The organism is Prosthecobacter sp., assembly GCF_044222565.1.
In the GTDB taxonomy this organism is placed as follows: domain Bacteria; phylum Verrucomicrobiota; class Verrucomicrobiia; order Verrucomicrobiales; family Verrucomicrobiaceae; genus Prosthecobacter.
Window position 1 is genome coordinate 1 of the sequence record NZ_JBGANA010000036.1, and the last position, 56,155, is coordinate 56,155.

The 56,155-nt window shown below is 60.7% G+C and carries 53 protein-coding genes; 18 read left to right on the top strand and 35 right to left on the bottom strand.

Annotated elements, in window-relative coordinates:
• Nucleotides 1–502: 502 nt before the first annotated feature.
• The 3 genes from ACILSR_RS30670 to ACILSR_RS30680 form a co-directional block, all read right to left on the bottom strand.
• Entirely contained in the window at nucleotides 503–826 is a 324-nt protein-coding gene (locus ACILSR_RS30670; RefSeq protein ID WP_395753635.1) for a septum formation initiator family protein, read from the bottom strand.
• A gap of 24 nt (nucleotides 827–850) precedes the next feature.
• Nucleotides 851–2,137, bottom strand: a complete 1,287-nt coding sequence (gene eno, locus ACILSR_RS30675; RefSeq protein ID WP_395753636.1) for a phosphopyruvate hydratase — start codon at nucleotides 2,135–2,137, stop codon at nucleotides 851–853.
• Nucleotides 2,138–2,391: 254 nt separating this feature from the next.
• Entirely contained in the window at nucleotides 2,392–2,877 is a 486-nt protein-coding gene (locus ACILSR_RS30680) for a hypothetical protein (protein WP_395753637.1), read from the bottom strand.
• Between the two features lie 261 nt (nucleotides 2,878–3,138).
• Here ACILSR_RS30680 and ACILSR_RS30685 point away from each other — a divergent pair, with 261 nt between their 5' ends.
• Entirely contained in the window at nucleotides 3,139–4,167 is a 1,029-nt protein-coding gene (locus ACILSR_RS30685) for a hypothetical protein (protein ID WP_395753638.1), read from the top strand.
• Nucleotides 4,168–4,557: 390 nt separating this feature from the next.
• On the opposite strand, the gene ACILSR_RS30690 is transcribed toward ACILSR_RS30685, so the two are convergent.
• From ACILSR_RS30690 to ACILSR_RS30725, 8 genes are all read right to left on the bottom strand, one after another.
• The gene (locus ACILSR_RS30690) at nucleotides 4,558–5,853 is read right to left on the bottom strand and encodes a DUF1501 domain-containing protein (RefSeq protein ID WP_395753639.1); all 1,296 of its coding nucleotides are present in this window, start codon (nucleotides 5,851–5,853) and stop codon (nucleotides 4,558–4,560) included.
• Nucleotides 5,854–6,026: 173 nt separating this feature from the next.
• Nucleotides 6,027–6,326, bottom strand: coding sequence for a hypothetical protein (locus ACILSR_RS30695; protein WP_395753640.1), 300 nt, complete (start codon nucleotides 6,324–6,326; stop codon nucleotides 6,027–6,029).
• 15 nt (nucleotides 6,327–6,341) lie between these two features.
• Nucleotides 6,342–6,818: a hypothetical protein gene (locus ACILSR_RS30700; RefSeq protein WP_395753641.1), complete on the bottom strand. Its 477-nt coding sequence runs from the start codon at nucleotides 6,816–6,818 to the stop codon at nucleotides 6,342–6,344.
• A 37-nt stretch (nucleotides 6,819–6,855) separates the two neighbouring features.
• The gene (locus ACILSR_RS30705) at nucleotides 6,856–7,653 is read right to left on the bottom strand and encodes a hypothetical protein (protein WP_395753642.1); all 798 of its coding nucleotides are present in this window, start codon (nucleotides 7,651–7,653) and stop codon (nucleotides 6,856–6,858) included.
• A 594-nt stretch (nucleotides 7,654–8,247) separates the two neighbouring features.
• Entirely contained in the window at nucleotides 8,248–9,114 is an 867-nt protein-coding gene (locus tag ACILSR_RS30710) for an FAD:protein FMN transferase (RefSeq protein ID WP_395753643.1), read from the bottom strand.
• Nucleotides 9,111–10,718, bottom strand: a complete 1,608-nt coding sequence (locus ACILSR_RS30715; RefSeq protein WP_395753644.1) for a flippase activity-associated protein Agl23 — start codon at nucleotides 10,716–10,718, stop codon at nucleotides 9,111–9,113. Before ACILSR_RS30715 ends, ACILSR_RS30710 begins: the two co-directional genes overlap by 4 nt.
• 148 nt (nucleotides 10,719–10,866) lie before the next feature.
• Nucleotides 10,867–11,364 carry a hypothetical protein gene (locus tag ACILSR_RS30720; RefSeq protein WP_395753645.1) on the bottom strand — a complete coding sequence of 166 codons (498 nt, stop codon included), beginning with the start codon at nucleotides 11,362–11,364 and terminating at the stop codon, nucleotides 10,867–10,869.
• A gap of 265 nt (nucleotides 11,365–11,629) precedes the next feature.
• Entirely contained in the window at nucleotides 11,630–14,674 is a 3,045-nt protein-coding gene (locus ACILSR_RS30725; protein WP_395753646.1) for a spermidine synthase, read from the bottom strand.
• A gap of 109 nt (nucleotides 14,675–14,783) precedes the next feature.
• Here ACILSR_RS30725 and ACILSR_RS30730 point away from each other — a divergent pair, with 109 nt between their 5' ends.
• Nucleotides 14,784–15,782: a class I SAM-dependent methyltransferase gene (locus tag ACILSR_RS30730; RefSeq protein ID WP_395753647.1), complete on the top strand. Its 999-nt coding sequence runs from the start codon at nucleotides 14,784–14,786 to the stop codon at nucleotides 15,780–15,782.
• A gap of 189 nt (nucleotides 15,783–15,971) precedes the next feature.
• Here the strand turns inward: ACILSR_RS30730 and ACILSR_RS30735 are convergent, their stop codons facing one another.
• On the bottom strand, nucleotides 15,972–16,970 hold the full coding sequence (locus tag ACILSR_RS30735; RefSeq protein ID WP_395753648.1) for a serine hydrolase domain-containing protein: 999 nt from the start codon (nucleotides 16,968–16,970) through the stop codon (nucleotides 15,972–15,974).
• A 147-nt stretch (nucleotides 16,971–17,117) separates the two neighbouring features.
• Nucleotides 17,118–17,543: a hypothetical protein gene (locus ACILSR_RS30740; RefSeq protein WP_395753649.1), complete on the bottom strand. Its 426-nt coding sequence runs from the start codon at nucleotides 17,541–17,543 to the stop codon at nucleotides 17,118–17,120.
• Nucleotides 17,544–17,681: 138 nt separating this feature from the next.
• Between ACILSR_RS30740 and ACILSR_RS30745 the strand changes: the two genes are divergently transcribed.
• Nucleotides 17,682–19,421, top strand: a complete 1,740-nt coding sequence (locus ACILSR_RS30745; RefSeq protein WP_395753650.1) for a tetratricopeptide repeat protein — start codon at nucleotides 17,682–17,684, stop codon at nucleotides 19,419–19,421.
• 95 nt (nucleotides 19,422–19,516) lie between these two features.
• Here ACILSR_RS30745 and ACILSR_RS30750 read toward each other — a convergent pair whose 3' ends face one another.
• From ACILSR_RS30750 to ACILSR_RS30785, 8 genes are all read right to left on the bottom strand, one after another.
• Nucleotides 19,517–19,975, bottom strand: a complete 459-nt coding sequence (locus tag ACILSR_RS30750) for a hypothetical protein (protein ID WP_395753651.1) — start codon at nucleotides 19,973–19,975, stop codon at nucleotides 19,517–19,519.
• Between the two features lie 47 nt (nucleotides 19,976–20,022).
• A complete protein-coding gene (locus tag ACILSR_RS30755; RefSeq protein ID WP_395753652.1) occupies nucleotides 20,023–20,937 on the bottom strand; it encodes a hypothetical protein in 915 nt (304 codons plus the stop codon).
• Nucleotides 20,938–21,003: 66 nt separating this feature from the next.
• Nucleotides 21,004–21,387: a hypothetical protein gene (locus ACILSR_RS30760; protein ID WP_395753653.1), complete on the bottom strand. Its 384-nt coding sequence runs from the start codon at nucleotides 21,385–21,387 to the stop codon at nucleotides 21,004–21,006.
• 354 nt (nucleotides 21,388–21,741) lie between these two features.
• Nucleotides 21,742–22,842 carry a DNA-processing protein DprA gene (dprA, locus tag ACILSR_RS30765; RefSeq protein ID WP_395753654.1) on the bottom strand — a complete coding sequence of 367 codons (1,101 nt, stop codon included), beginning with the start codon at nucleotides 22,840–22,842 and terminating at the stop codon, nucleotides 21,742–21,744.
• Between the two features lie 13 nt (nucleotides 22,843–22,855).
• Nucleotides 22,856–23,368, bottom strand: coding sequence for a hypothetical protein (locus ACILSR_RS30770; protein WP_395753655.1), 513 nt, complete (start codon nucleotides 23,366–23,368; stop codon nucleotides 22,856–22,858).
• Between the two features lie 120 nt (nucleotides 23,369–23,488).
• Entirely contained in the window at nucleotides 23,489–23,626 is a 138-nt protein-coding gene (locus ACILSR_RS30775; protein WP_395753656.1) for a hypothetical protein, read from the bottom strand.
• Complete coding sequence (locus tag ACILSR_RS30780) at nucleotides 23,604–23,933, bottom strand: hypothetical protein (protein ID WP_395753657.1); 330 nt, start codon at nucleotides 23,931–23,933, stop codon at nucleotides 23,604–23,606. The genes ACILSR_RS30775 and ACILSR_RS30780 overlap by 23 nt, the downstream gene beginning before the upstream one ends.
• Nucleotides 23,934–24,052: 119 nt before the next feature.
• A complete protein-coding gene (locus tag ACILSR_RS30785) occupies nucleotides 24,053–24,574 on the bottom strand; it encodes a CpXC domain-containing protein (RefSeq protein WP_395753658.1) in 522 nt (173 codons plus the stop codon).
• A 38-nt stretch (nucleotides 24,575–24,612) separates the two neighbouring features.
• Between ACILSR_RS30785 and purQ the strand changes: the two genes are divergently transcribed.
• Nucleotides 24,613–25,323, top strand: a complete 711-nt coding sequence (gene purQ, locus ACILSR_RS30790) for a phosphoribosylformylglycinamidine synthase I (protein ID WP_395753659.1) — start codon at nucleotides 24,613–24,615, stop codon at nucleotides 25,321–25,323.
• Between the two features lie 158 nt (nucleotides 25,324–25,481).
• On the opposite strand, the gene ACILSR_RS30795 is transcribed toward purQ, so the two are convergent.
• Nucleotides 25,482–26,042 (bottom strand): hypothetical protein, encoded by a 561-nt coding sequence (locus tag ACILSR_RS30795; protein WP_395753660.1) that lies wholly within the window; start codon nucleotides 26,040–26,042, stop codon nucleotides 25,482–25,484.
• Between the two features lie 266 nt (nucleotides 26,043–26,308).
• On the opposite strand from ACILSR_RS30795, the gene ACILSR_RS30800 reads away from it, so the two are divergent.
• The 3 genes from ACILSR_RS30800 to ACILSR_RS30810 all read left to right on the top strand — a co-directional run bounded on the left by ACILSR_RS30800 (nucleotide 26,309) and on the right by ACILSR_RS30810 (nucleotide 31,991).
• Nucleotides 26,309–29,611 (top strand): spermidine synthase, encoded by a 3,303-nt coding sequence (locus tag ACILSR_RS30800; RefSeq protein WP_395753661.1) that lies wholly within the window; start codon nucleotides 26,309–26,311, stop codon nucleotides 29,609–29,611.
• Between the two features lie 65 nt (nucleotides 29,612–29,676).
• A complete protein-coding gene (locus ACILSR_RS30805) occupies nucleotides 29,677–31,002 on the top strand; it encodes an ABC transporter permease (RefSeq protein WP_395753662.1) in 1,326 nt (441 codons plus the stop codon).
• Nucleotides 31,003–31,217: 215 nt separating this feature from the next.
• Complete coding sequence (locus tag ACILSR_RS30810) at nucleotides 31,218–31,991, top strand: DUF3050 domain-containing protein (protein WP_395753663.1); 774 nt, start codon at nucleotides 31,218–31,220, stop codon at nucleotides 31,989–31,991.
• Nucleotides 31,992–32,021: 30 nt separating this feature from the next.
• Here ACILSR_RS30810 and ACILSR_RS30815 read toward each other — a convergent pair whose 3' ends face one another.
• Entirely contained in the window at nucleotides 32,022–33,431 is a 1,410-nt protein-coding gene (locus ACILSR_RS30815) for a cryptochrome/photolyase family protein (protein ID WP_395753664.1), read from the bottom strand.
• A 164-nt stretch (nucleotides 33,432–33,595) separates the two neighbouring features.
• Between ACILSR_RS30815 and ACILSR_RS30820 the strand changes: the two genes are divergently transcribed.
• The 6 genes from ACILSR_RS30820 (at nucleotide 33,596) to ccsA (ending at nucleotide 41,327) form a co-directional block, all read left to right on the top strand.
• On the top strand, nucleotides 33,596–34,747 hold the full coding sequence (locus tag ACILSR_RS30820; protein ID WP_395753665.1) for a c-type cytochrome domain-containing protein: 1,152 nt from the start codon (nucleotides 33,596–33,598) through the stop codon (nucleotides 34,745–34,747).
• Between the two features lie 58 nt (nucleotides 34,748–34,805).
• Nucleotides 34,806–36,842, top strand: coding sequence for a leucine-rich repeat domain-containing protein (locus ACILSR_RS30825; protein WP_395753666.1), 2,037 nt, complete (start codon nucleotides 34,806–34,808; stop codon nucleotides 36,840–36,842).
• A gap of 108 nt (nucleotides 36,843–36,950) precedes the next feature.
• Complete coding sequence (locus ACILSR_RS30830; RefSeq protein ID WP_395753667.1) at nucleotides 36,951–37,610, top strand: hypothetical protein; 660 nt, start codon at nucleotides 36,951–36,953, stop codon at nucleotides 37,608–37,610.
• A gap of 17 nt (nucleotides 37,611–37,627) precedes the next feature.
• Nucleotides 37,628–37,867, top strand: a complete 240-nt coding sequence (locus tag ACILSR_RS30835; protein ID WP_395753668.1) for a hypothetical protein — start codon at nucleotides 37,628–37,630, stop codon at nucleotides 37,865–37,867.
• A gap of 22 nt (nucleotides 37,868–37,889) precedes the next feature.
• The gene (locus tag ACILSR_RS30840; protein WP_395753669.1) at nucleotides 37,890–39,200 is read left to right on the top strand and encodes a cytochrome c biogenesis protein ResB; all 1,311 of its coding nucleotides are present in this window, start codon (nucleotides 37,890–37,892) and stop codon (nucleotides 39,198–39,200) included.
• 27 nt (nucleotides 39,201–39,227) lie between these two features.
• A complete protein-coding gene (ccsA, locus tag ACILSR_RS30845) occupies nucleotides 39,228–41,327 on the top strand; it encodes a cytochrome c biogenesis protein CcsA (protein WP_395753670.1) in 2,100 nt (699 codons plus the stop codon).
• Nucleotides 41,328–41,648: 321 nt separating this feature from the next.
• Here ccsA and ACILSR_RS30850 read toward each other — a convergent pair whose 3' ends face one another.
• The 9 genes from ACILSR_RS30850 to ACILSR_RS30890 form a co-directional block, all read right to left on the bottom strand.
• A complete protein-coding gene (locus ACILSR_RS30850) occupies nucleotides 41,649–42,284 on the bottom strand; it encodes an N-acetylmuramoyl-L-alanine amidase (RefSeq protein ID WP_395753671.1) in 636 nt (211 codons plus the stop codon).
• Nucleotides 42,285–42,473: 189 nt separating this feature from the next.
• Complete coding sequence (locus tag ACILSR_RS30855; protein WP_395753672.1) at nucleotides 42,474–43,340, bottom strand: type II secretion system protein; 867 nt, start codon at nucleotides 43,338–43,340, stop codon at nucleotides 42,474–42,476.
• A 202-nt stretch (nucleotides 43,341–43,542) separates the two neighbouring features.
• Entirely contained in the window at nucleotides 43,543–44,244 is a 702-nt protein-coding gene (locus ACILSR_RS30860) for a type II secretion system protein (RefSeq protein WP_395753673.1), read from the bottom strand.
• 196 nt (nucleotides 44,245–44,440) lie between these two features.
• Nucleotides 44,441–45,202, bottom strand: coding sequence for a type II secretion system protein (locus ACILSR_RS30865; RefSeq protein WP_395753674.1), 762 nt, complete (start codon nucleotides 45,200–45,202; stop codon nucleotides 44,441–44,443).
• A 255-nt stretch (nucleotides 45,203–45,457) separates the two neighbouring features.
• Nucleotides 45,458–46,159, bottom strand: a complete 702-nt coding sequence (locus ACILSR_RS30870; RefSeq protein ID WP_395753675.1) for a type IV pilin protein — start codon at nucleotides 46,157–46,159, stop codon at nucleotides 45,458–45,460.
• 118 nt (nucleotides 46,160–46,277) lie between these two features.
• On the bottom strand, nucleotides 46,278–47,096 hold the full coding sequence (locus ACILSR_RS30875; RefSeq protein WP_395753676.1) for an LpxI family protein: 819 nt from the start codon (nucleotides 47,094–47,096) through the stop codon (nucleotides 46,278–46,280).
• A 47-nt stretch (nucleotides 47,097–47,143) separates the two neighbouring features.
• A complete protein-coding gene (locus ACILSR_RS30880) occupies nucleotides 47,144–47,929 on the bottom strand; it encodes a hypothetical protein (RefSeq protein ID WP_395753677.1) in 786 nt (261 codons plus the stop codon).
• Between the two features lie 45 nt (nucleotides 47,930–47,974).
• Complete coding sequence (locus ACILSR_RS30885) at nucleotides 47,975–48,775, bottom strand: TatD family hydrolase (RefSeq protein ID WP_395753678.1); 801 nt, start codon at nucleotides 48,773–48,775, stop codon at nucleotides 47,975–47,977.
• A 143-nt stretch (nucleotides 48,776–48,918) separates the two neighbouring features.
• Nucleotides 48,919–49,197 (bottom strand): hypothetical protein, encoded by a 279-nt coding sequence (locus ACILSR_RS30890; protein WP_395753679.1) that lies wholly within the window; start codon nucleotides 49,195–49,197, stop codon nucleotides 48,919–48,921.
• A gap of 81 nt (nucleotides 49,198–49,278) precedes the next feature.
• On the opposite strand from ACILSR_RS30890, the gene moeB reads away from it, so the two are divergent.
• The gene (gene moeB, locus ACILSR_RS30895; protein WP_395753680.1) at nucleotides 49,279–50,424 is read left to right on the top strand and encodes a molybdopterin-synthase adenylyltransferase MoeB; all 1,146 of its coding nucleotides are present in this window, start codon (nucleotides 49,279–49,281) and stop codon (nucleotides 50,422–50,424) included.
• A 6-nt stretch (nucleotides 50,425–50,430) separates the two neighbouring features.
• Complete coding sequence (locus ACILSR_RS30900; RefSeq protein ID WP_395753681.1) at nucleotides 50,431–50,625, top strand: hypothetical protein; 195 nt, start codon at nucleotides 50,431–50,433, stop codon at nucleotides 50,623–50,625.
• Nucleotides 50,626–50,773: 148 nt separating this feature from the next.
• Here the strand turns inward: ACILSR_RS30900 and ACILSR_RS30905 are convergent, their stop codons facing one another.
• The 3 genes from ACILSR_RS30905 to ACILSR_RS30915 all read right to left on the bottom strand — a co-directional run bounded on the left by ACILSR_RS30905 (nucleotide 50,774) and on the right by ACILSR_RS30915 (nucleotide 53,325).
• On the bottom strand, nucleotides 50,774–51,670 hold the full coding sequence (locus tag ACILSR_RS30905) for an alpha/beta fold hydrolase (protein ID WP_395753682.1): 897 nt from the start codon (nucleotides 51,668–51,670) through the stop codon (nucleotides 50,774–50,776).
• Nucleotides 51,671–51,690: 20 nt separating this feature from the next.
• Entirely contained in the window at nucleotides 51,691–52,539 is an 849-nt protein-coding gene (locus ACILSR_RS30910) for a TIGR00730 family Rossman fold protein (RefSeq protein WP_395753683.1), read from the bottom strand.
• 147 nt (nucleotides 52,540–52,686) lie between these two features.
• The gene (locus tag ACILSR_RS30915; protein WP_395753684.1) at nucleotides 52,687–53,325 is read right to left on the bottom strand and encodes an RNA recognition motif domain-containing protein; all 639 of its coding nucleotides are present in this window, start codon (nucleotides 53,323–53,325) and stop codon (nucleotides 52,687–52,689) included.
• Nucleotides 53,326–53,779: 454 nt separating this feature from the next.
• Here ACILSR_RS30915 and ACILSR_RS30920 point away from each other — a divergent pair, with 454 nt between their 5' ends.
• The 3 genes from ACILSR_RS30920 to ACILSR_RS30930 all read left to right on the top strand — a co-directional run bounded on the left by ACILSR_RS30920 (nucleotide 53,780) and on the right by ACILSR_RS30930 (nucleotide 55,896).
• Nucleotides 53,780–54,025, top strand: coding sequence for a glutaredoxin family protein (locus tag ACILSR_RS30920; RefSeq protein ID WP_395753685.1), 246 nt, complete (start codon nucleotides 53,780–53,782; stop codon nucleotides 54,023–54,025).
• A gap of 209 nt (nucleotides 54,026–54,234) precedes the next feature.
• Nucleotides 54,235–54,849, top strand: coding sequence for a DUF6580 family putative transport protein (locus tag ACILSR_RS30925; RefSeq protein WP_395753686.1), 615 nt, complete (start codon nucleotides 54,235–54,237; stop codon nucleotides 54,847–54,849).
• Between the two features lie 18 nt (nucleotides 54,850–54,867).
• Nucleotides 54,868–55,896 (top strand): spermidine/putrescine ABC transporter substrate-binding protein, encoded by a 1,029-nt coding sequence (locus tag ACILSR_RS30930; protein WP_395753687.1) that lies wholly within the window; start codon nucleotides 54,868–54,870, stop codon nucleotides 55,894–55,896.
• The last annotated feature ends 259 nt before the right edge of the window (nucleotides 55,897–56,155 follow it).

Here is a 56,155-nt window from a genome sequence, read left to right on the forward strand (position 1 = left end):
TGTTGTGGCCGAATCGTGTTCACTTTTGTTGCGGTCTGTCAGGTTCTTTCCGTTGCTCTCCACCCCGCCTCGCGGCGACGCAGTTACTTCAAGTTCTCACCCGGAACACGGTTCCAGATGGCCGGGGTCTTTCACCCCGGAGGGTCGTGACACTTCACAGCGCACGAGGGGGACCATCCTGGTCCCTTGGCTGGGGAGCTGTCTCAGTGCTGGCTGATGGCTTCGTGGAGCTCAGCAGGCGTTGAATAGAGCGTTACCTTGCAGGATGTACTCGTCACAAAGGCGCTGAGTGTATCTATTCGCGAGGCGTGAACGGCGATGGGTTCCAGCCTCCTGCTTTCGAAAATACGCGACCCGTGAGGCTGTAGAATCACTTAAAACTGCTCGATGCGACGTGCCATGGCCGGGCCATGAGTTCGAGTTCGATTAGGATGACGAGGATGATTCCACCCTCGGCGGCATGCCTTGACCCTCTTGACGATTCCTTGACCTTTTACCTTCTCTAAAACCTCAGCACATACTCGCCTTCCTTCTGCAGGTGCAGTCGGTCGCGGGCGGCCAATTCGAGGTAGTCGTTGTCGCTTTTGATCCACTCCATGCGGCGCAGGAGTTTGTCGCGGTCGGCCTGCAGCGCATCGCGCTGGCCTTTGAGCTGCTCCAGCTTGGTGCGCATCGCGTTCTGTGTGTCCATGGGATTGTCGCACAGGACATACACCACGGGCACCACCAGCAGCAGGAGTACGAAGCGGCCCACCTTGAGGAATGCGCGCATCCAGCTTTCCCAGCGTGACTGAGGCTCTGATGCGCGCACTTCTCGGTAGTTCATAATGAGTTTGAGCGGGTGGGGCTACTAGACCTTCATGCGGCCGCCGAAGATGGCGTTCTCGCCCAGTTCCTGCTCGATGCGCAGAAGCTGGTTGTATTTGGCGATACGATCGCTGCGGCTCATGGAGCCGGTCTTGATCTGGCCGCAGTTCGTGGCGACGGCGAGGTCGGCGATGGTGTAGTCTTCGGTTTCACCGGAGCGGTGGCTCATCACGGCGGTGTAACCATGACGGTGGGCCAGGTCAACGGCGTCGAGGGTTTCGGTGAGGGAGCCGATCTGGTTCACCTTCACGAGGATGGAGTTCGCCACCTTCTGGTCGATGCCCTTCTGGAGGAATTCGACGTTGGTCACGAAGAGGTCATCGCCCACGAGCTGGGTGTTGTGGCCCATTTCCTTGGTGATGGTGCTCCAGCCTGCCCAGTCGTTTTCGGCGCAGCCGTCTTCGATGGAGATGATGGGGAACTTCTTCTGCAGCTCGGCGTAATAGGCCACGAGTTCGGCGGCGCTGCGCTCGGACTTGTCGGACTTCTTGAAGACGTACTTCTCCTTGGACTTGTCGAAGAACTCGGAGGAGGCCACGTCGAGGGCGATGAAGATGTCTTCACCGAGCTTGTAACCGGCCTTTTCCACCGCCTGGGCGATGACTTCCAGCGCGTGGTCGGCGCTCTTCAGCGTGGGGGCGAAGCCGCCCTCGTCACCCACAGCGGTGCTGAGGCCCAGATCGTGCAGGATCTTCTTGAGGGAATGGAACACTTCAGCGCCGTAGCGGAGGGATTCGGAGAACGTGGGAGCGCCCTTCGGCATGATCATGAACTCCTGGAAATCGATCGGGGCATCGGAATGCGCGCCGCCGTTGATGATGTTCATCATCGGCACGGGAAGCACCTTGGCGTTCGGGCCGCCGATGTACTTGTAGAAAGGAATGCCCATGGTCGCAGCGGCAGCCTTGGCCACGGCAAGGGAGACGCCGAGGATGGCGTTCGCGCCGCACTTGGCCTTCGTCTTGGTGCCATCGACTTCACGCATGGCGTTGTCGATGCCCACCTGGTCGCAGGCGTCTGCGCCGATGATGGCGTCTGCCAGCTCATTGTTCACGGCATCGACGGCCTTCAGCACGCCTTTGCCCAGGAAACGCTTCTTGTCGCCGTCGCGCAGTTCCAGCGCTTCGTGCTCGCCGGTGGAGGCACCGGAGGGGACAGCCGCACGGCCCATGGCACCACCTTCAATGTAAACGTCCACTTCAACAGTGGGATTGCCGCGAGAGTCGATGATTTCGCGTCCGATGACGCGCGAGATGGTGAGTTCGTCCATGTGGATAGATTATTTAAGTTTTGCTAATTAATTGGGATTTTTCAAGAAAGGTTTCCAGAAATCTCCGGGGGGAGAACCTCCATACACCGGGGCAGCGGGGGCGCAAATGGTAGGTTTTGACGAAGCAGCAAGATCCGCGCCATGAGCGGCGGGGGAGGCGCAGAGAATCTTCCTCTTCCTCCTACTCCGCCTCTTCCTCCCGGTTTCTGGGGGGATCGGCTGCGATGAGACAGTGCTGCTTGTTCCCTCCATGGTCAGAGCGTGGGCGGGTGTCCGATCTGTTGGCAAGCAGCCAAAAAGTCCTCGCGAAAACGGGTGATGTCCATCGCTCCGAGCTTCTTCTGCTTGTCGATCAGGACGGTGGTGGAGTGGTAAATGAGAGACAGCGCGTAAGCTGCAATCGTATCGATCGGCAAACTCAGGAGCTTATCAAAATCAGGTCTGACGCTGTAATGCCCCACATGCTCGCTCACAGCGGTCTGCAAACCGGTGAGATGACAACGGCCGCCGCCGACCTTCTTCTGGAGTCGAAAGGCGCGGGGTGGCCGCATCTCGCAATGGGAGCGGATCAGTTCGAAGTCGATCCACAGATGCTTCATCGTGCCGCCATACTCCCGGCTGAGTGCGGCTCCAAACGCCTTGAATGGCTGATGGAGCGCGTCAGCAATCTTCCTTGTCGCCTGATCGCACATGTTGGCATGTAGAGAAAGTTCCATCAGTAAGCTAACTGGATCGAGCATCCGCCGATCATGAACTTTGTCAGCAGATTTATCGTCTGCGAGTGGGACGGTGTCTCCGCGCACCGAGCGCCTCAGGCAGGAGAGGGATCATCTTGATCCCTCAACGCGTCGCGTCGCCCATCGCTCTTAGAGGCTCTTGCTGGCAGCGTCTTGTAAGGAAGGCGCGGCGGGCGCGGCATGTTGCAATCGTTTTCCATGGACAGATATAGGAGGGTGCCGCAGCATCGGGAGATCACTGGCGCGTCAGTGCGTCTCTCTTTGATGATGAAAACTCTGCTGCATCCTCGGGCGCTGGCCGTTGGGCTGGGGTTGTTCATTGTGTGTGCGGGGCTGTATTTTAGCTGGCAGCTTTTTCATGGAGAAGGGGACGAAGATGAGGCTGAGGCGGGGGCCCTGGGCATGGGGGCCGGAGCGACCGCCCAAGGCCCTGTCGTTCGCGTGGGGGGCGATGAGGCCGGGCGGGCTGCGAATTCGCGGGATGTCTCCGCGGAGGAGAGCGACCGGCTGCTGGCGGCCAAGCAGGCGAAGCTGGCCGAGGTGGTCAGTCATCTACGGCAGTATGGGCAGATGTGGGACAAGCTGGCTGCGGAGCGCCCGATGCTGCGGGACATCCACGCCACCATCCGGCTGTGGCAGCGGCATAAGCGGTCCGAGTCCTACGCGGTCCAGATGCGGAGGATGGGAGACCACTTGAAGGACCTGGATGAGGCGAGGAAGGATGAGCTAAAAAAGGTGATGTTCAAAATCGGTCACCTGCAGCGGCCCGCCATCCTGCTCGGCATGATGGACGACCCCGAGTCACAGCCCTGGATGAGGGACGTGCTGGAAGTGGCGGGTGGCAATGCCCTGGTGCCGAGGGAACTGGCGCTGCTGGATCTTTATGCCGGCGATGCCGGGGTGGAATCCCGCTACCCGGCGCAGTATCCCGCCCCGCAGACGCTGGAGGCGTATCGCGCTGCCTTGGAGGCGCGGACCGTCCGCTATACCGAGGCTACGCGGCAGCTCGCCAGCGCCAATGGCCTCGGCGTTGTCGTGAACGAGGCCATGCTGGCCGCCCTGGCCGAAGACATGAAAGCGGATATTATGGTGGATTATTTGAAGCTTTATCACGACTCCTTTTTCACGGGAGACTTGCAGGCGCTGGCGGGCAGGCTGGAGCAGCTCATCGGCGAATACGAGGCCTTCCCGAGCAATCTGAACGTGACACCGGCCCTGATGAGCGAATACAGCACTCTCACGAGAGCTTACGCCCTCCGCCGCCTTTCTGACCTGCCCATGGCGCCAAACTGAGAGTTGTGCATTTTCCGTCAGCAGGCAGGTGATGAGCGGGCAATGGATGCTCGATTTTGCAGCGGACGCGCAGAGGTGGGATCTAGCGTCGGAAAAGAGGTGGAAAGATTTGGGGTGAAAGAGTTTTAGACTCTGAGATCCTGGAAAAATATTCTACCTCTTCGCCAAACTGCCCGACTGTGAGGACGTTCGTACGCCATGGGTGTGGCAGCACGCTCATGAAGGGTGAGGCCATTCGCGCTCCTTCAGTGTTGTCACACGCTGGCAGACCAGACGGGCGGGCTTGCGCGACGCCCATCCTACGATCATCTGCGCGGCGCAACGGTGGATGTGTAGAGCCTGTTCGGGCACGAGGCTTTTCCGCTGGCATGGCTCGCTGCCGCACCTCGCTCAACCAAACAGCTCGGTGACGGGGCGGCCTTTGTCCACGACGGTGAAGGGGCGCTTGCTGGGGCTGTAGAGGACCTGATCGAGGGGGATGCCGAGGGCGTAGGCGATGGTGGCGTTGAAGTCGGGGATGGTCACCGGAGGGGTGATGGGCGAGGTACCGGTTTCATCGGTGGCGCCATACACCTGACCGCCGCGGATGCCGCCGCCGGCCATGAGGCAGGTGAAGGCCTTGGCGTGGTGGTCGCGCCCGTCGTTGGCATTGATCTCAGGCGTGCGGCCAAAGTCGGTGGAGAGCACCACGAGGGTTTCGTCCAGCAGGCCGTGGGCTTCCAGATCCTGGAGGAGGGTGCTGAGGGCGGAGTCGAGTTCATCGCACAGCTCGGGCACGCGGGTGAAGTTGGCATTGTGGGTGTCCCAGCTGCCAAAGGAGACTTCCACGAAGCGGACGCCGTGCTCGACGAGGCGGCGGGCGAGGAGGCAGCCCTGGCCGAAGCGGTCGGTGCCGTATTTGTTGCGCAGGGCTTGCGGCTCGGCATCGAGGTCGAAGGCGGCGAGTTCCTCGCTCTTCATCATCTTCAGCGCGTCATCGTACATGTCCGAGTAGGCGCGCACGTTTTTGACGTTGTAGGTTTCGGCGAATTTGCGGTCGAGCTGTTTGGCAACATCGAGGCGGCTGTTGAAGCGCTCTTCGGTGAACCACTGGTTGGTCTTCACGTTGTTGATGCCGCTCTCGGGGTCGTTGATCATGAGCGGGGCGAAGCGGCTCTCGAAGAAGCCCGCGCCGGGATGGCGGCTGTCATTGCCGATCATCACGCTGCCGGGCAGGGTAGGGTTGCCACGGTCCTGAAACTTCTGCAACCACGCGCCCATGGAGGGGTGGCGGATGCTGCTGCGCATGGTGTAGCTGGTGTGCTGGTAGTAGTTTGCCTGCTCATGCGCGCCCTGCGTGGTCATCATGCTGCGGATCACCGCCAGCTTGTCCATCTGGCGGGCCAGCAGCGGGATGTTTTCGGACACGCGGATGCCGTCCACTTTGGTATTGATGACCTTCGTCAGGCCCATCACGTCCGCCTTTTCCGGCTTGGGGTCAAAAGTGTCCAGGTGGCTCATGCCGCCGTTCATGTACAGGTAGATGACGTTCCGCGCGGTGGCCGCCTGCTTCAGCGGGGACGCGCCTGCTCCGGGGGCGGCGAGAATGCGGGAGCCCAGGTGCGAGGCGGTGCTGACGCCGAGAAAGGTCTTGGCGGCACCCGAGACAAAGGCACGGCGGCTGAGATCGTTGCGGAGGGGATTCATAGACAGGGAATTTGGGGGGATGTGGCCGTAAACGCAGCGGCGTGAGGGACTTATCACAAGAATTTCAGCACAGCGGGAGTTAGGTGGGGCGGTAAGGGGCTAAGGGGCATGGGAAGCGGGGAAATAGGCCGGATAGGACTTATACGACCTACTCTGAGGCCAGTGGGGCTACTTTAATCTCCCGCCATCGCAAGGAGTTGCAGAAGGCTCAAAACGAGCGCGATCACCACGAAATAGACGGCCTGTCCCCAGTGCCAGCGTTTCGTGATGAGGAGCACAGCAGCCCCGGTGATAGCCAGTCCCAGCGGCCCCAGCAAAGCCCAAGTCACGTAAGCCTCCGCATAGTGCGTGCGCGCCACCAGCACATAGGATGTGAGATGCACCGCGGTCAGCAGCCCGATCGCAATCAGCAGCTCGATAAACTGGGCAGTTCGCGGGTCGACGTGTTTGGTGGTTTGCGGTGGAGTGGGCATGCAGTGCCTCCTTTCCTACTCCCGTTTGGGCGGGCCGCTTTTGGAGAAAAGGTCCACCGCGCTCAGCTCGCGCGTCAGCACGGCCAGATCGGCTACGCTGTAGGCATGCACCCAGGCGTGGACCTTCCAGTAGTCTCCCATGGGAAACACCGTCGCCTGGGAAAAGGAGCCGTCGGGGCGGTGTTTGCGGTGCCAGGTGACCTTGTGAATGCCGAGGCGGCCGGCATGCTTTTCGTCGCCCTCAGCCGGCTTGAACGAAGGATGTCCGCCGAGGTAAAAGCCGACCTCTCCCTGAAACGGTGGCGTGGGGAAGCCGTGGTAAACATTGAAGTCAGGCCCGGCCACCTTCGTCCATCTCAGCGCCTTGCTGGCATGCGGCCCCAGGAGGTTTGCCTGCTCCTCCTGGGAGGGCTTGTTGGCCGTGCTGGAGCATGAGACGAGCATGGCCGCAGCGAGGAGTATGAGGAGGCGTGTGAGTGTGTGTGGGCGCATGGGTGGTTGGCAGGATGTTTCGGGGGGATGGGAAGACTCACTTCGTCTCTGGCGCAGCGGCGGGCGGGAGGGTGAAGCCGAGTGCGTCTGCGCGCTTCTTCATTTCGAGGAGGTATGTTTCAGGCTTCACCTTGGCCAGCACCGTGGCGAGCCACAGGCCCTGATCGGCTGGCAGGGTTTTGTCGGCATAGATCGCTTCGCAATGCTCCAGCACCCGGGGATGGCTGGTGCAGTTGCTTTGGAGCGACCACATGGCCGACTGAAACGTGGCGTCCAGATAGGCCGTCTCTTTGTCCTTGTCTGTCTTCTCGGAAGTCTTGAAGCGTTCGAGGGCGCCGGCATGCCTGGCAAGGCTCAAGGCGGACACGATGCGACGGATCGGCGCGGCCTCGCCTGTGGCCATGAAGCAGCCCCAGAGCATGTCGAGAGCGCTTGGATTGTTGACCTCCATCTCCAAGATATTAGGAGCCCTCTTCTTCAAAAAGACCTCCTGCTTCTCCTTCTGGAACAGCTCCCGCGCTTCATCGGTGTCGGAATACCAGGCCGCGGCCAGGAGAATCTGGCGCTGCTCCTTTTCCAGATCGCTGAACTCTTCCAGCCATCCCACGATGCGCTTGGGGTTGGCCGCCATGACGCGGCTGAGAAAGGCCACCAGCGGCGGCTGTGCATTTTCGTTTTTCAGCACGCCTTGATCCACCAGTGCACGCACTTCTTTCGAAAAAGCGTCGGGCTTGGGAGCCTTGTAATACGTGGTCAGCCAGTCCTCCTTGGCCTCCGTCGCAAAGCTGGAGTGAGTTCCCCAAAAGACCAGAAGCAGGAGCAGGAGTGATTTCATGATTTTAGCCAGGCAGCGGAGCGGATCGTATCCATTCTGCCCAGCGTGTCATTCGGGAAGATTTGTGAGGCGCAGCATGCCGACGGAGCCAGAGCAATCGACTTGCTGAGTGCCTTGGCTTTTGAACGCTTACACAAAAACCTCCTTCGAAGCAACACGGGCGATGGTGGTTTTCGCTATCAAAAGGGACGCTCGCTTTTTGCCGCGGAGGGGCAGTGAGGCAGAGGGGGCGGAGATTGAATGAGGCCGGAATGAAGGTAGAAAGATTAGGGGTAGAAAAATTTCAGATTCGGGTCTGAATCTATCGGTGGGAGTGCTTCTGGGGATCGCTGGGAGCCGGGAAGCGGGCGTATCGGAAAAGGGTAAAAAGATTGAGGGTAAAAAGATTTTTCCAATCCTCTGATTTTGGTTCTGAATTTTCTGGCCCCTCATTTTCGTTTCGCTCATCCGGCTCCGTCACACCCATCGTATCCAAACCGGGGATCAAGATGATCCCCATCCTGCCAGAACTCCCGCGAACCGAGCGCCTCCGGCAGGAGAGGGATCATCCTGATCCCTCAACGTTGCGCCACACCCACAGCGCACAAGCTTGCACTACACCTCCAGCTCCAGCGCCTCCACCTCCGCATAGCGTCCGCACAGCGTCTGGATCTCCTCCTGCTCCATGACCATGAAGGCGGTGGAGAGGGCGTCAGACAGGGCTGCTGTGGGCGCGAGCGCATAGGTGCGGCGTTTCTTGAGCGGCACGGGGGCAAAGAGGCGCGGGTTCATGATGTGCGCGCCTTTCACCGCAAAGCCGGAGCCGCTTACGGCGCGGTTGCTCAGGGGCGTCCGCTTCTCGCCACCACCGAGGGTGATGGACCAGGCGTCCTTGCCAAAGGGCGCGCCGATGGCGAGGATGGTGCTGTCTCCGGCATTGAGAATGAAGTTTTCAATCTTCCAGTCCTGCAGCATGTCCGCCGCTTGATCGAGCGCGTAGCCTTTTCCCATGGCTCCGAGGTCAAAGATCATCCCACTGGCATGCACCGTCACGCGCATGGTGTCCTCCTCCAGGTCAAATCGCTGGCTGCCGATGATCTGGCGCGCTTGCTCAAGCACGTCCTTGCTCACCTGGCGCGGCTCGCCTTCAGAGGTGACAAACAGGTTCATCATCGGGCCAATGGTGATGTCGAATGCGCCGTTCGTTTCCGCATGCATGGCCTTGGCGAGTGAGAGGCAATCCCACGCCGCCATGCCCACGAGGATGCTCTCTCCTGCCTTGAGCTGGCCCAGGCGGTAGATGTCGCTGCTGGCGCGGAAGCGGCTCAGCTCGTCCTCCAGGCGGGCGATCTCCTGAAACACGGCCTGGGCCGCCTGCGCTGCGTAGGTGGCGTCTGCATCGGCATGATTGATGATCACGTCGAAGGTGGTGGCCATCGCATGGCAGGAAAAGCGATGGTGCTGGGGGGCGGCCTCGCTCACGGTGGGGAGTTTTTCTTCTGCTTTTCCTGATCCATGCGCAGGCTGTACCTGTCATAGAGGGAGCGTTCGATCCACACGTTCAGCATCACCCCCGGCCGCAGTCCGAAGAGATCCTGCTGCACGTATTCCTTGCCGTTAAACCTGGCCTCCAGCGCGGCTTTCATCTCGGGCTCGGCGATGATGACGCGCGCATCCAGAGTCTCGGGGATGGCGTTGGTGTAGTGCACGCTCCTGATGTCCCGCCAGTACCAGGGAAGCGGCCAGCCCGCGTCCCGGTTCACCACCAGCACATTGAAGGCGTTGTCCGGTGCGGTCTTCTGCAGGTCACGCACCAGTGGCAGCAGCCGCATGAGATTGCTGGAGGTGTGGGAGTACACATATGGATTCCGCGAGTCCGCCGCATAAGCGTGGATGGCCAGGTTCGTCTGGGCAAAAAGCTGGTACAAGCCCAATCCGAAGAGCACTTTGAACACCAGCCTTCCGAAGCCATTCCTGAGCGCTCCCGAGATGGCGGCAGCGCCCACGCCTGCCAGCAGAGTCAGCGCATGCTGGGCGCTGAGGATGCACCACGGCGTCTTGTAGGCGAGGAAGGAATAAATGCCAAACAGCGCCAGCGTGTACACGGAGAGGAAGACCAGAAAGGCCTGCCGCGTGGGCTGCTTCATGTGATTTCCCAGAAACGCGTACAGCATGCCCACGATGCCGAGCCCGCCGATCATCGCCTCGCTCCACACCAGGCTGTCTTTGCGGTAAAAGATCAGCGTCAGGTAGTAGTGCCAGGGCTTTTCATGGCCGCTGCCTCCGGAGCGCTCAAAGTAGTTCATGTAGGTCAGCGCGCTGTCCTTCACGGCCTGCCAGTCTTTGAAGCCCTCGGAGTAAATGGTGATGCTGGTGAGCACCGCCGCCACGATGACCCACAGCCAGGGATGGGCTGCCCGGCTCTTGTTCGCACCGATGTCGAAGCCGCTGCGGCGTGGTGCGAAGTCTCCGACCATGACCTTCGTGACTCCATAGCCGACCAGCCCCGCGACGACATTGATGGCAAAGGTTTCCTTTGTGGCATGCTGCAGGCCCAGGCAGATGCCCGCCACCAGCAGCCACCAGCGCCCGCCGCCCTGGGAGTAGTGCCACAGCGCCGCGAGGGTCAGCGTGATCCACAGCACCAGCGGCACCTCCATGATGAAGTAGCGCGAGTAGTACACCATCATGGGGGAGATGCACATGAGCAGCATGGCAAAGCCTGTGCCGAGCCTGCCCAGCGCATTCCTCAGCAGCAGCGTGGAAAGCAGCAGCAGCAGGCTGCAGATGACCGGCACCGTGCGCAGCTGCGCCTCCGTCCATTTCGAGGAGTCGCCCCAGCCCGCGATCCTGGACCAGAGAAGGGTGATGCGGTGCATCACCGGGCCGTGATAATCCTTCGGGTCGTATTGGAAATGTCCCGTGGCCTGAAATTCGGCCGACTTCATCGCCAGGATCGCCTCATCGGTATGCATCGGGCGGTCGCCGAGGGCGGGGAAGCGATAGTAGGCGCCGATGACCAGCGAGATGACGGCAAAGATGGCCAGTCCGATCAGGCTGAGAGAGTGTTTCTGGGGAGGGAGCATTTAAAAATGACGAATGACGAGCCGAGCGAAGCGAATCAATGAAGAATGACGAACGCGGAATGCGGAATGCGGAATGCGGAATGACGAGTGTGGAATGTGAAGTGCGGAATGACGAATGCGAGGCAAAGGAACGGAGAGAGAGCAAAACCTACACCATCTCCCGGCGTTCCACGTTGAGAATGCCCTGGCGGTTGCGCCGGAAGTAGAACTTCTCGCGAGTAGGGGCCAGCGTCTCACTGCCGCCGTGCTCGATGAGCACCGAGGCGTTTTGCGGGTGTACGGTCATCTCTTCAAAGCGCAGCACCGGCGTGCCGCGGGTGCGGAAAAAGCAGTGCAGCGGCACGTGCGGGTGCGCGGCATTCCACAGCCAGCGCGCGGGGGCGAACCGCTCCTCATCCATGAGCGCGCAGAGGATTTCACGCATGACCACCTCCCCGTGCCTGCGAGACCACTTCCAGGCCTCGCGGCGGTTCATGAGCTCATTGAATTTGGCCACCAGCGGATTGGCGTGCGCCTGCTCCATTTCCTGGATGAGCTCGCCCGCATGCACCGCCATGGCCGTGCGAAACTCTTCACGGCTGATTCGGCCGCTGTCCAGCCAGCGGAACAGCTGCTGCGGCGTGGGGACTGGGTCGTTGGAGAGCATGACGTTTCGGCCCATTTTGACGCGTTCGCAGGCCTGCGCAAATGGTCCCTGCGAAGTCGTTTGCGTGGGCTGCCTTTGATTTCTCAGGCCCCACGGTAATAGGCAGGCAGTGTGGGGCTCGTTGGGAGGCGGCGCGGGTGTAGAGCGGTATTCCGATACCGCTACGGCGCCGACTCGGTATCGGAATACCGAGCCACATTCCGCATCTTGCGCGCTGTGCGCACACTCTCCGGCAGTGTGAGAAAAATCCCAGACCTCCGCAGGGCTACTCTTTGGCCTTCGCTTCGACCTTTCCTTCCGCTTTGGGCTCCGTCGCTTTCGGAGTCTGCGGGGTGGGCGTCACGGGCGGTGGGTTCGCCACGGGCGGCACACTCGCTACAGGGGGTGCGCTCGGTGCGGGAGTCACCGGTGATGGGTTAGCTGCCCGCGGCGGCATAGGAGCCGTTTGGAAGTCCACGTTGGTTTTCATTTCCGTCGTTGGCACATCCCCTTTCGGAGCTTGCGGCACAGGAGCAGGAGCAGGAGCAGGAGCAGGAGCAGGAGCAGGAGTAGGTGAAGGTGAAGGTGAAGGTGAAGGTGAAGGTGAAGGTGCGCTCGCGGCAGGAGGCGGATTCGTCACAGGCAGCGCACTCGGCTGAAGCTGGATCTGCGTGTTGATCTTCATGTCCGCCGTGGGCACCTCCAGTTTCACGGTTTCCACTTTCGGCTTGGGCGCGAACTCAAAGGCACCCGTCGGCTTTCCTTCGTCGTCCTCTTTCTTGTCCTCTTCCTCCGCCTTTACCGTGTTCATCGGGATGTCCAGGATGCGCAGCAGGTTGTGGTAGCGGTCCGTCCACAGGCGCACGTCATGTTTCAGTTCGACTTCGGTTCCCAGCAGTTCCGGCGGCGTGGCTTTGAGGAACTTCTCATTGCGCGTCACCAGGATGTAGTCGGTCGAGTCATGGTCGCCTTCGGGGAAGGTGGCGATGCGTGTGGTTTTGAACTTCGTCGCCTCGGCGATCTTTTCGATCACCGGCGCCAGCACGAGGTAGCTGTTGGTGATGTGCACGGCGATGATGCCGTCCGGCTTCATGTGGCGGTCATAGATTTCAAAGGCCTCCTTCGTCAGCAGATGCACCGGCACGGAGTCGCCGCTGAAGGCGTCCAGCAGCAGGACGTCAAACTGCTGCGATTTCTCCCGCTCCAGCGCCAGGCGTGCATCGGAAACCACGATCTCCACCTTCGCGCCGCGATTCTTCGCGTCCTCGAGGTAGGTGAAGTACTTCTCCGCGATGCGCACCACATCCGGATTGATGTCGTAAAAGCGGATCGTCTGCCCGCTCTTCGCGTAGCAGGACACCGTCCCCGCGCCCATGCCCACGATGCCGATGCGCGCATCGCTGCGGCCCTTCAGGCTGTCCAGCGCCTGGCCGATGCCCGTGTGGTGGCCGTAGTAGCTCGTCGGCTCCTCGCGCTGGCCCGGCTCCATGTTTTGCATGCCATGGATGATGCCGCCGTTCGCCAGCTCTCGGGAGATGAGGATGTTTTCCTCCGTTCTATCCTCGGTTACGGACAGCATGCCGTAGAAATTGCGGATGCGCTCCACTTTTAGCTCGTGCTTGAATCCCATGTCCACCATCATCAGCACAATGAAGGTGAAGAGGATGCCCAGCATCGTCACGGAGAGCAGCGCCGGACGCATGAAGCCCTTCATGATGCTCCGGATCAGCAGCACCACCACGCATAGGACGATGACGCCGAGCGCGCCGTAGATCATCACTGGCGGAGGCATGACCTCCAGCTTCAGCTTCTCCTTCATCAAGTCCTGCGCCATCGTGGCGTTTTGGATCAGCAGCCACACCGCCCCGGCGGTGATCGCAGCGATGACCAGCATCAGCAGCCATTCCCACACCCAGCGCACCTTCAGCACACAGCGCAGTAAGATTAAGCAGGCCAGCGCCGCCACCAGGATGAGGCTGATGGGCCATTCGGCAAAGGTGGTGAAAACATGCGGAGCGCCCAGGCTCACGAACAGGCCACCCAGCGCCCCGCCCAGGGACATCAGCAGATAAAACTCCGTCAGCCGCCGTGGCGCGGGCTTCAGCCGTGTCAGCTCCCCGTGGCACAGCATGCAGGCCAGAAACATCGCGCCAAAGGACCAGCCCAGCTCCCAGATGAAGTTCGGCGTCAGGTCGATCGTGGTCAGATTCAGATCGAGATGGGTGATCTTGTTCAGGTCCGCCTGCACGTTGTTGTGCATCCAGTTTTCAAAGCGCGACCAGAAAGGCTGCTTCTGCATGAGATTTTCCGTGCAGGTGATGAAAAGCACCGGAACCGCCAGCAGCGCCCACAGCGCGCAGATGCGCGCATACCACCGCTCATGCTCAAAGCAGATGATGAACGTCAGCAGATACAGGCTCAGCGGCACCACCCACAGGAAGGGGATCACCGCCACGTCCTGGCACACGTGATTTGTGGCAGAGAGCAGAACGCTGCTGGCCAGTGCGGGCAGAAGCACCCACAGGAAGCGCCGCCCCCAGCCCGGATTTTCCGCTGCTCTGGCCGCCGCCACTTCCGCCGGTGATGGCGGCAGTGGCGGTGGTTCTGCTGCTGGATCCGCAGATGCCGCAGCCGCAGCCGCATTTTCCGCGTCGGGCTTTGCCTCCACTGGCTCAGGTGCAGCCGCATCCATCTGCACTTCCGCCTTTGCCTCAGTGTCCAGCGCATGGGAGCGGTCCATCCAGATGCCGGAGAGGGACAGCAGCACAAACGCGCCAAAGCCCACCGCCCACAGCGTCGTCTGCTCCAGCACATCCCAGTGCACCTCAAAGAAGAGCGGATAGCTCAGCAGCGCCGCCAGTGAGCCGATATTGGAAAGCGCGTACAGCCGCCAGGGATTCGCGCCGCCCGTGGTCCGTGTGAACCACACCTGCACCAGCGGACTCGTGCTGGAGAGCACGAAGTAGGGCAGCCCCACGCTCACAAACAGCAGCAGCAAAATGCGCATGGCGGGATCTTCCGTCCCCGTGGGCTTCCACATCTCGCTCGGGGCGATGGGCAGCATGGCGATCGCCGCGCCCAGCAGCACGCCGTGCACGATGCCCTGCCAGCGTCGCGGCAGCAGCGTCAGCGTGTGCGCATACGCATACCCCGCGAACAGGACCAGCTGAAAGAACAGCATGCACGTCGTCCACACCCCCGGGCTGCCGCCAAACCACGGCAGGATGAATTTGCTGATGATCGGCTGCACCTGAAACAGCAGAAAGGCGCTCAGCAGGCTCAGTGCCGCGAGGATGAGACCGGGAACGACACGGGAAGGGGAGGATGACATGGGAGAGAGTGCGTGGAGGCTGGCATATCACCCCAAATGAGGGAAGATAAAAGTAAGGACATTGTGCGGAGCCGCTGGCTTTCCCCGCCCGCTGCGGCATACATGCCCCATGCCGCAGCAGCCCCCCCGCCGTCCCTTCCGCCCCCGCCCCTCACCCCCACGTGAGCCGGGCAGCACCGGGCAGGGCACCCGTGAAGACGGCTTCCGCGAACAGGGCGAGCGCCCGCAGCAGGGCAACCGCCAGCAATACGGCAAACGCACCCAAGCCGGCCGTCCACAGCCCCATCGCGATCAAGAGGGCGGTCACTCACAGCAGGGCGCCCGCCCGCAGCACGGCCCCCGCCAGCAGGCAGGTCGCGAACACGGCACCTCCTGGGAAAAATCGGCCGACTGGTACGATCGCATCATCGGCGAGCGCGGTTCGGAGCTGTATCAGGCCGTCGTCATTCCCGGGGCTCTCAAATTGCTCGCGCCGAAACGCGGCGAGCGTGTGCTCGATCTCGGCTGCGGCCAGGGCGTCTTCTCCCGCGCCCTCGCGCAGGCTGGCTGCCAGGTCACCGGTGTGGACGCCGCCCCCACCCTCATTCAAAAAGCCCGCACCTATCCCGTGAAGCCCCCTGTGCGCTACCTCGCCCGCGATGCCGCGCAGATCGAAGACCTCGGCGAATTCGATGCCGCCTCCGCCATCCTCTGCGTGCAAAACATGGAGCACCTCGATGTCGTCGCCGCAGCCGCCGCCAAAGTCCTCAAGCCCGGCGGTCGCATGCTCTGGGTCGTCAATCACCCCGCCTTCCGCATCCCCCGCCAGTCCGCCTGGGGCAATGACGAAGAGCGCAAAATCCAGTATCGCCGCACGGACGCGTACAGCAGCACCCTGGCCATTCCCATCGTCATGCACCCAGGCCAGGCCGAGAGCGAAAGCACCATATCCTTCCACCGCAGCCTGCAAACTCTCACCGCCACCGGCTTCCAGGCCGGCATGGTATTGGCTGGTATCGACGAATGGTACTCCCATAAAGAAAGCCAGCCGGGACCAAGGGCACGCGCTGAGAACCGAGCGCGGAAGGAGTTTCCGCTGTTTCTGGCGCTGCTGTGGGAGAAGCGGTAGCGCGGAGATAGGTCCAATAGGTCCTGTATGACTGATAGGCCCCCTTGACTCCGCTCAATCACGCCCAGCGGCACCATCGTGGAGGACCAAGATGGTCCCCCTCCTGCCAAACCTCCCGCGAACCGAGCGCCTCCTCTAGGAGTGGGACCATCCTGGTCCCACACCCTCACGCAAACACCCACCGCCCCCTCATTTCTTCTTCCCAGCTGCTGCCGCTGCCGGATGCGCCACCAGCGCCGCTACCGCCGCCTTCAGCTTCTCCTGCGCCGCCGCATCCTCCGGCAGCGCTTTCTCCCCGCAGGCGGGGTAGAGGTGGTCCCAGATGGCATTCATCTCGGTTTGAAAAGCACCCGAGTCCGCCGTGATGGCCACCACCATGTCCTTCTCGGGAATCACCAGGCAGAGCTGTCCGGCGCGGCCATCGCCGCGAAAGGCATTGTGGGTGCAGCGCCAGAACTGGAAGCCATAGCCCTGCGTCCAGTCGATGCCGATTTTCGAATGGCTGGCATTCTCGTTCGGCACCTGCTTGCTCGTCGCTTCTTGGACCCACTGCTCAGGCAGCAACTGCTTCCCATTCCACTTTCCTTTTTGCAGATAGAGCTGCCCAAACTTCGCCACATCCTCTGTGCAGAGATACAGACCGTAGCCGCCGAGCGAATTCCCCTCGGGGCTGGCATCCCACTTCGCATTCTCGATCCCCAGCGGCTCAAACAAACGCGACTGCAAAAACTCCAGAGACGTCTGCCCCGTGGTCTTCGTCACGATGGCGGAGAGCATGTAGCTGCCCGGCGTGTTGTACTGGAAATGCGTGCCCGGCTGGTGCGGCACCGGGTGCGCCAGAAACTCCTTCACCGTGGGCGCATTGTTCACGATTTTGACCTCCGTGTCGTGCCCGCAGCTCATCGTCAGCAGATCGCGCACCTTCATCGCCTTCAGGTTTTCCGAAGGCTCCGCTGGCGCTTCAGCGGGGAAGAATTTTAGTACTGGATCATCCAGCCCCAGCTTGCCCTCGGCGATGGCCATGCCCACCGCCGTCGAATTAAAACTCTTGCTGAGCGACCACAGCACATGCGGCTTGTCCGCCGCCTCCGGCTTCCACCACCCCTCCGCGATGACGTGGCCATGCCGCACGATCATAAAACTGTGCAGCGTGTTGATCTTGTCCGCCGCCTCCACGAAAGCGTTCACACCCTTGAGAGGCAGAGATCGAGCTGATAAAAACAAAGGCGGCCAGTGCCGAAAAAAGCGGTCGGTATTTCATGGTGCCCGTTTATACGCAGGCCACGCCCTTTCTTGCAACCTCATTGCCTGCCACCGATGCAGCCCTCACAAATTCTAATCATCAAACCGCACTTCTCGAATCGCGATTCTCCACCCGCCTGGCTCTTCAACCATGCCATAAAGAATGCCTCCGCCATAAGTGAAACGCACCCACACATAACATTTCCCCCAGTGGCGCACTCCCCCGAAGATCGCCACATTCTGCCCGTCATTGACGACTTTGCCCGGTCCAACAATAGCCGTTATTTTGCATCCCGACTGCCGCTCAATGGAAAGCAACAGCGTATGATCCGACTCAGTGAATCTCTTCCAATCTGATTTGATCCAGGAACGTGCAATCACATCCTCAATCGCTGGATCGACTTTGGGCCGAGTTTTTTCAATTTGAATGATCAGGTAAGATCCCGTCCGCCGAACGTGATTCTTGTAGCTCTGACAAGAGGACAAAAATGCCATCAACAGGAAGAGCAGGATTTTCATGAGGCAATACGCTGGCAGTTTATACGCAGACCACGCACTTTCTTGCAACCTCATTGCCTGCCACTTCATCGCCCGCCACCGCCCGGACGCCGCGTTTTTGTCTTTCCAAACCAGCGCCGCTGCGGTGAAATCCCCTGAGTGAAATCCTTCTGCATCGTCCTCCTCTTTCTCAGTCTCCATGCCGCCGCGGCTGAACTGAAGCAGACGCTGGAGAGCTACCGCGCAGAGCTCAGGCAGGCCGAGCAGCAGCACGGGGCCAACGCGCCCGCCGTGGCTGTCAGCCTCAGCAACGTCGCCAGCCTGCTCGAAGCGGAGAATCATTACCAGGAGGCCGAGCCGCTCTACCGCCGCGCCCTCTCCATTTGGAAGAATACCCCGGCGGCAGCCCCAGCCGCGCTCGACACCGCTCTCAACAACCTCGCCGAACTGCTGCGCGAAACCGGCAAGTATGATGAGGCCTCAGACCTCTACCGCCAGCTCCTCGCCCTGCGCGAGAAAAACAGTGGCAAGAACTCCTTGGAAGTCGCCACCTGCTGCAACAATTTCGCGTCTGCTCTGCTAAAGCTCGATCAGCAGGTCGAAGCCCTGAAAAACTACCGCCGCGTCCTCGAAATTCATGAGCTCTCCGTACGGGGATCTGAGCCGTCCGTTGCAGATCGCCTCACCAGCCCCGGCAACCTGACCCGCCGCATTGATCCCGACAAACCGAAGGAATGGATCATGCACCGTGCCGTCAAATGGCATGAAGCCGTGGTGGGCCCGGACCACCCCGACCTCGGCACCTGCTGCGCCAACATCGCCGAGCTTTTGATGTCCTGCGGTGAGCAGGAGTATGCCGAGCCCATGCTGCGCCGCGCCTGGGACATCCGCAAAGCCTGTCTGGGGCCGGACCACCCCGACTGCGCGTACATCGGCTTCCTGCTGGCCAGCCTGTTTAAAAATGAAGGCAGGCGCGGCGAGGCGCTCCCTTGCTATCGCCAGGCGCTGCCCGTCCTGGAGGCCGCCATGGACCCCGAGCACAAAACCGTGCAGAGATGCCGCCAGGACTTTGCCGAAATGCTGCGCTTCATGAACCTGCCCGCGGAGGCCGTGCCGCTCTACCGCCGCATCCTGGAGCTGAAGGAGAAGCAGTTCGGCGCAGACGGTCCCCCGCTTGCCGAACACCTGCGCACCTTCGCCCGCCTGCTGGACAGCGCCGCGCAGTACGAAGAATCCGCGCTCTGCTTCAAACGCGTGCTGGCCATCCACGAAAAACAGTTCGGCCACGCGCATCGGGATCTGGTGGACGACCTGCTGGATCTCGCCCGCGCCTATGGCTCCCTGAAGCGTCATTCCGAGGCGGAGCCGCTTTATCGCCGCGCCGTGGACATCTGTGAAAAACAGGCCGGTGCCGATGCCGATCGCCTCGCACGAACGCTCGGCGAACTCGCGCAGTCCATGCGCAATCAGGAGCGCTGGTCAGATGCCGTGCCGCTTCTCCGCCTCGCGCTGGAGATCCGGGAAAAGAAGTCCGGTCCCGAGCATGCCTTCACCGCCACCGCGGCCTTTGTGCTCGCGGGTTACCTGCAGCACCTTGAGCAGTATGACGAGGCCGAGGCGCTATTTCACCGGGGCTTGAAAATCGAGGAAAAGAGCAAAGGCCTCCAACGACTCTGGATCACCGCCTACCTCGAGCACCTCGCCGAAATCTGCGATGCCACCGGCCGCGACGCCGAGGCTGAAAAACACTACCTCCAAGCCCTCAAAATAGCCGAAGCCACCGACAAAGAGCCCCGCGTCGTCACCAAGCGCCTTGCCAAAGAGTACGAAGAGCTGAAAGCCCGCATGGCGGAGAAACCGAAACCGAAGGCGAAGGGCAAGTCCGGTGCCAAACGCTGATGCAGCTCTGAAGCACTGGGCTGCGGGTGAAGACATCCAGCGAAACCTTTGCCACACGCTGCCGCGAGGTTCGACGTTCTGCGGCATCTCCTTGATCACTTCTCCACCGCCACCTGATACCGCTTCTTGAGGCTGCTCGGCAGGTTGTCATGCACAAACTTGGGGACTGCCATCTGGGGCTTGATCCGGGTCGTCATCACCGAGCCATCCGCACGAAACTCAAAGAGCTTGAAATAGCCGATGTCGCTGCCGTAGCCCCACAGTCTGCCGGGCGTTTCCCACCACAGAAACCACCGCATCGCATCGGAGCCCACATAGTCGTTCGCCAGCTCCTTGCCGCTCGCCACATCGAACACCTGAAAGTCCACCAGCGACACACTGCGCCGCGTGACGACGATCTTCCGTTTGGAGTCCGGCGAGAGAAAGGTGCCGAAACCATTCACCAGCTGCGCCGCCGCGATCTTCACCAGCGGCACCTCGGCTGCTGGCATCCCTGGGACAGGGCTGATCAAAACGAGGGAGGTCAGTGCCGGGATGAGAGTGTGGTATTTCATGGTAGGAAGTGTAAACGCAGGCCGCGCCAGCCTCGCTCATTTCTCCCTCACTCCTTTCCCCAGCTCGGGCTGTAGGAGCAGGCGGTGCCTTCATTGAAGGTGATCGGGCGCTGCTGCGTGCCGTCGTTTTTCATGATCCAGATGTCCATCGCGTTCCGGCCCTTCGGCGTCCGGGTAAAGGCGATCCACTGGCCGTCCGGAGACCAAGCAGGCTCGGAGTCGCGGGTTTTTCCGTGGCTGATGTTCTTCTTCTCGGAGCCGTCGCTCTTCATCGTGAAAATGCTGCCGTATTTCATGTAGGCGATGAGTTTCCCGTCCGGAGACCACGAGGCATTGTGCCCGTAGGAGCCTTCGGTGAGATTGGTCAGGTGGCTGCCGTCGGCATCCATCACATAGAGGTCGCGGTGCCCGCCCGCCTCCCCACCGCCCGGTGGCTCATTGCGCGTGGTCTCAAACAGCAGCCGCCTGCCATCCGGAGACCAGCGCGGCGTCCAGTTAAAGCCGGGGCCGTCAGTCAGCTGTTTGATGTCCGTGCCATCGGGAGCCGCCGTCATGATGTGAGAGCCTGACTCCGCGCCTTGCACAAAGGCGATCCTCTTTCCATCAGGAGACAGGGCAGGGGAATCCGCTTCATCATTCGCTGGCAGCAGCCGAGTGTTGGTATGCTGCGTCAGGTCGTAAAGATGAATGCCCTTCGCCTCAGGATCATTGGCGCTGTAGAGGATGCTCTTCCCGCCGTCCACAAACTCCAGATCCCGCGTTTGATGCGCGAGCGTCATGGTCCTGACATTGCCCGCCATCACAAAGATGCGCCCCGACATTCCAAAGTTCCCGCTCGTCACATAGGCAATCTTCCCCACGGGCAGCGCCACATCCGCCCCGGCTTTTTGCTGCGCCAGGAGAGGGCCGCCCGCACATGCCCAGGCAGCAACGGCAAGATGAGGCAGGGAGAAAGCTTTCATGCAGCGGGAGATTAGCACACGCCCCCCGGGCCTGAGCAATGCCATTCCGCCACCCGCATTCGAAAATCAATAGACCAGCACATCCTCCATCTCCGCCGCCTTTTCGGGCGCGGAATGGTGCCACTGGTACACGATGGGGTGCACCGTGCGGTTGTCCCCGAAGAAGTCGCTGATGAACGGCTGCGCCATGACCTTGAAGCCGAATTGCCTGTAGATGGGCAGCAGATGGGGCTCGGTTTTGGCGATGACGTAGTCGGCTCCCCACCGTTGGGCGATTTCCCGGATGCCAAGGCAAAGTCGCAGGAGGTACAGGCCGGCGCTGCCTTCCCGGGCACACACCCGCGAAGATTCCAAACCGAGGCCCGTAGTGGGAAGCGCAAGCCCCTTGGCCTTGGATTCGCGAAAGAGTTCAAACGGCTGAATCTCATCGCTGCGGAGAATGCGCGCCATGGCCAGTATCTCTCCGCTCCGGTCGCACAGGGCAAAGTGGTGTGCCCTGTGGTCAAACTCGTCCAAGACTTGGATCAAGGTACCCTTGTAGCTCTCGCGGCGAAACGCTTCAATCTGGTGCCCATGGGCAGAGAATGACATTTCTCGTAGCATCGCAAAAGGGTCACGTTTGATCAGCAGAGGTTTGCCCTGGGCACAACTCCACCTTATCCGTCCTCATCGCATTTGCCGTCGCTCCCGGATGGGTGACCGCACGGCCGGCTGATGATTTTTATTTTCTCTCTGGCACCCGGGGCGGCCGCCCCATCGCTGGGCCATGGGACAAGGCTTTTGAGAACTGGTCCAGTTGCAGATTCACACCACCCTCACATACCTTCGTCCCGGCAGCGCCCGGATCAGCCGCTTCATCTCCAGCCGCACCAGGGTGGCGGATACCGTGGACTGCGTGAGTCCGGAGGCTGTGATGATGTCATTGATGTGCGTCTCCTCCGTGCTGATGGACCCGTAGAGAATCCCTTCCTCCAGCGTCATCGCGGCGGCGGGGCGGGATTCTTCGACACGCGGGGCTTTCGGCGCAGTGGGGAAGAGAGTCATCAGATCATCGAGCACATCGGCACCATCCATGATGAGCTTGGCTCCTTGCTGAATCAGCCGGTTGCAACCTGCGGACGTCGGTTTGTCGATGGGACCCGGTACGGCATAAACCGTCCGCCCCTGCTCCGTGGCCTGCTGCGCCGTGATGAGCGAGCCGCTGCGCAGCGGGCATTCCACCACGATCAAACCACAGCTCCATCCGGCCACGATGCGGTTGCGGTAGGGAAAGGTCTGTTTGTCCGCGATCCGGTCCACCGGATATTCGCTCACCACCGCGCCGTTTTTGGCGATCCGTTCCGCCAGCGCCATGTTCTCCGGCGGATACAATTTGCCGATGCCCGAACCGATCACCGCAATGGTGCGCCCGTTGGCAGCCAGCGCCGCCTCATGCGCAGCGGTGTCGATGCCGCGCGCCAGCCCGCTGATGATCGCATAGCCGGCGTAGGCAATCTGAAAGCTCAGCTTCTTTGTCGCAGCTAGTCCATAGTGCGTCGATTGGCGGCTGCCCACCACTCCCAGCGCGTTGTGGTCCCTCTTCGTCAGCTCGCCCCAAACAGTGAGGACCAGCGGCGGGTTGTGGATGTCCCGCAGCAGGGGAGGGTAAAGTTCGTCGTCCTGGGTGAGCAGCGTCAGGTCCCGTTCCTTGATCTTCCTCAACTCCGCATCTAGGTCGATCTGGGATTCCCACGCGGCGATCGCTTCTGCCTGCACCAGGCCAAAGCCTTCGATCTGCAAAATCTCAGACGCCTTCGCGCTGAGAATGCGCTCCGGACTGCCGAAGTGCTCCAGCAGTTTGCGTACACGCACGGGTCCCACCTGCGGGAGCAGGTTGAGCGCCAGCCAAGCCTCGGTGCGGGTCATTGCACGCTTGGGCTCAGGCGATGCTGGCGGCGGTTTCTCCGTTCTTGGCGGCAGCAGCGGCGGATTCAGGCAGGGCCACGTTGTTCTGCGAGGAGCCTGAGCCGATAAGTTTGCGGAAGATCTTCTGCGGGAAGGACTGGCCGCGTTCCTCATTTTCCAGCTGTCCCAGCGCGGTGGACTTGGCCATCTCCCAGGCCGGCGCAAAGCCCGGTGCGGTGATGATCATCTGCTTTTCCGCACGGGCCAGGATCTCAAGCTCGCGCTGCATCTTGTTGTCCGGGCGCTCGTTCAGGCGGGCGATCTGCATGCGCAGGTTTTCGTTTTCCTGCTTCAGCGCGGCGCGTTCCTTGTTGATGTCCTGGCTCTGCTTGGAGTCCAGGTCCAGCTTGTCGCTCAGCATGCCTTTGTAGCGCTTGAGTTCGCGCTTGGTTTTCCAGTGGCCCCACAGGGACTGCACCAGGAAAATGCCGCAGAGCACGATGCCGTAGATAAAAGTGTTCTGAGGGGAGAGGAGTTCTTTGAACATAGGGGCGGGAAATCTAATGCATGACCCGGCTTGTGCAACCAGCCAAAAGCGGTGCGGTGCAGGGCACAGATCCTACGGACCTGCGCAGCCCCATGGATGCATCTCCATGCCTCTGCTGTGTCAGGACGCCACCTCGTTCCCGTAGTTCGGGCAGGCCACCCAGCCCTCCTGCAGGTCGTAGCCACAGGTGTAGCAGTCCGCCACGACCCGCACGGACTTCGCCGCAGGATCAAATTCACTGCTCAGGTGCGGGCTCACGTCGCAGATTTTCTGCCCAAGGCGGGCTTTTCCAGTCAACCCGCTGCCACAGGTTGCATTTGCAGATCGCACTCACCTGTTTCCCCGAGGGAAGCACCAGCGTGACTTCGTAAACGGTGTCATGCCTGCCTCCCTCAAACGGAATCCAGCGGATCTTGATGAGCTCTACCTTAAACTTCGTCAACTCTGCCCGAATGGCCGATTTGTGCCGCCTGATCGCCAGCCAATAGCAGAAGATCGCGACGGCGATGATGAGGATCGCGAACCCGGACGGTAGGGCTTGGTATGCGGTTATCGCGAAGATCATACTGGTAAAAGATGAGGCACGAAAACGGGAGTGTCGATTCCATTTTTGCGCCGCATTCGCACTCGACCTATCACCCTGCCGCATGTCAGCCCATGAGCACTGACCTGCTCCGGCTACCGCTACGCCGGCGGCTTGAAAGCGTAATGGTCATATAACCTCTCCCGAAACAGGACGTAACGTACCAGTTCATCCATGTCGAAGACGACATGCTGGTGGCGCATATAGTCAGGAATTTTGGAATCCGGCAGCGTTGCAGTATTAATGGTTGCGGCGCGGTCAAAGCGATTCAGAAAATTCACATCTTTGATCGACTCCTCCGGGTAGAACTGGGCGCAAACCTGACGCCTCATGTCGTGGTACATGAACGGCACACTGATCTGAGCCTGATTGCCACATCTCTCGCAGACCAAAACATTGATCCGTCCTTCCATGAAGTCCTTCTTGGCTTCCGGCGAGACGTCCACATTCAGGGTTCGCCAGACGACCATCTGCTGAGAATGGCGGCATTTGGGACAGTCGAGCTTCAGGGTGCCTTCGAGTGACATGAATGATAGGAAATGGCGGATGGCTGAAAATCCGAAATAGCGACTGGGCGCGGCATTGTCGAGACTTTCCATGCCGGTCTCGATGTCCGGTTGCATCCCTCGGCGGTTTCGCCTAGATGCGGGGAGTCTCAACCATGCCCCACGCCCTTCTTCTCAAATTCCCCGGAACCAATTGCGATGCCGAAACCGCTCGTGCTCTGGAGGCGGCGGGCTTCACGGCAGAGGTGCTGCCCGTGGCCCTGCTGGAACCCTCCTCGCTCGACAAGGCCCAGATGATCGTTTTCTCCGGCGGCTTCAGCTACGGCGACTACGTGATGTCCGGCCGCATCGCCCAGCTCATCACCAAATCCAAGCTCGGCGACCAATTGAAGACCTTCGTGGACAAAGGCGGCTATGCCCTGGGTATCTGCAACGGTTTCCAGATCCTCACCCAGCTCGATCTCCTGCCCAAAGGCAGCCTCATTCATAACACCAGCGGCCGCTTCATCTGCCGCTGGGTGGGCCTGAAGAAGACCAAGACCAAGGCCAGCCCCTACCTCAGCAAGCTGCCTGAAAACTTCGAGCTGCCCGTGGCCCACGCCGAAGGCCGTCTCGTTACTGAGGGAGACGCCGCCGCAGGCTACGTGAAGTCCGGCCACGCCGCCCTGCTTTACTCCACCAATGTGAACGGCTCCACCAGCGCCATCGCCGGTCTGCAGGACGACACCGGCCGCGTCTTTGGCCTCATGCCCCACCCTGAGCGCTTCATTTTCAAGAGCCAGCACTACGATCCCGATTGGGCTGGAGACACCCAGTACGGCTGGGGCCACTACCTCTTCCAGTCCGCCCGTGAGGCGCTGAACTAGGCAAGAGAGGGCAGGGAAGAGTCACTCCGGCAGGAGAGGGATCATCCTGAATATTCAGCGCTGCTCATGCGGTCCGTGGAGCGCGGGATTTATCCCGCAGAAGGTGGCTAGTCCTTCAGAGAAAGAGTTTCGCTCATGGGGTGCAGGCATGGTCAGGCTCATCTCTTGGACCGTTTCTGATACCATTCAAGGATCTGGCGGAATCCAGGATCATCCGAACTTTGCAGCGTCTCAATCAAACGCGAGTCAGCCTCGCTCTTCCAAAAGGCCCAGGCGTGCGTCTGGCGAATGACCATGGCGTGGTAGTCGGTGGCATAACCTGGGGGCGGGTTGTCTGCCAGCGGCATCCAGCCGACATTTATAGAGGGGTTGAAGCGGAACGATCGCAGGGCCACGGCGTCGGGCAGAAGCGAATACGGCACACCGCTCCCTAACGCGAAAACCGCAGGCTCTTTGATCATGGATAGCATCGACGGCAGCTCAAAATCCATCCCGCATTCCATCACCGCCACCAGTTCCTTGCCTTGGACCAACTTGGAGAAGGCGCGGCGAATGCCTTCCAACCGCTCCTGCCGGGTTATGCCGTAGCGCAGTCCGAAGGTAGGCTTCCATGAAAGCTGCGGGTAGTCATCGCTCCCCGCCCCTAGGGCCGCAAAAGCCGCCATCACCAGGCATAGCGCGAGCCGTTTCGTGGAAGAGGTGGCATGAATGAGGCACATCCGCTGCGTTGATGAACGGAACTGAGTGTGGGGGGAAGAACTGAGAGGGGCAATGGAAATCTGGGTGGCGCTGGGATGCGCAGGACGGGGATCGTCCTCACACCGCCCCGTATCGCCACCTCTACCCTCTCCAGAACTCTGCCCTCCTTTTACACTCTTAAGGACCTGTAAAATTACGGAAAACATTGATAAATCATCATTCAGAACTCGATTTTGTTTGTATTAATATGGTATTTATATAAAATACTAGTTAATCATTTAGATCCATGAAATCAGTCGCTCCTCCCGCCGCACTCCCATCCCGTGTCCGCTCGACTCAGTTCGCCCTGGCCCTGATTCTCATGCTTTCAGGCTTCTGCTCCCTGGTCTATCAAACCGTTTGGCTGCGGGAGTTCCGGCTCGTTTTCGGCGGCGCAGCCCCGGCAGCAGCCGCAGTCATGGCCGTCTTCATGGGGGGCCTCGGCTTCGGAGGCAAGCTTTTCGGCTCCTGGGTGGAACGCGTGGGACGTCCTTTCCGCTTTTACGCCCGCCTGGAGGTGGGCATCGCCATCGCAGCCGTAGCATCACCCGCCATGCTTGGGCTGGCGCGCTCTCTTTACCTGAAGACCGGCGGCACCGCAGGAATGGGCCTTGGCCCCGCCACCTGCCTCCAGCTCCTCATGACCGTACTCGTGCTCGGTGTGCCCTGCTTCCTCATGGGCGGCACGCTTCCGGCGGCCATGAAGTTCGCCCAGCGCGATGACGATCCGCGCCGCTCCACCACTGCCTTCTTCTACGGCATCAACATCGCCGGTGCTGTCAGCGGGGCCCTCCTTAGCACCTTCTGGCTCCTGCCCACGCTTGGAAATCGAGGCGCCCTCACCATCGCCGTGCTGGCCAATCTCGGCATCGCTCTCGCGGCTGGCGCCATCTCGATGTTTCAGGAAAAGGAGCCGCGCCAGACCGTGACTGCGACCGATCTCGAAAACGAAGACAGCGTGGCCGCGAAAGCCCCCGCCGCCTTCGTCCTCGCTGCAGCCTTCATGAGCGGCTTCACCTTTTTCGTCGCGGAATTGGTCTGGTACCGCGTTTCCACCCCCTTGCTCGGCGGTTCCGTTTATGGCTTCGGCCTCGTGCTTTGTGTGGTCCTCGCGGGCATGGGCATCGGCGGCTTGCTCTATGCGCTGATTTTGAAAAAAGCCGAGCCGAGCACCGCCGGTTTCACCATCGTTTCCGCCTTGCAGGCGCTCGCCATCCTGCTGCCCTTTGCCTTGGGGGACCGCATCGCGCATCTCGCGCTCATCTTGAATGACAGCCTGCGTGGGGTCGGCCTTGGTGAGATGGCTCTCGGCTGGGCCGTCGTCATGGGCACGCTGGCCTTCCTGCCTTCGCTCCTCAGCGGCATCCAGTTTCCGCTGCTCGTTTCACTTCTCGGCCGAGGCAATGCCGGCGTGGGGCAGCAGCTTGGCCGCGCCTATCTTTGGAACACCTTTGGCTCCATCACCGGCTCACTTCTCGGCGGTTTCCTGCTGGTGCCCCTGCTCGGACTGAAAGGCTGCTGGCTGCTCGCCGCTCTTCTCGTCGCTGCCATGTCCGCCGCGTCTCTGTGGCTGCAACTCCGCCGCCGGGAAGGGGATGCCGAGACCTTCGCCGCCCGGTTTAATTGGAATGGCCGCATGGCCCTCGCCGCGCTCCTCGTCTGCGGCTTCTTCGCCTTCGGCACCACCGGCCCTACCGCCGTCTGGATGCACACCCCCATTGGTTATGGACGCGTTTCCCAGGAATACCGCACCGCCATGGGATTGGAAACCTGGCAGCGCAATGCCCAGCGCTCTCTGGTCCAGGCTTATGATGGCCGTGAGACCAGCGTCGCCGTCGTCGGCGGCATGCAGTATGCGTTTTTGACCAATGGCAAAAGCGATGGCTCCGCCGTCAGCGATGCCGCCACGCAGGTCATGCTCGGCATCACAGGGGCCATTCTGCACCCGAATCCGCAAAAGGCCTGCGTCGTCGGCCTCGGCACCGGCACCACCGCCGGCTGGCTGGCGGACGTCCCCGGCATGCAGCGCGTCGATGTCCTCGAACTCGAAGAGGAAATCCGCAAGGTCGCCCTGTTCTTCGAACCCGTGAGCCGCAACGCGATGAAGCATCCGCGCGTCAATAACATCACCGGAGACGCCCGCGAATTCCTCCTCACCAAAGGCGAGAACTACGACCTCATCGTCTCCGAGCCCTCCAATCCCTGCCGCGCCGGAGTGGCCAATCTCTACACCCGCGAGTTCTACCGCAACGCCAGCCAGCGCCTGACCAAGGACGGCATCTTCTGCCAGTGGCTCCAGGGCTACGAGGTCGAGCCCGGAACCATCACCACCGTCATCGCCACCCTGCGCCAGGTCTTCCCCAAGGTCGAAGTCTGGGGCACCCAGAGCGTGGACTTGCTGCTGATCTGCTCGAACAACGACACCCCCTGGCAGCTCGAATCCCTGCGCAAGCGCGTCAAACTGGACCCCATGGCCGAGGCTGTGCGCCGCTTCTGGAAAACCGACAGCGCCGAGGGATTCCTCACCGGCTGCCTGGCCAACAGCGACTACTGCTCCGCCCTCGCCGCCTCCTGCAAGACCATCAACACCGATGACATGAACCGCCTCGAGTTCAGCTTTGCCCGCAGCGTGGCCAAGCGGATCAACTGCTCCTTCGATCTTGCCCGCGCCTCCACTCGCGCCGGCTGCTATCTGCCCAAGGTCGATGCCGCCATCGATACCCCGCTCTACCTCGCCGAGCGCCTCCATATGCCAGGCCGCCTGTGGGATTCTGCCTCCAACGATGTGCTTCCTGAGGACGCTCCCGCCGAAGTCCGCTCACGCGTCCCTGCTTTGAAACAGTATTGGAAGCAGGACTACGCCGCCTATCTCGCCACACCCATGCCCGCCACACCGGTGATGGCAGATCGCGTCCTTCAGGCGTTTGCCAAAGCGCGCACTGGCGCGGCGGATGCCCTGGCCGCCATCGATGCCATCGCCCCTCAATTCCCCGCAGACGCGCATTTCCTCCGCGCCATCGCCAGTCATGCGCAGAAGCAGCCGGCAGCCGTGCTCGTGCACATTGAGAACGGCCTGGACAGCCTCATGGCGGCTCCGTGGTGCCAGGTTTCCCTTGTCGGTGAAGCGACGAACCTTCTCACCGAACTCGCCGCTTCCAAAGAAACCGTGAAGGATCCCCGCTTCCTCGCGATCTTTGAAAAGCTTGGTCGCGACTATCCCGTCCACGTCGCGCGCAATGTCCTCCTCGGCATGCGCTGTGAGATGGCCATGCACCTCAAAGTGGCGCAGCAGCTCGCTGCCGTGGAGAGCCTCGGGATGCCCTATCCCTGGCAGGGACGCGCCCTCGCCCTCCGCGTCAGCGCCTACCTCCAGGCCGGGGATCCACGGCTCGATGCCGCCATGGCGGACATGAACCGCTTTCTGGATCAGGGCGGCGCCATCGGAGGTGAATCGCCCCCCTTTGCCGTCCAGGTGCGTCCCGCCAAACCCGCCCAACCCGCCGTCGCTCCGGCGCATGAGATGGTCGTAGGTTCCAAGGCTGGAGAGTAACTTTAGGGCGCGGTCAGATCGTGGCAATTTCAGGCGATGGCGTCCGTATGACTCCATCCCCCTGAATGTCTTTTCTCGCCGCGCATCCTGTACTTCGACTCATCGCCTCGCCCCAGCATCTGTGGCGCACCCTTTCCCTGGGCATCAAGACCATCTGGCTGCACAAGCTGCGATCCTTTTTGACCGCCCTCGGCGTGGTCTTTGGCGTGGCCTCCGTGGTCGCCATGCTCGCCATTGGTGAAGGCGCCAGCTACGAGGCGCAGGAGCAGATCCGCAAGCTCGGCAGCCAGAACATCATCCTCCACAGCGTCAAGCCCCCGGACGGCCAGGGCTCCAGCGGCGAGTCCCGCAGCATGATCAGCGAATACGGCATCACCCTGCGGGACATCGACCAGATCCGTCAGACCGTGCCCGGCATCCGCGTCGTCGTCCCCAGCCGCTACATTTCGGAAAACATCTGGAACCTCGATCGTAGCGTGGACGGCCACGTCATGGGAGTGCTGCCAATCTATCCGCAGATGCGCAACCGCCAGTTGATCCAGGGCCGCTTCTTCACCGAGATGGAAATGAAGGACAACGTCGCGGTCTGCGTCATCAATGAGACGGTCGCAGCCCGTCTGTTTCAGCTCTCGACGCCCGTCGGCAAATCCGTGCGGGTCAAGGGCTTCTACTACAAGGTCATCGGCATTATTCAGGACGAAGGCGCCGCCGTCGGCTCGGATTCTTCAGGCGGTGATCACTCCGCCCAGGCCCAGGCGCAGATCATGATCCCGTTCACCACGCTCATGGATCAGTACGGGGAAGTTTTCTACCGCTTCCGCACGGGCAGTTTCGAGGCCGAAAAAGTGCAGTTTCACGAGGCCGTCATTCGCGTCGATGATGTGAACATGGTGGAAAGTCGTGCCGGAGCCGTCCGCCACCTCATGACTAGCAATCACAAGAAGGAAGACTGGCGCATCATCGTCCCCGTGGAACTGCTCAAGCAGGCCGAGCGCACCAAGCAGATCTTCAGCATCGTGCTCGGCAGCATCGCCGCCATCTCGCTGCTCGTCGGCGGCATCGGCATCATGAACATCATGCTCGCCAGCGTGACCGAGCGCACCCGTGAGATCGGTATTCGCCGTGCCCTTGGGGCGCGCCAGAACGATATCATCGTGCAGTTTCTCATCGAGACCGTCCTGCTCGCCGGTGTCGGTGGCGTCCTCGGCGTGGCCCTCGGCCTCAGCATCCCGCTCGCCGTCACCAAGTTCGCCGGCGTCACGACGGTGATCAAGATGTGGTCGCCCATACTCGCCTTCTCCATTTCCGTCCTCACGGGCATCGCCTTCGGGATTTATCCCGCAAGACGCGCAGCCCAGATGAATCCGGTGGAGGCGCTGAGGCATACGTAGGGTTAGGGCGCATCGACCTTGGTTCACCGCATGGGCTGCCCGCAATCTCGTTGCGGGGCATCGTTCGGCCTCTCGTGAGGTCGCCCCTGTAGAGCGGCATCCACCGGCGTTGTGGGATCGTAAAACGTGCGCTTGTTCTTCTGATCGGGATGGCGGCTGGGAATGCCCCGGTGGCTTTGCTCACTCAGCATCTCCAGCAACCTCCATCTTACTCCATGACCCCCTTTCAAAAGACCACCTCTGCCGAAATCGAAACCGCGCGCGCCGCCCTGCTAGGACATCCCCTTTACGCCAGGCTGCGCACCTTGGAGGATCTGGCGCAGTTCATGGAGTGTCACGTCTTTGCAGTGTGGGATTTCATGTCACTGCTCAAGGCGCTGCAGCAGCGGCTCACCTGCGTGCAGGTGCCCTGGGTGCCCGTGGGGGACAATCAGGTGCGCCGGCTGGTCAACGAGATCGTACTGGGCGAGGAGAGCGACCGAGCCCCGGATGGCACGCCCGCCAGCCACTTTGAGCTCTACCTGCAGGCCATGCAGGAGGCCAGCGCAGACACCACCGCCGTGCAGGGCTTCATCCGCTGCCTGCAGCAGGGCGCCGGGATCACCGAGGCACTGGTCGCCAGCGGAGTGCCGGCCTGCGTGGCGGATTTTGTTGGCCACACCTTTGCTGTGATCGAAGGCGGCAAGCCCCACGTCATCGCGGCCTCCTTTACCTATGGGCGCGAGGACCTCATCCCCGCCATGTTTCACGAACTCGTCGCACGGCTGGAGTCCGAATTCCCCGACCGTCTCAAAATTCTCCGCTACTACCTCGACCGCCACATCCAGCTCGACGGCGACGAACACGGCGAAATGGGCCGCACCATGGTCGAGCTCCTTTGCGATGGAAACCCCCAGCGCGAAATTGAAGCCCGCCAAGCAGCTCTAGCTGCGCTCACGGCCCGCCTGCGCCTCTGGGACGGCATCGCCGAGCGTATCGGGAGCAGGTGAGATGAGGAACACAAGCAGCGATTGCTATCCTCACCCCCGCTCCCCCTTGTGCTTCGCAAAGATCGCCAGGCAGCGGTCGCGTTCAGTGTGGTGGTCCACCATCGGCAGAGGATAGCCTTTGGCGAGGGGCAGGCCGGGTTTGGGAGGTTCGTGCAGGAGCGCTGCGGGCACGTCCTTCAGCTCCGGCACCCACTTTTTGATATACGTACCCTCGGGATCAAAGCGCGCACTTTGCAGCCACGGATTTTGGATTCGGAAATACGGCGCGGCGTCTGCTCCTGTTCCTGCACTCCACTGCCAGCCGCCGTTGTTGCTGGCGTTTTCTCCATCGACGAGCTGCTGCATGAAGAAGGCCTCGCCGAGACGCCAGTCGCAGTGCAGGTCTTTGGTGAGAAACATGGCGGTGATCATCCGCAGGCGGTTGTGCATGAGGCCGGTTTGCAGGAGCTGGCGCATGCCTGCGTCCACGATGGGAAAGCCCGTGGTGCCTGAGGCCCAGCGCTGGAAGTCTGCGTCCGACCCGGGCCAGGGCAGGCCGATCCAGTCGGAATTGAACTCCTGCTCAAACACCTGGGGGTAGTGCCAGAGAATGGCGAGGTAAAATTCACGCCAGGCGAGCTCCTTCACATAGGTTTCCACTGAGGTTTTGGCGGCGCCGTGGCTGTGCTCCATGCAGCGCTGATAAATCTCCCGGATGCTCAGCAGGCCAAAGCGCAAATCCTGGCTCAGCAGGGAAGTCGTCTGTCCCGCTGGAATATTGCGCTGCTGGCTGTAGCCTCCCAAAATGCCGGTTCCTATAAAGTGCTTCAGTCGCTCGCGCGCAGCCCTTTCTCCCGGACTCGGGATGTCAGCAGTGCATGCGGGCAGCTTCCAGTGCGCCAGTGTGGGGAGCGCATGGCTCTTGATCTTCTCCGCCGCAGCCGGTCCGAGTTTCGAAGCACGGCCCACCGGCTCGGTCTTGGGCAGATTCAGCCAGTTCTTTGAATAGGGGGTGTAAACGCGGTAAGGCTGCCCGCTCCCCGTCAGCACCGCATTCGGTTCATGCAGTCCACGGTCCTGATGCGAGTGGCATTCGATGCCGAGCTTCTCGCACACCGCCTGCACCTTGGCTTCCATGGCACGGCCATGGGGGTCGTAGTCACGGTTGAAATAGACCGACTTCGCGCCCGTTTCGCGTACGAGGCGTTCCAGCTCTTCGTCCGCACTGCCGCAGCGCAGGATGAGCCGGCTGCCCAGAGCTTCGAGATTCTTAGCCAGCGATTCCAGGCAGCCGCAGAGAAACTGCTGCCGGTTTGGCCCCGTCCAGCCGTGGTGCTCCTTCCAGTCGCTCAGCACATATACCGGGATGACCTGATCGGCCGCCGAGGAGGCGCTGTGCAGTGCCGTGTTGTCAGTGAGGCGCAAATCACGGCGGAACCAGTGTAAAACAGTGTGTGGCATGGGGCAGGGCAGGGGAGTGAGGCACAAAATACGATCAGGATCGGACAAAAGTCGGCGTGAATGTTTGCAGTATCGACCATCAGGTTCCTGATGAATATTTCGCTGGGCTGCCGTTACTAGAAGCGCCATATCATCTCTTTTCCACCAACCCCGCACTCCTCTCCATGTCTTCGCATTCGCCTGAAACCGACGAACCGAAACCCTACACAGCCGCCTGGGTCACCTCAATTCTCCTGATCGCCGTGTTTGTGGTCGGCCTGCTCATTTTCCCGCCGCTCTACGAAGATCCGAAATCCGAAGCCTCCTCGTTCGTCCTGTTTATCGGGCGCTTCCATCCCATCTTCCTGCACCTGCCCGTGGGCATCCTCAGCCTGCTCTGCTTCTTTGAGCTCATCTGCTCCACCCGCCGTGGCGAGGAAAAGTATGGGGACGCCTCCCTTCTCATGCTCGTGCTCGGCTCCGCGGGTGCCATCCTCGCCGTTTTCGCCGGCATCATGCTTTCCCGCGAGGGCGGCTACGTCGGTGGCAATTTCAGCCTGCACCAGACCATGGGGTTGATCGGCACCTTCGGGGTGCTGACGGCCCTGGTCATCCGCCTCACCGCCATGGTCCGCGGCAGCATGGAGCTCCTCAATGCCTACCGCGCCGTCTATTTCATCAGCTTTGGCATCATGGGCCTCGGTGCCCACTTCGGTGGCAATATCAGCCACGGCAACAAGTTCCTCACCGAGCATGCACCCGAGTGGATCAAAGGCCCGATGATCAGCATGGAAAAGTGGATGCTCACCTTCGTGGAAAAGCCCAAGGTGGAAAAGAAAGCCGCTCCTCCGGAAGCCTCAGAGGTTAAACCCGAGGTCAAACCCGAGATGACGGCAGACAAAGGCTCGCCCACACCTCCTCAATCGACTCCTCCTGCTCCCCCCACCCCTCCTCCTGCTCCTGCGGGCGACGAAAAGCTCGTCTTCCAGCACGTCATTCTCCCCATCCTCACCGCCAAGTGCAACAAGTGCCACAGCGAGGAAAAATCCAAGGGCAAGCTCCGCATGGACACCTATGAAATGGCCATGAAGGGCGGCGACAGTGGCGACAACTTCGTCGCTGGAGATCTCGCCAAGAGCCTCAGCATCGCCCGCATCATGCTGCCGGACAGCGATGACGAGCACATGCCTCCGGAAGGCAAGGAGCAGCTCACCAAGGAGGAAACCGAACTCCTCAAATGGTGGGTCAAGGAAGGCGCCAGCGGCACGCAGACGGTCAAAGACGCCAAATTCCCCGCCGACCTTCAGGCTACGGTTGATGGAATTCTGAAAGGCTAGTCCAATTCGCGCCTTTTGTTGCCTTGTTCATTTCCTGCCGAAAAACCGTCCCCACTTCATGAAACCGACCTCCCTCTTCCTCGCACTGGCGCTCGCCCTCACCGTGCATGCCGCCGATGACAAAGCCGCCGCCGACCCCGCAGTCGCCGCAGCCGTGCAGAAAGTCAACGCCACCGGCGCTTCGCTGATGCCTGTTTCCGCGGATGCCAAGACCTACCGCTTCACCGCGCTGAATGTGGCCAAAGACTTTGCCGATGCAGGACTCGCCCCTCTGGCCCCCATCGCGGACAAGATCGTCTCCCTCGACATTGCCCGCAGCAAGGTCACGGACGCCGGTCTGAGTGCCGTCGCAGGCATGAAAAACCTCAAGGAACTTCACCTCGAAGGCACCACCATCGGCGATGCCGGACTCGATCAGCTCAAGGGGCTTGCCGAGCTCGAATACATCAACCTTTACAACACCAAAGTCACCGACGCCGGCCTGGCCAAGCTCTCCGGCCTCAGCAAGCTCAAGGCCATCTACCTCTGGCAGAGCGGAGTCACCAAAGCCGGCGTGGCTGCTTTGAAGGCCAAGCTGCCCAAGGCCCACATCAACACCGGCTGGACCGCCGAGGACGATGCCAAGCCGACCGCCGTCGTCGCCGCTGCTCCTCCTGCAGCAGCTCCTGCCGCCACTCCGGCACCTGCCCCAGCCAAGCCCGCTGCGGCTCCGGCTCCAGCGCCAAAGCCGGCGTCCGCTCCCGCGGCAGCGCCTGCCGCCGCTGGTGGCAAGCTGGACCCCGCCATCGCTGCCAAGGCCGTCATCTACAAGGACGTCGTCGCCCAAATCATGAGCGCCAAATGTACCTCCTGCCACGGCGTGGAAAAGAAAAAGGGCAAGCTCCAGCTCCACGACTATGCCGCCATCATGAAAGGCGGCAGCGATGGTGCGACCACCGTCATCGCCAAGAACACCAAGGACAGCCTCCTCCTCGTCCGCGCCAATCTGCCCAAGGACGATGACGACCACATGCCTCCAAGCGATGAGCCCCAGCTCACCAAGGAAGAAATTGCCGTGCTCACCTGGTGGATCGAAAATGGCGCCTCCGACACCGCCACCGTCGCGTCTGTCAAAGCTCCGGCCGAGGTCGAAGGCGCTCTTGCGGTACTTCTCGCCAAGGGCCTTCCCAAGGCAGATGTCGCTGCCAAGCCCGCCAAGCCAAAGGCCAAGCCCCTCTCGGATGCCGAGAAGAAGCAGGTGGCTGAAATTTCCGCCAAAATGCAGGCTCTCAATGCCTCCCTCATGCCTCTGGCTCAGGACACCGAGCAACTCCGCCTCGGCGTCATCAATGCCGCTGACAAATTCGGCGACAAAGAACTGGCCCTCCTCGCTCCCATCGCCAGCCAGGTTCTCTGGGTCGATCTCTCCCGCAGCCAGATCACCGATGCCTCCGCTGACACCCTGGCCAAGATGGTCAATCTTGAGCGCCTGCATCTTGAAAACACCAAGATCACCGATGCCGGCCTCGCCAAGCTCGGCGCGCTGCCAAACCTCGAATACCTCAACATCTACGGCACCAAGACCACCGACAATGGCATCGCCAAGCTGGCCTCCGCCAAAGATTTGAAAAAGCTCTTCGTCTGGGAAACCGGCGTCACGCAGGCCGGAGCCAAGGCTCTCGAAGGACAGGTCCCCGGCCTCAAGGTCAATGTCGGCCTTACGGCGGATGAGATCGCCAAGCTCACGGCTCCTCCTCCCGCCCCTCCGCCCGCACCCGCTCCTGCCAAGAAGGATGATACCAAGCCAGCCACCCCGGCGCCTGCTGGCAGCGACGTCATCAAAAACGTCATGAAGCAATATCACAAAGGCGATGACGCTCTCTGCAAAAAAGTGGGCACCACCGCCACGGATGCAGATCTCGCCGCGTTGCTGAAAGGCTACCAGGACATGTGCGCCGCCACGCCTCCCAAAGGCGACAAAGCCGCCTGGGTCACCAAGTGTCAGGCGCTCATTGGCGCTGTGAAAAAAGTGCAGGCCAAGGATCCCGCCGGGGCCGCCGCTTACAAGGCCGCCGTCAACTGCAAAGCCTGCCACACCGACCACAAGGGATCATAAGCCCTTTTGGTTTGTTGTTCGTATCTAAGTGCGGTGGGAGGGAGCATCTTCGTGGTATTCCGCGAGGATGCTGCTAATCATCCCGCCCTCTCACACGTTCTCCCCTCGATGAAATTCCTCCAGCCATCCTGCGCGCTCCTTGCGTGCAGCCTTCTCATCACCTCCTGCAAACGTTCGCCGCAGGAGCGTGAAGCCATCACGGAAACGCGTGAAATTTCCAGCTACGCAACCAAGGCGCACGTCGATATTCCCAGTGCCACGCGCTTCTACGATGATGCCCCCCAAGAAGCCCCACGGCCAAACCTTCGGAACTTGCTCGTGTGGACCGTTCCCGAAGGCTGGAGCGAATCCAATCAACCCGATCCCATGGGCATGCGCCTGCTCGACTTGAGGTTCGGTCCCAACAAGGAGGGCGAGTGCTACATCTCCCTCATCCCCGGACCCGCAGGCGGCCTGGAGGCCAATGTGAACCGCTGGCGCACGCAGATGGGGCAGACGCCCTACACCGCGGAGGAGATCGCCAAACTCCCCAAGAAGCCCTTCTTCAATCGTGACGCCACCTTTGTCTCTTTCGACGGAGACTTCAAAGGCTTCGGTGCCGAGACGGCCAAGACGGGCTACAGCATGCTCGGCCTCATCCATTCCGCAGATCAGGCCACCATCTTTGTCAAGCTCACCGGTCCCAAGGAACTCGTCGCTCAAAACGCCGCCGCTTTTGATGCCTTCTGCCAGTCCATCAAGCCCAACCCCGCATTAGGCCAGCATTAGCATCCGGAGTTCCTGCCATGCGTCCCAGTACTCGAATCCTCATCGGTGGTGTGTGCATGCTTTTCGGCATGTTCTACCACCACATCCCTGGAATTCAGTGGAACGCGTCATGGCAGCTTCCCATGGGTGTCGTGTTTCTGATCGGCGTCGTGGCCTTTTATCTGGGCTGTCTCCGTGCCGCGCGTCTTGCGGAGAAGGCCTATTGTCTGGCTCGAAAAGTCGAGACGCCCGCATCTCCTCCAGCCACTCAAGACTGAGGCTCATCCCTTTTTAAATTCCGTGTCTTCTCCATCCAAATCCCCCCCCGAAAAAGTTTTCGCATTTCTCTCCAGCTTCGGCCTCGCCACCGCGGTGCTCGTCATGCTGCTGATCCTCACCTTTCTCGGCACCCTCGAGCAGGCGGAGCACGGCCTCGTCGCCAGTCAGGCCCGTTACTTTGAGTCCGCTTTCATTGACCGCATCGACATCGGCGCCTGCTGGCGTGCCCTTGCCTTCGACGGGTATTACAAGCTCGGCAATGTCACCCTGCCGGTTTACATCCTCCCTGGCGGTTACACGCTGATGGCCATCCTCTTTGTGAACCTCCTTTGCGGCGGCATCGTTCGCATTCGCAAGTCACCCAAGACCATTGGCGTCATCATCTCCCACTTCGCCATCCTCTTCATGATCGCCGCCGGTGCGGTCACCCACCACTACGCCATCGAGGGCAATCTCAATCTGCGCGAAGGACAGACCGGAGACGAATTCGTCAGCTTCCACGATCGAGTCATCGAGATCGAAAAAGTGCAGGCTGACCCCGCCGCCAAACGCAGCGTGCTTGTGATCGATGAATCTCAGTACCGCGATCTCTCCTCGGGCCAGGGTCGCACCTTCACCAGCGACAGCCTGCCCTTTGATCTCATGATCGCGAACTGGAAGAAGAACGCCGAGCCCCGGCGCGATGCCGACGGCAGCCGCAGCGACTCTGTGGATGGCTACTTCATTCAAGAAATGAGCATTCTGGATGACGCCGGTGCTGCAAAGGCTGATGAGCAGCTCGCCAGCGCCTGCCTCGCCATCGCGAAACCCAAGAATGGCGGCGAGGAGCAGAAAGGAATCCTGTGGGAGTTCGCCGCCGCGCCTTGGACCGTCACTGTGGGACAGGACAAGTTTCTCATCTCGATCGCTCATCGTTCCTACAAACTGCCCTTCGCCGTGCGCCTGGAGCATACCGAGGAAGAAAAGCACCCGGGTACCATGATGGCCCGCCGCTTCAGCAGCAAAGTCACAAAGATCAGCCACGGCCATGAAGAAATGCGCATGGTCACCATGAACGAACCCGTCCGCAGCGAGGGCTACGCCGTGTTCCAGAGCACCTTCAGTTCGGGTGAGAAGGAAGGCACTGGGATTAAAAGTTCCGGCTTCATGATCGTCGAAAACCCTGCCGACCACTGGCCCCTTATCTCCTGCATCATCGTCGCGGAAGGCCTTCTTCTGCACTTCCTCATGATGCTTTCCCGCTTCCTCAAAGTGAACGCCTGGGCCCTCTCCCTCAGCCTCATCGCCCTCTTCAATGCCGCCTTCGCACTCGCCATGTGGAAGCTGCTCTAACTTCATCGTGACTTCGCTCTTCTCCGCATGAAAAACTTTCGCTTCGTACTCTTCACGCTCTTCACCCTCGGCGGATTTGCTCCTGCTGCCGATCTGCCGCCGCTCGATCTCTTTCGCGACAAGGAAGTCGTTGAAACCTTCGCCTCCATTCCAGTGCAGGAATCGGGCCGCATCAAGCCCCTCGAAAACGTCGCCAGCTATCGCCTGCTGCGTTTCCGTGCGCGCCGCAGCATCTGGCTTACCGAAAATGGTGAGATGGACGGCAAGCCCCTCATCGATCCCGCCACTCAAAAGCCCATCGTCAAGGAAGGCAGCACTCCTGAAAAGCCTGCGCCCGTGAAGCTCGGTCCTGTGGAGTGGATGCTCATGAGCTGGTTCCGGCCCGACATCGGCCGCATCGTCCCTCTCTTCAAGGTGGACAACTCCTCCGCCATCACCGAACTCGGCCTCGAGGCCAAGGCCAAACGCGACCAGTACAGCTATGCCGAAATCGAGCCGGCACGGAAAAAGATGATCGACAAGCGGAAGCTGTATGTCGAGATCCCCGCCAAGAAGCAGACCCCGGAGCAGCGCATGATCGTGCAGCTAGCATCCAGTTTCCTCGACTACGAAATGACCCTCGAGCATTTCGATTTCGCCCGCAGGCCCGTGGGAGACAAGCCGGAAAAATTGCCCGCCGAGGTGAAGATTCCCGTGCGCCTTTCGCAGAGCTTGAACACGCTTACCAAAGCTCTTCACAGCGGCGGCACCGAAGCAGATTTTCCCTGGTTCAACGACCTGTTTCGCAGTGCCCTCGGTGGCATGATGACCGGCAACGCCACGCAGCAGTTCCGCATCTTCCCACCCGCCCCCGGACCAGACAACGTCTGGAGCGGCCCGGGCGAGATGATTTTTGACGCGATTCAGACTGGCAAAGAAGTGCCGGCAAATCAGCTCGCATGGCTGGCAGTCTATGAAGACGTACCGCTAGCTCTGCCTGACGCCGCCAAATTCAAGGCCGCGTCCAAGGCACTCCTCACCAAAATCCAGGAAGCCGCGAAAATGCGTGGGGAAGGGCAGTACGTTGCCTTGGAGCGCCACTACATCCGCGCGGATTACTTCTTCTATGCCCAGTGGATTTTCCTGGCGGGCCTGGTCTTCGCTGTGCTGGCGGTCATTCCCAGCTCACAGATGCTGACACGCATCGCCTACGGCTTCATCTGCATCGGCTTGTTCCTCTCCCTTGTCGGCACCATTCTGGGCGGCATCTGGGCCAACTACAGCTGGGGCCGCTTCTGGGGCTGGGACCCGAAGGAAAATGGCGCTCTCATGATTGTGCTCATGTGCCTTATCATTCTGCACGCCCGCCTCGGCGGCTTCATTCGCGAGGCCGGCCTGCACGCCTCCAATCTCATCCTCGGCTGCATTGTCATATTCTCATGGTTCGGCGTCAATCAGCTCGGCGTCGGCCTGCATGCCTATGGCTTCACCGAGGGCATCTGGCCAAAAATTTACGGCTACTGGCTGGTGCAGACGATCCTGTTGATCGTCGGACTTGCAGCGGTGAAACTGAGCGCCGGAGCCAAGAACGATGCCTTTGCCTGGCTCTGGAATTTGATCGGTCCCAAACTGATCCTGCTCGCAAAAGCCGCCGCATGGCTGCTGCTCTCCTCCGCCACCATCCTGGCCGTCACAGGTGTGATCATCCGCTGCATCATTATGCAGCGTCCGCCCATCACCACGCTGTATGAAACCATTCTCTTCATTGGCGCCTCCAGTGCTTTGTTGGGATTGATCGCCGAAGTCGTCACCCGGCGCGGCATAGGCCTGCTCATCACCGGTGTGGCAGGCACGGCCTGCATGCTTCTCTCCATCCAGTTTGAAGCTTCCGAAGCCGCCGACACCATGCAGCAGCTTCAGGCAGTTCTGATCACGAACTTCTGGCTCTCCACCCACGTCCCGCTCATCAATCTAGGCTACGCCGCCTGCATGATCGCCGCCTTGATTTCCCAGGCCTACTTCTTCTTCAAGCTCATCTCCGCCTTCCTCTCAATGCTGGGCCTGTGGCGTCCCTCCAAAGCTCCAACCGAGAAGGCTTCGTCCCCACTCCCCGAAGGTCCTGCGGACGCCCCTTCGCCTGCTCACTAACGGCCTCTGTTCTGTACTGGGAGCGTCGGCTCCGGCCAGCCGACCCACGCCCCGCATTCCAAGGATGTTCATGCCAAGTGGACTCCGCCGGGCGCGTGCGCCCAGACCCGGCAAGATGCCGAAGCTACCAGCAAAGAGCCTCGCCCTGCGCGTAGCATCCTTCCGTTCTGGGAGCGCCGGCTTCCAGCCGGCTCCGGCCAGCGCGTCAATTGCAAGCACACACCGCTCCCTCCACGCCACGTCTCCCCACACACTCCGGCAATCACCGCAAAATATCGGCAACCACCGCGAACAACGGCCAGCTTCCCACTCCTCCCACCCTCACTTCGACTTCCGAAACGCCACAATCCCCTGCGCGATTCCTTCGGCGATCTTCGCGCGAAATTCGCCCGTCAGCATGCGTGCGCGCTCGCTGGAGTTGCTTACAAATCCACATTCCACCAGCACTGCGGGGTTCTTGGTGGTGGCGCGGATGACATGGAAGCCCGCATTCTTCACGCCGCGGTTCGTCATGCCCGTGCGCTGCACCAGATACGCCTGAATGTAGGCCGCCAGCATGTAGCTTGAAGTGAAGTGGTAGTACGTCTCCGCTCCAGCGCCGCTGCCTCCGCGGTTGTAGTTGTAATGAATGCTGACGAAAATCGCGTTGCTCTTGCTGTTGCCCAGGGCGGAGCGGTCCTGCAAGGGGATGAAAACGTCCCGGCTGCGGGACATAATGACCTTGAGCCCTTCCTTCCGCAGCAGCTGCTCCACCCGCCGTGCGGTGTCCAGCGCGAGATGCTTTTCATAGACGTAGCCGATCGCCGCTCCGCGGTCGTGCGCGCCATGACCCGGGTCCAGGATCACCGTGTCAAAGGCTCGCGCCGCGCTCGTGAGCATCAGCGCCGCCATCACGATCCAGAAGGCGCCTGGAATCAAGCGGTTCAAAGCATGGCGGGAGAGGGCAGGAGACGGCATGTGAAAATCGGGAGGTAACGGCGGTGCGAGCATGAACAGCCTGCATACTCACCATAAGCACAGTAAGCGTGGAAGCCAAGGAAGGATCAAGCGGTTTGCCTCGAATCCTTGGAAATATCGGGGCAAAAAAAACCGCCGGATGGGTCGCATCCGGCGGTGTGGATTGTTTTTCAGGCTAGGCCACGAGTCTTACAGGCCCGAAGGTGGCAGGCCGCCAGGAGCACCGGCAGGCGCGCCAGGAAGGGGAGCGGGAGGAACCGCGCCGCCAGGCATACCGGGAGGGGCACCAAGAGGAGCACCGCCAAGGCCTCCAGGAGGCTGGGCACCCATTGTTTGCCCGCCGATCTGGGTTCCGTTCGTGTAGTTGCCACCGAGAATCACTGGCAGGACGCGCTGTGGCTGGCCCTGGGATGCCTGGGTGAAGAGATTGAAACCACCAGCCATGACTTTCGGGCCGATCATGCCCTTCTTGCCCGCCAGTGCTTCGACTGCGGCACTGCCGTCATTGCGGCCAATGATGATCTTGCCACCAGGCCAGGTGCGGCCAGGGGCCACCTGACCGGCCACATCTGCATTCCACAGCGGAGGCCAGTTCGGGGAGACGGGGTTTTCAAACACCACGGGCATGTTGCCCACGGTGGCGTCCGTCTGGTTGCCCGTCATGGCCCAGTGATTTTCACCTGGCTGCAGTGCGTTGCCAAAGGCGGGGGCCTGACCGATGTTGGCGTCCGGGTTGAAACCGGCTGGGCAGCCGAAAATGCGTTCGTCACTCACGATCTGCTCCTGGATCAGGAAGCGGAAGGCATCGTTGGCGCTCTGGGCCATGCTGCCCGTCTGTGGGTTTGGCACGGAGTCAGGATACTGGCTGTTGTAGTCCTTGGAGAACTGCTTGAGCGACATGATGATCTGCTTGCAGTTGCTGACGCCCTTCATCTGGTTGCCGTTGGTCTGCACCATGTTGAAGGCGGGCACGGCCAGGCTCGCGAGAATCGCGATGATCGTGATCACCACCAACAGCTCGATCAGAGTGAAGGCTTGGTTCCTTTTCGGTTTCATTTTCATCTTGTACGTTTTTTTATGGGTTGGTTATGATGCTATGCGGACACCGGAATTTATTCAGGCGTCCCCTGATTAGACCCAAACGCGCCCGGAAATGCGAGAAAAAAATATCGCCCCCCGGGGAAGGGGGGCGAAGTCATCCAAAATCCTCAGCCACAGACGGCTGCGGCCCTATGGGCTGAAAGCTGGAGCGCCGCCCTTATTTGGCTCCTTGATAGATCACGGGCAGGACGCGCTCGGGAAGTCCCTTGGAGGCCTCCACGAACGTGTTGGAGCCTCCGGGCAAGAATTTGGGGCCGACCTTCTCTTTGTCTCCAGAGAGGGCCTCGACAGCGACGCTGCCGTCGTTGCGGCCAATGATGATCTTGCCGCCTGGCCAGGTGCGGCCCGGCTGGATCTGCCCTGCCACATCCGCATTCCAGAGCGGAGGCCAGCTTGCGGAGACGGGGTTTTCAAAGACAAGGGGCATAATGCCCACCGTGGCGTCCGTCTGGCCAGCCGTCATCGCCCAGTGGTTTTCACCGGGCATCAGGGCATTGCCATAGCTGGGGGCCGTGCCGATGTTGGCGTCAGGATTGTAGCCCGCGGGGCAGCCAAAAATGCGCTCATCGTTCACGATCTGCTCCTGGATCAGGAAGCGGAAAGCATCATTGGCACTCTGCGCCAGGCCTCCCGTCACCGGGTTCTGCACGGAGTCCGGATACATGCCGCCTTTATCCTTGGAAAACTGCTTGAGCGAAAGGATGATCTGCTTGCAGTTGTTCACGCCCTTCATCTGCCGTTCCACGGTCTGGTCCAGCTTGTTGCACGCAGGCAGGGCGAGGGTGGCGAGAATCCCAGTGACTGTGATCGTGATCAGCAGCTCGGCTGACGTGAAGGCTCGGTTGCGTTTTGTTTTCATGGGGAGTTATATGTTTTTCAGCTAAGGGATGAGAGTTTGCGCATGAATTTTCACTGATTTGACTTACTACACTGGCTCGTCCTCAAAAAGGCGAGAAAAAAGGAAGTGCCCTCCCTGCAAGCCACAAAAAAGCCGCCGGATGCAGGGCACCCGGCGGCGTGGGAGATCCTCAGTTCAGATCATTGGTATCACTGGCTCAAGCCTGAAGGCGGCAATGCGCCGGGACTCGGCGGCGCTGCCGGGATGCCCACGGGTGCGTCGGCTGCTGGCCTGCATAGACCACTGGGAGGATGCGCTGTGGTACTCCCATGGAAGCCTGGGTAAACAGGTTCATTCCGCCAGCCATCACGCGCGGACCCACCATGCCCTTCTGCCCCTGCAGGGCCTCCACTGCCGCGCTGCCATCATTTCGGCCAATGATGATCTTTCCCCCCGTCCACGTGCGTCCTGGCTGGATCTGTCCTGCCGCGTCCGCATTCCACTGCGGTGGCCAGTTCAGCGATGCCGGATTTTCAAACACGAGGGGCATGTTGCCCGCCGTGCCGTCCGTCTGGTTCGCCGTCATCGCCCAGTGGTTTTCGCCGGGCATCAAGGCATTGGCATAGTTCGGGTCCTGGCCGATGTTGCCGTCCGGACTCAAACCTGCAGGGCAGCCGAAGATGCGCTCATCAGGCGCATATTTTTCCTGAATCATGAGCCTGAAGGCATCATTGGCTGTCTGCGCCAGGCTACCGGTCAGTGGATTTGGCACTGAGTCGGGATACCGGCTGTCGTGGTCCTTCGCGAACAGTTTCATCGAGACGATGATCTGCCTGGCGTTGTTGACGCCTTTGGTCTGATTGCCCAGCATCTGAACGTAGTTGTAGGCGGGCACGGCGAGACCCGCGAGGGTCGCGATAATCGTGATCACCACCAACAACTCGATCAGAGTGAAGGCGCGTTTTCGTTGTGTTTTCATGGTATGCGTATGTTTATCTGTCGTTTGTTTTATTATGTTATGTGGATGGCGGAATATTCCGTCACCCACCCCGATTAAACCCAAACGAGGTCTGAAATACGATACAAAAATTTCGCCATCCGAGGTGCGGTGACCGACGTAGGGAAATCCAGCTCTCGCGGTTCCCTCACTGGAGGACTTGCTGCCCAGTACGAAAAAAGCCGCCGGATGAGAGCCATCCGGCGGCATGGATTGAATGCTGGCTGGGTTCCCGTGCTACTTGGTAACGATCGGCAGAACGCGCATCGGTACGCCCTTCGACGCCTGGGTGAACATGTCGTTGCCATCGGACAAGATTTTGGGGCCGACTTTGCCTGTCGTGCCAGCCAGCGTTTCCACAGCCACGCTGCCGTCATTGAGACCGATGATGATCTGCCCGCCCGGCCACGTGCGCCCGGGCTGGATCTGGCCGGCAACGTCGGCATTCCAGCGTGGAGGCCAGTCCGTAGTGGCAGGGTTTTCAAACACGAGCGGCATGTTGCCCACCGTGGTATCCTTTTGGCCGGCAGTCATTGACCAGTGGTTTTCACCCGGCATCAGAGCATTGCTGTAGCTGGGTGCCTGACCAATGCTGTTGTCTGGGTTATATCCCATGGGGCAGCCGAAGATGCGTTCGCTGGTTACGATCTGTTCCTGAATCAGAAAGCGGAAGGCGTCATTGGCGCTCTGGGCCATGGCTCCAGTCAGTGGGTTCTGCACTGCGTCAGAATACTGGCTGTTGTAGTCTGCGGAGAACATCTTCAGCGACATGATGATCTGCTTGCAGTTGTTGACTCCTTTCATCTGAGCTTCCTGAACCTGAGCCATGCCGGTGTAGGCGGGCACGGCCAGGCTCGTGAGAATCCCGATGACCGTGATCGTGATCAGAAGCTCGGTCGAAGTGAAGGCATCGTTGTGTATCGCTTTCAGTTTAAGCATAGGAGTGAGGTGGGATGGTGTTGAGATGATCCGCAGTGCCCCGCCACTAGAGCCAAACGGCGCAGAAACACCATAGAAAAATTTCGCCTTGCTCCACCTGCCCTCGCCCGTAGGAAAATCACTCCAGCGCCATGATCGTCACCTTGGCTTCCTGGCACAGCCGCAAAACCTCGTCCTTTCCCAGGAGCAAAGTCATGCCAGCCTCGACGGCAATCAAATCCACTCCTGCTCCTGCCGCTGTTCGGATCGTCTCCGGCCCCACCACAGGCACGTCAAAGCGCATGTCCTGATTGGGCTTGGACACCTTCACCATCGTCGCGCCGCCACGCCCGAGAGATCCGCCGCGTTTCACGGCTTCGTTGGTCCCTTCAAACGCCTCCACCGCCAAAACAGTGCCATTCTTCACCACCACCGTTTGCCCGATGTCCAGGCGGCTGCTCTCCTTGGCTATCTTGTAGCCATATTCCGCATCCTCCTGCCGCCGCTTTTTGATCTGTGGCCCCGCCACATGCCCTGCCTTCGGCATCAGGTCCTCCAGAAACGTCGTCGCCGGCAGCAGCGTGATACCGTCTTTCGCCAGCTCATTGGCGATTCCTCCAAACAGCGTCTCCGCATTCCGCTGCTTCAACTTCGCCATCATGATCAGCGTGCGCAGGTCTGGCCGCAGATCGAAGAGGTTCTTCGGCGCTATTTGTCCCACCATCACTGTCTGCGTCACGCCCTGCTTTTTGAAAAACGAAATCATCTTCCCCAGCTGCCCCACGCGGAACCACTCGATCGCATCCACCATTCCCGCCAGTTCCGGCTTCGTCTCATTGGTGAACGCTGCAGCCACCAGCTTCTTCACCCCGGCCTTGCGCGCCGCAGCCACAAAGGTTTCCGGGTAAATGCCGTTTCCGGCGATGAGGGCGATGGTGTCGAGGCTGGGCGTGGTCATTCAGTCTGGATGCCGACTTTGGATGCTGGCGGGTGGATATTCAATGCTTATGCGCCCTGAGGTGAGCTGGAAACCGTGCGCACCTCCCTCACATGGTGGCCTGCCGCCAGCGTGTCCGCGATAAACTGCAAAAATCCTCCCCCTGGTCGACATGGGATAACGTCGAAGGGGATCAAGGTGCCTTCGAAGCGCACCAAGTTTTTGGTATGGGCATCGAAAACGCCGAGATTATCTGCGACACGGTAATAACCACAGCGGGTGATTTTTTCGAAATCCATCGCTGCAAACCATTCATCGATTTCAGTCTGGGACACCTGTTCCAGTTCAAACCGTGGCTGCGACGAGACGATCGCCATGTCATCTCCTTGATTGATGATGCCTTCCAGTCTGTTCAGACCAGGCACCAGTTCATTTTGCAACAGCAGCCGCACCAGATATTCCATCGGAGTAGCCTCCCACAGATGGAAGCGCCGGGCGTCCATATCCGAGGAAACTAGGGCAAGGTCAATGCCGAGAGCCAGGCCGAAGATGCCGTCTCGGGTCATCTTGAAGATTCGATCTCCGTCTCGGTAGAAATCATGCTCCTGTCCTCCTCTTTGAAATCGAGGCAGGACAAAGTCAGCATCTAGCAGCAAACCCAGACGTTCTGCCCATTCACACAGACTTTCTTTCTGGCAGGTGAGGGAGGGCGGCCCAGAAAAACTTCCATCTGCCGGTCGAATTCCTCGGAGGTGATTGAGCGCCGCGAGGATAAGATCCTCGCCATCTGCTCTTGGGTGAGCAGTGGTATCACTGGCGGCTGGATGGCAGTGGTCTGGGACATCGGCGGACATGACAAAATAGACTCGGACCAGACAATCGCAACCGGCGGACTGCTCTCACACCTTAAACTTCTCACACTGCCCCATAAACGCCCTCGGATTGTCCCACGCCACGCGCTGAATCATTTCCGCGCTCCACCCGCGCTGGCGCATGGCCTGCATGGTCTTAGGCACCGCCAGCGGATCGCTCACGCCCCAGTCGCAGGCGCTGTTCATCCAGATGCGCTCGGCGTGGCGTTGCTCCAGCATGTCGATTGCCCGGTTTGGAGTGCACTTGCTCTCAGGGTAGAGAGTGATGCCCGCCCAGAACCCATGGTCCAGCACATGATCGATCGTGTGCTCCTCCACGTGGTCGATGATCACCCGCTCAGGCTTGATCTTCGGAAAGTTTTTGAGCGCATCCACGATGAGGCGCGTGCCCTTCAGCTTGTCCTCCAGGTGTGGCGTGTGGATGAGCACCAGCGCGTCATAGTCCTGCGCCACCTGCACATGCTGCTCGAAGATTTTGAGCTCGTTGCGGCTGTTTTTGTTCAGCCCGATCTCTCCAATGCCCAGCACGCCCGGCTTGTCGATGAACTGCGGGATCAGCGCGATCACATCGTCCGCCAGCTTCAAATCCTCCGCCTCTTTCGGATTGATGCACAGCCAGCAGTAGTGCTGGATGCCAAATTTCGCCGCCCGCTTTGGCTCATACTCGGTGATCTGCCGGAAATAATCGTAGAACCCGTCCGCGCTTGCCCGGTCAAATCCCGCCCAGAACGCCGGTTCACAGATCGCCCGGCACCCGGCGATGGCCATGCGCTCGTAGTCATCCGTCGTGCGGCTGACCATGTGGCCGTGGGGTTCGATGTAGTTCATGGGGGAAGGGGAGGGGATGTTGACGGTGGTTGACTGTTGTTTACGATTGTTGACGGTGGATGGCGATGGGTTGGTTTGGAGTTGGGAAGGATTGGACAAACAACGGTCAGCAATCGTCAACCACGGTAAACAACCGTCAACCGCTACCCCTTATACGCTCCAATCGCCCCCTGCATCGCCGCCTTCTCCACGGGTTCGGTGCTCGGATCGCTGAAACTCAGCAGCACATCCCTGGCACGCTGGGGCTGATCTTGAGAGAGCAGGGCGATGGCATTCTTCAGCGCTTGGACGCGAAAGTCTCCCTCCTGCCCGGCGCGTTGCACGCGGTCCAGAAAGGCGGCGAGGTCGATCAGCTTCGAGCGCGAGTCCATGAAGCCGAGGTCGACCAGATTGACTTGGGTTGGTGGGGTCCAATCAGGCATGTCATAAGTTTAATCACGCCATGCCACGCCGCAACCGCTGGATCATTGCACTGGCGTTTCTGCATGCCATGTTACTGACCCATGTCCGACCTCAACCCCGCCGAACTCTCCCGCTACGCCCGGCATCTGGCCATTCCCGAATTCGGGATCGAAGGCCAGCGAAGGCTCAAAGGTGCGCGTGTGCTCTGCATCGGGGCAGGGGGCCTGGGCTCGCCCATTACCCTTTATCTCGCGGCAGCCGGAATCGGCGGCCTCGGACTCGTGGACCCTGATAGCGTTGAGATCACCAATCTGCAGCGCCAGATCCTCTTTGGCCAGAAGGACCTCGGCCGCAAAAAGCTCGAAGCCGCCCGGGATCGCCTCCTGGACGTCAATCCGCACGTGGACATCCAGCTTCATCCCGAGCTTTTTACCTCGGCCAATGCCATGCGCATCGCTGCGGACTACGACGTCATCATCGACGGGACGGACAATTTTCCCACCCGCTACCTCAGCAACGACGTCGCCGTCTGGCTGCGCAAACCGAACGTCTATGGCAGCATCTTGCGCTTCGATGGCCAGGTGGGCGTCTTTGCGCCCCATCTCGGCGCTCCCTGCTACCGCTGCATGTGCCCCCAGCCACCGCCGCCGGGCATGGTGCCCTCCTGCGCGGAAGGCGGCGTTTTAGGCGTGCTCCCCGGCCTCATCGGCACCATGCAGGCTCTGGAGGCCATCAAGCTCATCACCAGTGTCGGCCAGCCCCTGCTTGGCAAACTCCTGCATGTGGACACCCTCAGCATGCGCTTCCGCACCCTCACCCTGCGGCGGGATCCTGACTGTCCCGTCTGCGGCGAACACCCCACCGTCACCGAACCGATCGACTACCAGGGCTTCTGCGGCATTCCCTCCGCCACCGCTCCCGCTTCCGAAATTCCCACCATGACCGTCCACGAACTCAAACAGCTCCGCGAATCCGGAGACAATCATTTCCTGCTCGATGTCCGCGAGCCGCATGAACAGAGCATCTCCCGCATTGAAGGCGCCGTGCTCATCCCTCTGGGCGAGCTCGAAAGCCGCACCTCCGAGCTCCCACGAGACCGGCGCATCCTCGTCCACTGCAAAAGCGGCGGCCGCAGTGCCCGTGCCGTGAGCCTGCTGCGCGAAGAAGGCTTTGAAAACGTCTGGAACATTTCCGGCGGCATCATCGCGTGGGCACGCGAGATCGACCCCACCATGGCTGAATACTGATTACTGATGCAAAACGAAACCCCATGGCTTGAAGAGTTCCTCCCCATCCTGCGCTGCCCAGACACGCACCAGCCTCTGCGGCGTGCCACGGATGAGGAGTGCGCCGCACACCAGGTGAGTGCCGCACTGGCCACGCAGGATGGCACCCGCCTGTTTGTCATTGAAGCGGGGATCCCCATTCTGCTGCCGAAGCAGGCGTGAGGCTTCGAAGCTTGCTGGCCTGAGGAAAGTGTTGGCTGCGCTCGCTCTTCAATGCGCAACCGCACTCCGTATTCTGCGGCGAATCCAGCCAGTTCCGTACTGGGCGCGCCGGCTTCCTGCTGCCGCCCCGCAGCAGCCGCCATCCCCGCTATTTCCCCGCCCTCACCAGCTCCGGCACTTCCTTCTGCATCGCCGCCGCAATGATCTGCTCCGAATGCGTGATCGGCAGTGAGTAGTGCCCGTCGATCTCCGACCAGTGAGTCTCCGCCTGCGGAATCAGCTGCGCGATCTGCTGCGTGTAGGTCCACGCGATGTTGCGATCATCTTTTCCATGCCAGAAGCGGATCGGAAAATTGATCTGGCTCACCTCAAATCCCCACTCGTTCAGATAGATGTCCGCGTCCGCGATCACGCTGCGCGGTCCGCGGCCCAGCGCGCCCAGCGTAGCATCCCGCACCACATCATAGATGCCCGGCAGCAGCAGTACGCGGCGGTCTTCAGCGCCCAGCAGTTTCATCAGCGTACGCAGCGCCACATTGCGCGGATCTCCCTTGCAGATCACGCCGCCTGTTCGCAGCACCAGGCCCAGCAGCGTGGGGAAATAGTGCCGCAGCTGAATCATGAAGCGGTACAGCCAGAACATCTGCCGGTCGCCCAAAAACGTGAGCGGCGGAGCACCGCAGATGATCGTGGCGGAGAGCAGCCGCTTGTGCAGTTTCAGCGCAGTCACCAGCACGTAGGGGCCGCCCCCTGACCAGCCAATCACGTGGTAGTTGTCCGCGCCCACATGGGCGGCCAGCTCCACCAGCGTGTCCGGCCACTGCAGCAGTGTGCGCTTTGCCTGGAAATCAGACAGGCCGATGCCCGGCCTGTCCGGGCAGATGAGGCGCAGCCCATGTTTTTTTGCATGCTCATCAAACAGGGCTGCCTGCAGCCGCGATGAGGGCCAGCCGTGGAAATAAAAAGCCACCTCGCCTCGCGGATCACCATACTCACAATAGCCCAGCTTCAGGCCGTTGGAGAGAGTGAAAGTTTGGTCGGACATGCAGCGCGAAAATGGGGGCTTCAATGTACTCCTTCAAGTTCTGTTTCTCCCAGCAGGGAGCTGCTTCGCGGCACGTGATGACGCCGCAGCCCAAACTGTGTCACTGCTTTCTCCTGCAGGTGTGCCACTGCCTCCTCCACCGAATCCGTCCATTTGATCAGGTTCAGATCCTCCGGGCTGATCGTCGCTCCCCGCAGCATGTGGTCCATGAACTGCCGCATCTCCGGCCAGAATTCACTGCCCATGATCACGATGGGAAAGCTCTTCAGCTTTTTCGTCTGGATCAGCGTCAGCGCCTCAAACATCTCGTCCATCGTGCCAAATCCGCCCGGCATGATCACGAATCCGTAGCTGTATTTGATGAGCAGCGTCTTGCGCACGAAGAAATGCTCCATGGTCACCCAGCGGTCGAGATAAGGATTGTGGCTTTGTTCAAAAGGCAGCCGGATGTTGCAGCCGACACTCCTGCCCCCAGCATCTTTTGCGCCACGATTGGCAGCTTCCATGATCCCGGGACCTCCGCCCGTCAAAACGGTGAAGCCCATCCGCGCAATCGCCGCCCCCATGTCTCGTGCAAGCTTGTAAAAAGCATGGTCTTCATGAAAGCGCGCCGAGCCAAACACCGTGATGCACGGCCCCACGAAATGCAGCGCTCGAAATCCGAGAATGAAGTCTTTCGCCACGCTGTAGAGCAGTTGCAGGTCCCGCAGGCGGCGGTTTGGCCCGCTCAGCAGCGCACGGTCCTCCAGCTGGCTGCAAAATTTTTCATCCGCATGGATTTCCGCAGAAGTCGCAGCAGGGGCAGGGGGGACGCTGGCTGCTGCCGTTCGGGGTTCGGCTTCCCGGTCGAGGAGAGTGGGGGCTGGCATGGTTGGTTTGATAAACTTGGAAGGCGATGGGGGGACTTTTGTTCACCCCGATCAGAGGATTTCTGAAAAAAACAGCGGCCAATAACAAAAAGCCCGCAGGCTCGTTCGAGAACCTGCGGGCACAATGAGAACAATGTTTCAGGTCGCTCAGGCCGCGTGGGCTTCCTGCTCGGAAGGCGCGCCGGAGTCTTCACCGCGTGTGTTCGGCTTGGCACCGCTGAGCTGCAGCGGGCGGCCCATGAAATCCTTGCCGCTGAGTTCCTGCACAGCGCGGCGTGCTTCTTCCACACTGCCCATGGTCACAAAAGCAAAGCCCTTGGAGCGCTGCGTGCGGCTGTTCACCACCACTTCGGCGTTCTTCACTGCGCCGACGCCATTGAAAAGTTCAAACAGGTCGCTCTCAGTCGCATCATAGGACAGGTTGCCCACATACAGGCGGTCCGTCGTGATGTCCGCCGGGTTCACCGCTGCAGGAGCTTCACGGCGTGGACGCGCCTCGCGGGGTTCCCGGGACTCGCGGGGTTCGCGCATCGGGCGCGGATTGTCATTCGTGGAGCGGGGGCCGGAGGCTGCGGAGCTGCTGCGGTCAGCCTGCGGGCGGCTCTTGGACTTCTGGCCGAGGCCGAAGAAACCGAGGATCTTCTGGAAGAAAGAAGGGGCGTTGCGGCTTTCGCGGCCTCCTTCACGAGTGGGGCGCGGACCTTCAGGACGGGGGCCACGCGGGCGGTTGCGGTTGCGGCGGCGGTTGCCATTGCCTCCGCCATTGCGATTGGGGTAGTCGGACATGGGTTGTTGAGCTTTCGTAGGGGTGGGTTGCGTTTGGGAGCAGGGCCGGGGTGCTGGAGGGGGCGGCGGGCGGGAACGGGCTTCTTGCCTCTTCCACGGGTCCGCGGCACGCGGCAGACCGCACGAGCGGCCAGCCACAGCACCACCACGGGCTGCTGCAGTTTTCAAAGCTGGGCCGCACTGGCCCTGTCAGCTCAAAAGTCACTCCAGCGCGCTTCAGCAGCACTCGGGAGATTTCTTTCGGGCTTTCCATCCTTTGGAACGCTTCCTGCTGCGCAGTCTGGGGTCTGAGATGGCGCATGGGGAATTGACGTTCTGAAGGACGGGCTTCGGAGCACGGGGTAAGAATGCTCTGAAAACAGCGCGTTAATTCTAAGCAGGGCAGGGGGGTGGTCAACCGCGAATCACGCACCCATCACTTGCTCCTGCCCGTATTTCCAGACATCTTTAAGTCATGATCAAACCCGTCATCTACGTCAAAACCGGCTGCCCCTGGTGCGAGGAAGTCACCGAATACCTTGATGCCAAGCGCATTGAGTATGAACTCGTCACCGTCTCCGGCAACCGAGACGCCATGCAGGCCATGATCGATCTCAGCGGCCAGAGTAAAGCCCCCACCATGGACTGGGACGGCGAGGTGCTGGCAGACTTTGGGGTGGATGAACTGGTGCCGTTTTTGAAGAAGAAAGGCTTGGCGTAACAGTGGGGAAATTTATGATTTATGATTTATGATTTATGATTTACGATTTTCCAGAGACAGCGCGGGAATTCACCCACCGCTCCCGCGTCCTCTCATGGATGGCTCGGCCAAATCATAAATCGTAAATCATAAATGCCTGGCCGCTCCTTCTTGCCTTGCGCCCCAATACCTGCATCATACACCCGGCCTCACGCCCTCCGTTTCCCCCCATGACCTCCCCTGACTCCCGTCCCGCCTCCCGCGCCATCCTGCTCCCACTGCTGCTCGTGGTGGCCGCAGCTGCCTTTCGCTGGGCCAAGCTGAAAGGTCTCGTCCACCTTGAACTGCTCGAAAACTTCTCGCCTTGGATGGCGCTCGCCTTCACCGGTACACTGGTCTTTTCCAAGCGCGTCTCCTTTTTCGCCATCCCGCTGCTGCTCGTCCTGATCGACGCAACCTCCACGGGGGCTGGGGTGCTGCACTGGGAGGCTCTTGTAGTCTATGGCTGCTTTGCCGCCGCCGCACTGATCGCCAGCCGCTGGCGTGGGCAGTTGGGCCTGCTCGGCAGCCTTCTTGGCGTCGTCGGCTGCTCGCTCGCCTTCTATCTTATTACCAACACCATCGCGTGGATCAGCAATCCCGTCTCCGCCTACGCGCATGACTTCTCCGGCTGGGTCCAGGCCCTCACCACCGGCGAGCCCGGGCACCTGCCCAGCCTGTGGTTCCTGCGCAATTCCCTCTTGAGCGATCTCGCCTTCAGCCTCCTCCTTCTCGCCGCCTACAATACGGAAGCCGCCTTCCGCCAGCAGCAGCGCATCCCCCTGCGCCAGCCGCTGGCCGCCTGAGCCTTTTGCCTTCCAGTCATGAAGCGTTTTGCATGGCACTGCCTCTGGCTGCTCTGCCTTTCGCTGAGCGTGCAGACGCAGGCGCAAACTCTGCACCTCTACACCTGGGCTGACTACATCAGCCCCGAGGTCGTGCAGAAATTCGAGAAGCAGCAGCGCTGCAAGGTCGTCATCGACACCTTCGACTCGAACGAAAGCATGTACGCGAAGTTTAAGGCCGGCGCCACTGGCTACGATGTCGTCGTCCCCACCGCCTACATGATACAGGTCATGCAGGCCCAGGGCATGCTTGCCCCGCTCGACCACAAGCTCCTCCCCAACCTGCCGAACATCGATCCCGCCGCGCTGGCCAAAGTCATGGATAAAACCATGGACCACAGCGTGCCCTACACTCTCGCCTACGCCGCCATCGCCGTCCGCAAAGACAAGCTCAAAGACGCCACCGCCACTTGGGCCATGTTTGACCGCCCCGCCCTCGCCGGACGCATGACCCTCCTCGACGACATGCGCGAAGCCATCGGCGCTGCCTTGAAGTCCCTCGGCCACAGCATCAACACCCGCGACGACGCCCAGCTCGCCGCCGCCCGCGACGTCCTCATCCGCTGGAAAAAGTACATCGCCCGCTTTGACAACGAAGGCTACAAAGCCGGCATCGACTCCGCCGAGTTCCTCCTCGTCCACGGCTACAGCGGCGACCTATTCCAGGTCCAGATGGAAAACCCCAAGGTCGAAATCCTCATCCCGCAGGAAGGCGTTACCATCGGTTGCGATGAAATGGTCATCCCCAAGACCGCCAAACAGCCCGCCCTCGCCCACGCCTTCATCAATTTCGTCCTCGACCCCGCCATCGCTGCCGAAAACATGGAATGGATGGGCTACTACTGCCCCAATAAACCCGCCCTCGCCAAAGTCAGTCCCGAATTCCTCAAAAACCCCGCCGTCATCATCCCCTCCGACCTCCAGGCCAAATGCGAAGTCATCGAAGACCTCGGCCCCGACCTCGCGAAGTACACCAAGGTGTGGGACCTGGTGAAAGCGGCGAGGTAAGGCGGCAGAGCGCGGCGCTCAAAGAAAGTAGTCCTGAGCTTTAGCTCGTTCTGGAACGCGCCCATCACTCCCAGAGCGAACTAAAGTTCAAGACTACTTTCCAAACCTCTCCACCGAATACTGCTCGCCAAAGCGCCACTCCGCACTGGGGATTCCGCACCGGGGGCGCCGATCTATCGGCTCTGGAAAACGCTCCGCTACAAGCACACGCACCGCATACCAACCCGCCTGAAACGTGATACAGGCTGCCAGCCTGTGG

Bases quoted from the DNA above. Each gene is read 5' to 3' on its own strand.
- ACILSR_RS30670 (WP_395753635.1), bottom strand. From the start codon at position 826: ATGAACTACCGAGAAGTGCGCGCATCAGAGCCTCAGTCACGCTGGGAA.
- eno (WP_395753636.1), bottom strand. From the start codon at position 2,137: ATGGACGAACTCACCATCTCGCGCGTCATCGGACGCGAAATCATCGAC.
- ACILSR_RS30680 (WP_395753637.1), bottom strand. From the start codon at position 2,877: ATGCTCGATCCAGTTAGCTTACTGATGGAACTTTCTCTACATGCCAAC.
- ACILSR_RS30685 (WP_395753638.1), top strand. From the start codon at position 3,139: ATGATGAAAACTCTGCTGCATCCTCGGGCGCTGGCCGTTGGGCTGGGG.
- ACILSR_RS30690 (WP_395753639.1), bottom strand. From the start codon at position 5,853: ATGAATCCCCTCCGCAACGATCTCAGCCGCCGTGCCTTTGTCTCGGGT.
- ACILSR_RS30695 (WP_395753640.1), bottom strand. From the start codon at position 6,326: ATGCCCACTCCACCGCAAACCACCAAACACGTCGACCCGCGAACTGCC.
- ACILSR_RS30700 (WP_395753641.1), bottom strand. From the start codon at position 6,818: ATGCGCCCACACACACTCACACGCCTCCTCATACTCCTCGCTGCGGCC.
- ACILSR_RS30705 (WP_395753642.1), bottom strand. From the start codon at position 7,653: ATGAAATCACTCCTGCTCCTGCTTCTGGTCTTTTGGGGAACTCACTCC.
- ACILSR_RS30715 (WP_395753644.1), bottom strand. From the start codon at position 10,718: ATGCTCCCTCCCCAGAAACACTCTCTCAGCCTGATCGGACTGGCCATC.
- ACILSR_RS30720 (WP_395753645.1), bottom strand. From the start codon at position 11,364: ATGCTCTCCAACGACCCAGTCCCCACGCCGCAGCAGCTGTTCCGCTGG.
- ACILSR_RS30725 (WP_395753646.1), bottom strand. From the start codon at position 14,674: ATGTCATCCTCCCCTTCCCGTGTCGTTCCCGGTCTCATCCTCGCGGCA.
- ACILSR_RS30730 (WP_395753647.1), top strand. From the start codon at position 14,784: ATGCCGCAGCAGCCCCCCCGCCGTCCCTTCCGCCCCCGCCCCTCACCC.
- ACILSR_RS30740 (WP_395753649.1), bottom strand. From the start codon at position 17,543: ATGAAAATCCTGCTCTTCCTGTTGATGGCATTTTTGTCCTCTTGTCAG.
- ACILSR_RS30750 (WP_395753651.1), bottom strand. From the start codon at position 19,975: ATGAAATACCACACTCTCATCCCGGCACTGACCTCCCTCGTTTTGATC.
- ACILSR_RS30755 (WP_395753652.1), bottom strand. From the start codon at position 20,937: ATGAAAGCTTTCTCCCTGCCTCATCTTGCCGTTGCTGCCTGGGCATGT.
- ACILSR_RS30760 (WP_395753653.1), bottom strand. From the start codon at position 21,387: ATGGCGCGCATTCTCCGCAGCGATGAGATTCAGCCGTTTGAACTCTTT.
- dprA (WP_395753654.1), bottom strand. From the start codon at position 22,842: ATGACCCGCACCGAGGCTTGGCTGGCGCTCAACCTGCTCCCGCAGGTG.
- ACILSR_RS30770 (WP_395753655.1), bottom strand. From the start codon at position 23,368: ATGTTCAAAGAACTCCTCTCCCCTCAGAACACTTTTATCTACGGCATC.
- ACILSR_RS30780 (WP_395753657.1), bottom strand. From the start codon at position 23,933: ATGATCTTCGCGATAACCGCATACCAAGCCCTACCGTCCGGGTTCGCG.
- ACILSR_RS30785 (WP_395753658.1), bottom strand. From the start codon at position 24,574: ATGCAACCGGACATCGAGACCGGCATGGAAAGTCTCGACAATGCCGCG.
- purQ (WP_395753659.1), top strand. From the start codon at position 24,613: ATGCCCCACGCCCTTCTTCTCAAATTCCCCGGAACCAATTGCGATGCC.
- ACILSR_RS30795 (WP_395753660.1), bottom strand. From the start codon at position 26,042: ATGTGCCTCATTCATGCCACCTCTTCCACGAAACGGCTCGCGCTATGC.
- ACILSR_RS30800 (WP_395753661.1), top strand. From the start codon at position 26,309: ATGAAATCAGTCGCTCCTCCCGCCGCACTCCCATCCCGTGTCCGCTCG.
- ACILSR_RS30805 (WP_395753662.1), top strand. From the start codon at position 29,677: ATGTCTTTTCTCGCCGCGCATCCTGTACTTCGACTCATCGCCTCGCCC.
- ACILSR_RS30810 (WP_395753663.1), top strand. From the start codon at position 31,218: ATGACCCCCTTTCAAAAGACCACCTCTGCCGAAATCGAAACCGCGCGC.
- ACILSR_RS30815 (WP_395753664.1), bottom strand. From the start codon at position 33,431: ATGCCACACACTGTTTTACACTGGTTCCGCCGTGATTTGCGCCTCACT.
- ACILSR_RS30820 (WP_395753665.1), top strand. From the start codon at position 33,596: ATGTCTTCGCATTCGCCTGAAACCGACGAACCGAAACCCTACACAGCC.
- ACILSR_RS30825 (WP_395753666.1), top strand. From the start codon at position 34,806: ATGAAACCGACCTCCCTCTTCCTCGCACTGGCGCTCGCCCTCACCGTG.
- ACILSR_RS30830 (WP_395753667.1), top strand. From the start codon at position 36,951: ATGAAATTCCTCCAGCCATCCTGCGCGCTCCTTGCGTGCAGCCTTCTC.
- ACILSR_RS30835 (WP_395753668.1), top strand. From the start codon at position 37,628: ATGCGTCCCAGTACTCGAATCCTCATCGGTGGTGTGTGCATGCTTTTC.
- ccsA (WP_395753670.1), top strand. From the start codon at position 39,228: ATGAAAAACTTTCGCTTCGTACTCTTCACGCTCTTCACCCTCGGCGGA.
- ACILSR_RS30850 (WP_395753671.1), bottom strand. From the start codon at position 42,284: ATGCCGTCTCCTGCCCTCTCCCGCCATGCTTTGAACCGCTTGATTCCA.
- ACILSR_RS30855 (WP_395753672.1), bottom strand. From the start codon at position 43,340: ATGAAACCGAAAAGGAACCAAGCCTTCACTCTGATCGAGCTGTTGGTG.
- ACILSR_RS30860 (WP_395753673.1), bottom strand. From the start codon at position 44,244: ATGAAAACAAAACGCAACCGAGCCTTCACGTCAGCCGAGCTGCTGATC.
- ACILSR_RS30865 (WP_395753674.1), bottom strand. From the start codon at position 45,202: ATGAAAACACAACGAAAACGCGCCTTCACTCTGATCGAGTTGTTGGTG.
- ACILSR_RS30870 (WP_395753675.1), bottom strand. From the start codon at position 46,159: ATGCTTAAACTGAAAGCGATACACAACGATGCCTTCACTTCGACCGAG.
- ACILSR_RS30875 (WP_395753676.1), bottom strand. From the start codon at position 47,096: ATGACCACGCCCAGCCTCGACACCATCGCCCTCATCGCCGGAAACGGC.
- ACILSR_RS30880 (WP_395753677.1), bottom strand. From the start codon at position 47,929: ATGTCCGCCGATGTCCCAGACCACTGCCATCCAGCCGCCAGTGATACC.
- ACILSR_RS30885 (WP_395753678.1), bottom strand. From the start codon at position 48,775: ATGAACTACATCGAACCCCACGGCCACATGGTCAGCCGCACGACGGAT.
- ACILSR_RS30890 (WP_395753679.1), bottom strand. From the start codon at position 49,197: ATGCCTGATTGGACCCCACCAACCCAAGTCAATCTGGTCGACCTCGGC.
- moeB (WP_395753680.1), top strand. From the start codon at position 49,279: ATGTCCGACCTCAACCCCGCCGAACTCTCCCGCTACGCCCGGCATCTG.
- ACILSR_RS30900 (WP_395753681.1), top strand. From the start codon at position 50,431: ATGCAAAACGAAACCCCATGGCTTGAAGAGTTCCTCCCCATCCTGCGC.
- ACILSR_RS30905 (WP_395753682.1), bottom strand. From the start codon at position 51,670: ATGTCCGACCAAACTTTCACTCTCTCCAACGGCCTGAAGCTGGGCTAT.
- ACILSR_RS30910 (WP_395753683.1), bottom strand. From the start codon at position 52,539: ATGCCAGCCCCCACTCTCCTCGACCGGGAAGCCGAACCCCGAACGGCA.
- ACILSR_RS30915 (WP_395753684.1), bottom strand. From the start codon at position 53,325: ATGTCCGACTACCCCAATCGCAATGGCGGAGGCAATGGCAACCGCCGC.
- ACILSR_RS30920 (WP_395753685.1), top strand. From the start codon at position 53,780: ATGATCAAACCCGTCATCTACGTCAAAACCGGCTGCCCCTGGTGCGAG.
- ACILSR_RS30925 (WP_395753686.1), top strand. From the start codon at position 54,235: ATGACCTCCCCTGACTCCCGTCCCGCCTCCCGCGCCATCCTGCTCCCA.
- ACILSR_RS30930 (WP_395753687.1), top strand. From the start codon at position 54,868: ATGAAGCGTTTTGCATGGCACTGCCTCTGGCTGCTCTGCCTTTCGCTG.